The following is a 57671-nucleotide window of genomic DNA, read 5'->3' as shown; positions in this document are numbered from 1 at the left end:
GCGACCACCTTCAGGACAGGTATGCCACTCGTTGATGGTGGTATCATACTGTACACCCGGATCGGCACAGGCCCAGGCCGCGAAAGCGATATCATCCCATAATTTTTGTGAGGATATTGATTTTACGGTTTTACCATTCATACGGCCAACAAGATCCCAGTTTTTACCTTCGTTTAGCGCGTGGAAAAAACTGTTAGGGATACGTACCGAGTTGTTTGAGTTTTGGCCTGACACGGTGCGGTAAGCCTCGCCTTCGTAATCAGATGAATAACCGGCGGCAATAAGCGCGGCCACTTTTTTCTCTTCCTCAACCTTCCAGTTTACAAATCCTTCAATTTCAGGATGATCCAGGTCAAGGCAAACCATTTTGGCCGCGCGGCGTGTTGTACCGCCCGATTTGATGGCACCTGCCGCCCTATCGCCAATTTTAAGGAACGACATCAGGCCTGATGAATAACCACCGCCTGATAATTTTTCGTTCTCGCCACGAATTTTAGAAAAGTTAGTACCAACACCAGAGCCGTATTTGAAGATACGCGCCTCACGTACCCAAAGATCCATAATGCCGCCTTCGTTCACCAGGTCATCATCAACAGATAGAATGAAACAGGCGTGCGGCTGCGGGCGCTCATAAGCCGAGGTTGATTTGGTTAGCGTTTCGGTAACCGGGTCAATATAATAATGCCCCTGTGGTTTACCGGTAATGCCGTATGAGGTATGTAAACCTGTATTGAACCATTGCGGAGAGTTTGGCGCCGCCAGTTGCCCGGTAATGGTATAAACTATCTCGTCGTAAAATACCTGCGCATCCTGTGGGGTAGCGAAGTAGCCGTAGCGGCTACCCCATTCCTTCCAGCAGTTGGCCATACGGTGTGCAACCTGTTTAATGCTTTTTTCGGAACCTAAAGTACCGTCGACCTGCGGAACACCTGCTTTACGGAAATATTTTTGAGCCAAAATATCAGTTGCCACCTGCGACCACGATGCCGGCACTTCAACGTCATTCATCTCGAACACCGCATCGCCTGATGGATTGCGGATAACTGATGAACGCTTTTCATATTTAAACAAGTCGAACACAGGCGTACCTTCTGTGGTAAAATACCTGCTGAATTTCAACCCTTTGCCGCCTGATGCTGCTGATTTTTTTGGAATGTTTTTGCCCATAGCTAATAATATTATTGATCTGTCAGTTTTAACTTTATGATTTAGTGTGTCAGTAAGAAATCTATAAGAGTTTTTAATCAAATTTACCCTCGAGAGGAGTTGCACACAATTTGAGTTTTCCACATATCAACAAGGCAGTGCACTCCTTTTGATAAACCCTACCGTAGGAAATTAAAATATCGGCATTTCGCGATGTGGAAAACTAAAAATTCATCTCTTTTTAAGGTAGTATTAACAATTTTTACTATATAAAATTGATTACCTTTTGTTTTAAAAAACTACATTTATTTTTAAAAAACTAACACCATGAAAAAACTGCTTTTTATACTGCTTTTCGCGGTATCTGCTACTATAGTAAACGCGCAGGATACGGCCAAATTGTATAACCCCAATGCTGACGCCAAACAACAGATAAGCCTTGCTGTAAAACAAGCCGCCAAAGAACACAAAAATGTATTATTACAAATAGGTGGTAACTGGTGCATATGGTGCTTAAGGTTTAACGATTTGGTAACCAAGTATGCCGACCTGAATAAATATCTGAACGAGAACTACGTAACCGTGCATTTGAACTACAGCAAGGAAAACATGAATGAAGAAGCCCTTGCTTCGCTGGGTTATCCGCAACGTTTCGGCTTTCCGGTGTTTTTAATATTGGATGGTAAGGGCATCCGCCTGCACACGCAAAACTCAGGTTACCTGGAAGAAGGCAACGGGCATAGCAAAGCCAAGGTGATGGAATTTCTTCAGGGATGGTCGCCTGCCGCGCTTGACCCGAAGAGCTACGCCAAAAAAGCCAAGTAATAACATGCGCTTAACCTGTAACAACATTGTTAAAGCGCTTCAGCTTAAAAATAAATAGTTTTGGTATCAAACTGACTGACGTATAAAAATATGAAACGAAAACTACTTATTCCGGGCTTGTTATTAACAGCCCTTGCATCCGGCGCGTTTGCGCAGGAGAAAGTTGACGCTGCCATGGTGCAAAAAATCCGTGAGGAAGGCCTGCAGCGCTCAAAAGTAATGGAAACCGCTTTTTATCTTACAGATGTATCGGGTCCGCGTTTGGCTGCATCGCCGGGTTTAAAACGGGCACAAAACTGGGCGGTAAGCCAGCTTACTAAATGGGGACTGGTTAATGCCAAGCGTGAGCCATGGGGTAAATTTGGCAAAGGTTGGGAAGTGCAAAAAAACTATGCCGCCATTACCGTGCCTTACTATCATGCCATCATCGCCATACCAAAAGCCTGGACGCCCGGTACTAACGGACCTATTAAAAGCGAAGTAGTACTTATTAAAGCGGATACTACAACCGATCTGGATAAATACAAAGGCAAGCTGCAAGGCAAAGTGGTGATATTTGATGTAGCCACTACCCTTAAACCAGGCTTTACCGCCGATGCCGAGCGTTATGCCGACAGCACCTTAACCAAAATGGCTGATGCTAAACCGCAAGGCCCACGCCAGCAGCGCCCGGCTAACTTTGCCAACTCGCCGCAGTTTGCCGCTATGCGCCGTGCAAGAGCAATGCGTACCGCCATTAATGAGTTTTTAAAGACTGAAAATGTTGGCCTCATACTAAGTATGGCACGCGGCACCGATGGTACGGTATTTACCACCAACGGCGCATCATATGCTGATACTGCCAAAGCCGTTGCTCCTGAGCTGGAAACCAGCGGAGAGGATTACCTGCGCATTCTGCGTCTGATAAAAGGCGGACAGAAGGTAGAGCTTGAGGCTGATATCAAGACCCAGTTCTTTACTGAGGATATGCAGGAGTACAATGTAATTGCTGAAATTCCGGGTACGGACAAAAAATTGAAAGAGCAGGTAGTAATGCTTGGCGGTCACCTTGACTCATGGCATGCCGCTACCGGCGCTACAGATAACGCCGCAGGCAGCGCCGTAATGATGGAGGCTATGCGTATATTAAAAGCGGTTGGCTTTAAACCGAAACGTACCATTCGCATTGCCTTATGGAGTGCTGAGGAACAAGGCTTACATGGCTCACGTAACTACGTGCTTAACCACCTTGGCGATCCTAAAACGATGGAGCTGAAACCTGATCAGAAAAAAATATCAGCCTACTATAACCTGGATAATGGTACCGGTAAAATACGCGGCATTTACCTGCAGGGTGATAGTGCCGCCGGACCGATTTTCAAGGCATGGCTTGATCCGTTTAAAGATTTGGGCGCAGGCACAGTTACCGTTGGCAATACCGGTGGTACCGACCACCTGGCGTTTGACGCGGTAGGCATCCCGGGCTTCCAGTTTATTCAGGACCCATTGGATTATGGCACACGTACCCACCATACCAACCAGGACACTTACGACCGCCTGGTTGAGGACGACCTGAAACAAGCCGCTACCATCGTAGCATCGTTTGTTTACCATACCGCCCAGCGTGCCGATATGATTCCGCGCAAAGAGCAACCCAAACCACAGGGAACGAACTAATTCTTCTTTATATAAACAGGAAGAGCCGCGTAATTGCGGCTCTTCCTGTTTTATCAGCTTTCTTTTGAGAAGTTCTTGTCCTAAACTTCTTTTGAGCGATCAAAAGAAGCAAAACTCGCCGGCTGTTTAATTTTCTTTTAAAGGCAGTGCATCAACCTGCTACCCGAAAATTAAGAGGCCGGAGAAATAGGTTATGATTGGTTTGTGCTTATTAACCGTTTGTAATGTAACCATAAAAAGCACAAACCTTAAATAACCAATCCGACCGGTATCAGTAATGCCCGGAGCAGCACAAGCCTTGCCAAGGTAGAACCTTTCACCGGGCAGGACGTAGCCGGCAGGTTATTCGCTGCTGTTTGTTTTTCTATGGTGCTCATGAGATCGCTACGCTAAGTCTTCTTTGGTTACTTTCTTTTGTCTGCACAAACGAAAGTGACAACCACTAACAATAAGTAAAGCACATCCTGGTGCTCATTAGCACAGGTAAAAGTAAAACCCAATCGCCCTGTTAATGAACACAGGCAGATCTCTCACTATCGTTCCGGAGGACAAAATGCATTATATATCTTTAAAGAATATTCTCCGCCGTATTAAGCCCCTCTCCTTCAGGAGAGGGGTTGGGGTGAGGCTTACAAATCTACCCTACTATGCTGATACGGTATTTCCACATACTTAAACCCTTTTTCTTTTAGCCTTTCAGCAAATTTTTTCTGCACATCATACTCACCATGCACCAGGAAAAGTTTTTTAACCTGTGCGGGATCCTGGCAGGATATAAAGTGTAGCAGGTCTTCATAATCGCCGTGGGCGCTCATTGATTTTATTACTTCTACATCGGCATTCACCTGGTACTGGTCGCCAAAAATGTACACGTCGCGGTCGCCGCGCATCAGGTGTCCACCTAAAGAATTGGGTTCGCAATAACCTACGATCAGTATGGTGTTTTTTTGGTTATTGATGTTGTTTTTAATATGATGCTTTACCCGTCCGGCTTCGGCCATGCCAGATGAAGAGATAATAACACACGGGCGCGGATCATCATTCAGCGCTACCGACTCCTCTGTTGATTCAATAAACCGTAAGCCTTTGAACGCGAACGGATCGGCATCCACCTTCATCACCTCTTTAACTTCCTTATTATATACCTCGGGGTGATCCTTTAGCACCTGCGTAGCCTGCAGCGATAGCGGACTATCTACATAATAAGGCACATCAGGCAATACGCCACGTAGCTCCAGCGCATTTAAGGCATATAATAACTCCTGCGTACGGCCCACGCTGAATGCTGGAATAATTACCTTACCCTTTTTGCGTTCGCAGGTGTTGCGTATCACCTCCAGCAGGGCATCCTCAATCGGGCCGATATCCTTATGCAGCGAATCGCCATAGGTTGATTCCAGCAAAATATAATCTGCCTGCGGGAAAGTTTGCGGGCTTTTAAGCAACAGGTCGCCGTAACGCCCAACATCGCCGCTAAAGCTTATGCGGGTTTCCTTTCCGTCTTCCAGTATAGTTAAATGTACGGCGGCGCTGCCCACTACGTGACCGGCATCAGTCAGGGTAAATTTTATCCGGGGCGATATCTCGCATTCTTCATTATACTCAACCACTTTAAACTGCCGCATGGCGGCCATGGCGTCATCTTCGGTATATAGCGGCTCTATAGGTTTTTGCCCTTTGCGCGTACGCTGGCGGTTACTGTATTCGGCATCCTGCGTTTGTATGCGTGCCGAATCCATCAGCAATATGCGGGCGAGGTTCATGGTTGGCGGGGTACAGTATATCGGGCCGCTAAAACCCTCGGCAATAAGGCGCGGTATTAATCCGCAATGGTCAATATGCGCGTGCGAAAGGATCATGTAATCCAGCTTTTGGGGGTTAAAGCCAAAATGTTCGTTCATATCGTCAGTATGTTCGCCCAAACCCTGAAACATGCCACAATCAAGTAATAACGATGTACCGTCGTTAAGTTCAATATAATGTTTGCTGCCCGTAACGTTACGTGCAGCGCCGTGAAAAACTATATGCATTGGTGTTATAAATAGATTTGCGATTACAACCATTAACAACGAGAAAAAGTTTAATTATAAAAATAACTAAATTTTTAGTTGCAAATTTCAAAAACAACTAATACCTTAGTTTTAAATTATAGGCCGATGAAATTTATTGCTTTAATAACAGTGCTCCTGCTGCCGTTTGCGGCACTGGCCCAATCAAAGGCCTTAACCTTTGAAGATGCCGCCGCGCAAGGGCTTACTGTTGCACGGTTAGACGAACAATACAATAGCGCGCTGCATACCGATACTACCAAAGCGACTTTCAGCGGCACCCGTCAGCAGGATTTTTATAAAGCATACGTAGCCATGCTTACCGAGCTTGCCGCATATTTAAAAGATAACGGCTTTACCTGGGGCCAACCTACCCGCATTGTTCACCGTATATATTTTGAACCGGATGGTAAAATAGATTACTACCTTGTAAACCTGAAAGCGCTTGAGAACGATCAGCCTAAAAAAGAAAAGTTTGTAGCTTTATTAAATTCATTTATACAATACCACAAAATAAATATAACCGCTGATAAAAAGTTTGCGCAATGCGGACCGGCTATTTATCAGGATAAGAAATAGAAAAATATGGAAATTAAAGAGTTAACACGAGCCGAAGAGCAAATAATGCAGGTATTATGGCAATTGAAAAAAGGATATGTGAAGGATGTAATTGAGCTGTTACCAGAGCCTAAACCTGCTTACAACACCGTATCAACCATCATCAGGATATTAGAGACTAAGGGCTTTGTAGGACATACCGCCTTCGGTAAAAGCCACGAATATCACCCGGTGATCAGTAAGGAGCAATACCAGGACTTCGCATCCGACAAGTTGTTGAGTGGTTATTTCAACAACTCGGTTAACAGCATGCTCTCATTTTTTGTAAAAAAGGAAAAAATAAACCTCAAAGAGGCCGACGAGATAATGAAACTGATTGAAAAACTAAAAAAATAAAAGTTATGACCTGGTGGCAATATTTAATCCTGGCAAACCTGTATTTAGGCTTATTTTACGGGTTTTATGCGCTGTTGCTTCGTAAAGAAACATTTTTTCAGCTTAATCGTGTGTACCTGGTAGCATCGGCAATACTGTCGTTTTTACTACCGCTTATACAAGCAAACTGGGTACAAAACCTGTTTATAACACAGCAGGTAAAAATGGTTATTTACAACGCGCCGGTAATTGCACTGCAATATACAGGTACCGAGAATGAGATCATCAGCATCGGGCATGTTATTGCTTACACTTACCTGGCGGGGTTGCTGGCATTCGCCATCAGGTTTACCTGGCAGCTGGCCAGTTTGCAAAGGCTCATCAGTAAACATACGGCGGGCGCCTACTCCTTCTTTAAAAAAGTACAGGTAAGCGGCGAACTGTCAGAACATGAAGTTGTATCGGCACATGAGCATGTACACGCCCGCCAGTGGCACTCGGCAGATGTTATGCTGATCGAGCTCATCAGTATTATCAACTGGTTTAACCCGGTGGTGTACCTCTACCGCAAAGCCGTTAAACATACCCATGAATTTATAGCCGACCGCCAGGTTATTGATGCTGGCGCAGATAAAGCAGGTTACGCCATGCTCCTGCTTAACCAAACATTTAATGCACCGGTACACAATTTGGTTAATCCATTTTTTAATCACAGCCTATTAAAACAACGAATTATGATGTTACAAAAAAACAGGTCGCAGCGCGTTAAGCTGCTTAAATACGGCCTGTCAGCTCCGCTATTTGTGTTGATGCTTATCCTGTCATCAGCCACAATAAACGATAATAAAACCGTAAAGGCTATCAACAAAACTGCCGAGACGGTGCTCGAAACTTCAGTTACTGAAGTAGTTCCGAAAGAATATATCAGCATTGAAGAGCCTGCCAAGCAACAGCCTGAACAAACAGTAAAGGAAATTGAAATTGTAGAGCCAGCATTACCTAAAGCGCAATCAAAAATAACAGAGATCCAGATTGACACTGTGCCAAAAGGTAACAATGAAGTTTTTACTGCGGTTGAAACACATCCGCAGTTTCCGGGTGGCTTAAAAGCTTTTGGAACTTATCTGCAAACCAATATTAAATATCCGGCTGAGGATGTAAAAAATAAAGCTTCGGGAAGAGTGTTTGTGCAATTTATAGTTGAAAAAGACGGATCGTTAAGTAACCTGAACGTTCTGCGGGGTGTTTCAGCAACTATAAATGCTGAAGCGTTAAGAGTTTTAAAGGCTTCGCCTAAATGGAGCCCGGGCATGCAAAATGGCAAGCCGGTAAGAGTACAGTATACCGTGCCTATTGCCTTTAATTTACCTGCCGCTGATAACGCGGTTAAGGAAAGCGAAAAACAGGGCACTCTTATACCCGGCAATGGGGATGATGATGACAAACCACAGTTTAGCGGCCAAAAAATAAAAGGCAAGATTAATGACGTGGTTGTAATAGGCTACGGAAAAAGAGACACTTCAAAATTTGGGAATGTACTCAAGTTGAGGGGGACAGGTACAGACCTTAAAGGCGTAACCTATTATTTAAACGGAAAAGAAATGACCGAAAAAGAGATAAAAGAACTTGATCCGAACACTATAAAAAGTATTGATGTAGTTAAGGATGCATTAAAAAAAGAAGGTGGAAAAATTATGGTGACCACCAAATAAGTCAGTTAATAGTTTGCACTAAACCTAAATTCGCATTAAAGGCCACCTATTTACCAATGGGTGGCTTTTTGTTTCCGGCGCATTTGGTAGCTTTGTGTTACCTATGGAAAAGCAACTGCATATACTTAACGGCGACGCCATGCTGCATGGCTTTAACGGTACCGGGCTTGATGGCGACGTGCTGGTTTGGCGCGAAATTTTATCAGAAGGTCCGGTTATCGAAGACATATCATCCGCCAGATTTTGGGAGTTGCGGTCGGCATGGATATATACCCAGTTTAATGCACCATCAGAGGAATATCAAACCAAAATTATTGACGAAGTTGCCAAGCTCAGCTTTCCGTACGCCGAGATAACGCTTTGGTTTGAGTATGACCTGCATTGCCAGGTAAACCTGCTCGGCATCTTAAATTTACTGCGTCTGCACGCTGATTTAAATGAGCAAAACATTTACCTGGTTTGCCCTTCGGAGTATCCCGGTAAACCTGACTTTAAAGGATTGGGAGAACTCAACGGTACCGAGTTGGATTATTTATATGACAACACAAGGTTACAGCTCACCGAGTATGACATGACCTTAGCCGCCGAAGCCTGGACAGCCTATTGCACCAGCGATGCCCCAAAAATTGAAGTTTTCATCGAAAACACTCCGTTTTGGGCTAACATGAGCTTATTAAAACCCGCGTTTGAAGCACACCTCAAGCGCTTACAAACCAATGAGCAGGGCCTGAACTATATTGAACAGCAACTATTGCGGATTTATAACAGCGGCATTACTGATAACGCAGGCATATACAAAGCGTTTTGGGCAAATAACGATATTTACGGCATGGGCGATTCCGCCATTGACTTATACTTGAAAAACCTGCAGCATAAAGGATTGATCAGCTTTAATTGCTAACCGCAACGGCCGGCGACCGCTCGCTTTCATTTTTTATGCGGTCAATAGCCGTTATAATGTATAGGTAATGCCGACCCTTCTGTGCATTGTTATCGTCGTAAAAAAGGTCGGTGTTATATTTTATGCTGATGATGTTTTTGGGGTCGTTGATATCGGTACGCTCACCTTCTTCAAACCGATAGATCACGTAGCCGTATATCGGCTCATTATCGCGTGCGGTTGTAGGTTCCTGCCAGCTTAAGCGCACGCCCCTGCCTGTTTCTTTAACCATCAGATTTCGCGGCACATTAGGCGCAACAGAATCCAGCCAAAGCATAGGTGGCGGCAATGCCGGATAACGGTAATACGTATTACGCAGCGAATCGGCAATGCCAAGCGGGTTACTGATGAGTGAATTCGAACTGAAATAAACACTGCCCTGCACCCTCGGATTATTACGCAGGTAATTGATCTGGTTAGGCAATTCAGACGGGTTGCGGAAAGCGGCCGTCTTTCTTTCCAGCAAACGGTAGGGCGCCTGTCCGATATATAGATGCCGGTTATTCGTGTTATTGCTCCACCAGTCAGCCAGCTTATCAAAAGCTGCCGCTCGGTTACCTATAGGCCAGTATAATTGCGGGTTAATATAATCCAGCCAGCCTTCGCGTATCCATTTACGGCTATCAGCATATTGCTCGTAATAGGATGAACCGCCATTAGTTTCAGATCCCTCTGGATTCTGGTATTTATTAGCCCATATACCAAACGGACTGATGCCGAATTTCATGGATGGTTTATGCGCGTGTATGCTATCGCTCAGCATCTTTATCAATACGTCCACATTGTTGCGGCGCCAATCTTTTATATCCGTAAATCCGGTACCGTACTTTTCAAAGGCTTCCTGGTCATTTATGCGCTGGCCGGCGATAGGGTAAGGGTAAAAATAATCGTCGAGGTGAATGCCATCAACGTCATAATTATCTACCACGTTGAGCACTACGCGCACAATATATTCCCTAACCTCAGGTATGCCGGGGTTAAACAGCTTGATGCCGCCATAAGTAAAAAACCATTCAGGTTTTAATCGGGTAATATGGTCGCTGGCAACAGCATTAAAGTTCTTATCAAAAGTTGCCCGGTATGGGTTAAACCAGGCGTGTAGTTCCATACCACGCTTATGCGCCTCGGTTACGGCAAACTCCAGCGGGTCGTAATTAGGCGAGGGGGCCTTACCCTGCTGCCCGGTAAGATATTTTGACCATGGCTCAAAGCTTTTGGCATAAAGCGCATCGGCGGCCGGGCGCACCTGTAGCATTACCGCGTTAATACCTGTAGCATGATGCTCATCAAGCAGGTTAAGAAGCTCCGTTTTTTGTTTCTCCGGTAAAGCGCGCGAACTGCTTGGCCAGTCAATATTAACAACAGTGGCTATCCAAACGCCCCTAAACTCGCGTTTGGGTTCGGGTTTGTAGTTATCGGTTATCTCAAGCTCCTGCACAGGCTGTGCATACACACGTAAACCCGACAGCACCAGCAAAATATATAATACAGCAACGGAGTAGATACGCATCAAAAAACGGTTTATCAATTAATCTGCAAAGATATAAACTGCATAGGTAGAGTTTTATTATTATACATAATAAATCGGCCAATTTTGTGTTTTAAGCTTATTGTACTTAATTTAGCGGATAAGCAATACCCGTAAAAACGGGTATTGAACGTCGTAATGTTACAATAAGACACTAAGTAATAGTTACATGCCAAGCTACAGGCCTGCGCGGCGGGCCAAGCCTTAAACTAACTTAATTTATGGAGAACCCTTCTGAAAAACCAGTAAAAAAGAATTCGAACGTTATTTATTTTTTGATCATAGTTGTGATTGCATTGCTGGGTACTGATGTGTACCTGTACCTGCAAAAAAACAAGTCGGACACGAGGGTGGTGTACATCAATGATGAAAAGACAAGATTAAAAACTGAACTGGACAGCCTTGAGGCGCAAATTGAGCTGGTGAACAGCGCTAAAACGAAAATGTCGGCAGAGTTGCAGGCTAAAAATGATTCGCTGCAATCCAAAATCCGCGTTTTAAGGGCCGAACTTGCCAAAGGCAAACTATCAGCCGCTGAACTGGCAAAGGCACGCGAAGATGTTAAACAACTTCGTTATTTTGTCACCAAATACACTGCGGATATCGAGGAGCTTAAAAAACAGAACTCCTCATTACTAACCGAGCGCGATACGCTTAAATCAAACCTGGCCGTTGCTACCGAAAAGGCATCAACGCTGGAGAAACAAAACCAGGAGCTAAACACCAAAGTACAACAAGCCGCCGCGTTAAAATTATCAGCTGCTGAAATTGTAGCTTACAAAGTAAAAGATAACGGCAAAGAGTCAGACGTTAGCAAGGCAAAATCGGCCAAAAAGTTCAAGATTAACTTTACGCTGGTACCTAACGGCGTTGCGGCCAAAGCATTGCACGATGTTTACGTACGTGTATTGGACCCTACCGGCAACCTGATCACTTCAGCCGATGCAGGCAGCTTTACCGCTGATGACCAGGAGATGCAATACAGCTACAAAACCGCTATTGATTTCAGGGATGATGGCAGCGCTTACACCATTGATTGGGTAAACCCTTCGCCATTCCAAAAAGGCACCTATACGGTTATGCTTTATTCAGATGGATTCAGCATGGGCAAAAGCAGCATTACACTGAAATAACTTATAAGCAATACTATAAAAAGGGAAGGCCTCGTCAACTAACGAGGCCTTCCCTTTTTATAGTATAATTTGTCATCCCGACTATTCGTTTGCATCTGCCGCAGGCAGGCTGAAGTAAAACGTTGTGCCTACGTTAAGTTCAGTTTCAAACCAAACCTTTCCACCGGCATTTTCTATGGAGTTTTTGATGAATGCCAGGCCTAAACCGGTACCCGAGCTCTTGGTTGTAAAGTTAGGCTCAAATATCTTTTCGCGCATGTTTTCGGGTATGCCATTACCGTTGTCCTTAATGCTCAGCAAAATATTTTTACTGGTGATCAAATAGTTCAGGTCTATCACGCCATTCCTATCGGGCGGGGTGGCTTCAATAGCATTTTTAAGCAGATTGTTAAAGCAGCGCAGTAGCTGGTCGCGGTCAGCATTTATCATGAACGGCTCCTCCGGCGGTTGATAGTTTATGGTCAGATTATCCATCTGCTTAAAAATGATTACAGCCTGGTTAAGCACTTCAAAAAGGTTCAGCTTTACCATTTTAGTATCAGGCATTTTTGCAAAGGCCGAGAACTCCGAGGCGATGGACGACAAACTCTCTATCTGCTCCACAAACGACTTACTGAAGCGCTCAAATTTCTGATCAAACTTAGGGTCCTTATCTTTCCATGATTTATCCAGCAATTGCAAACCCAGCTTTAATGGGGTTAGCGGGTTTTTGATCTCATGAGCAACCTGCTTGGCCATTTCGCGCCAGGCGCTTTCCCTTTCAGATTGTGCCAGCTTTTGCGCGCTGTTCTCTAAAGCGGCTATCATTTTATTATATTCTTTTACCAGTGCGCCTATCTCATCATCACGATCCCATTTAATAGGCTCGTTCTTTTTGCCATAAATTATACGGCTCAGGCTAGTCTGAATAAAGTTAAGCGGTGCGGTAATTTGCCTTGCAATGATAACCGCCAGCAAACCTATAGCTATGAAAACAAGGGCGTAAACGTTAATCATGGCGTTTAGCAGGGCACCAACCTGGGTTTTGTAATCAACCTCGTTTGAAAAATAAGGCAATTGCAAATAGGCCACCGTTTGTTGCTTGTTGTTTTTAAGCGGCGCGTAAACTGATTTATAATTTAAGTCGCCTATCTGTTCATCATTCACATACTCCGACTTCTGGAACCTGCTCATGTAAATAAACGCCCTGGCATTCATGCGCCTTACATGCAGCCCATATTCATATATTTTAGGCTGCGTGCTTATAAGTGGTATGCCTTGCAGGTTAAACAAGGTCAGGTCGGCAGAATAGGTATTGGCCAGTTCATCAAAATCGCTAAGCTTTTCTTTGTTGATGTTATCAATGTACTTATTAAACTGCCCTTCTTCAAACGCTTCGGTTATACGGGCTATCTTGCCGCGAATCATTTCTTCCTGCTGCGAATTGTACTGGGTGCTAATGAACAGGAAGGTTATGAAGCCCACGATGATCAGCGTAAATACAACCGCCAGAATCATGGAAAACTGAATACGGGTTTTGTATAATATCTTATCAAAATTAATGCGGAAGCCCCATTTGATCCGGTTATCGCTGATATATAAAATGCGTATACGCAACCATAACCAGCGTATAAGTACAACCAGCAGGCTAAACAGCAATAACAACACAAAAAAGAAGGTAAGCGCTGTTACGCCGAAAAACAACGCGTTCTCGCTGCGGCTCACAACAATAACGTTGCGTTTAGATTGCTTAAATACCAAATGATTATGCCGCGAGAATGTGCGGTACCACTCCGGGTAAATGCTGTTGGTAGTTACAAACCGGTAAGTATTAACCGGCGTATCAAAGGTTTTGTTAACTACATCATACACATAGTTGCCGCTTTGTGCTACCAGGCGGGCATCGGTGTAAAAAGCATATGAATAGTTTTTAAAATCATCACTTTCACTCTTCACTCCTTCAACCAGCAGCTCAGGGAAAGCTCTTGGGTTATTTAATTTTTTTGACCGTAATTCAATAACGATACAACCTTTACGGACGCCCCCGTTACTTACCGGCATTACCGCAAAATAGTTTTGCGAGCCAAACGACTCGTTTTCCCGGTAAAAGTAGCGTGACACCTTGAAGGAGCTGTACATAACCAGATCCTTAAAAACGCTCAGCGAATAATTGGTATCTGTTGCCAGCGGCTTTTCGTTATTATCAAACTGATGTATACTGAGCTCATAACGCGAAAGCGTCCCGTCAAAATACAGCTTTTGCAAACGTGTTTTCAGTGCAGCCGCCTGCCCCGGCTGACCAAAAGCCTGTACTATTTGTGCATCTTTTAAAATCCGCTTTTCCAGCTTGCTCAATGATTCATTTACATTGGCATCATCAGGCACGAGCAGCTTTTTGATCAGCAGCTTGCGCTGGCCTATTTCTTTAATAGACTGAAAAGTATTCAATTCCAACGACGAAATAATGGCACCCACAAAAACCATTATAAGCAAAGGCACGGCAGACAAACGGCCATCAGCAAAGCGGTAATCATAAGCCCTGATGAATACCATAACACCCATTAGTAAAAAGAAGGCGTTAAAGTTATTCACCCAGGCATAAATAGCCGTAGCCGCAACAATCACCATTAAAAAAACAAAAGCTTTATGCGCGTTTGATATAGGCAGCTTTATGCAGATAGCCGCAAAGGCATCATTAATTAAATAAAATATCAGGAAGGCGAAACACAATACACCCAAACCTACTACACTCAAGCCGGTAAGGTTGAGTACGTTAGTTACATCAAAATTGATGTTTGAATTGATGACCAGCCCCCTAAAAAGCACCAGCAGCCAAGCTGATATGCCAACGATAAATGCAGAACAGCCCAGCAAAACCGCATAACTGCCGGCTCTGCTGCGAACGTTGTTTAGCAGATAATTACGGTTTACATAAATAAAGGCGGCCAGCCAGGTGGTGAACAGTATGTTGATACAAAAATCGCCAAGCGAGGGGAACAGGCTACTGGAAGCATAGTGCGCCGGATTGAACAGGTCCAGCTTAAACGTAAAATCGGGCCAGCAATAATACAGGTTAATAAACCGCAACGCGCTGATAAAGCAAGTGAGCAACACAATGGCAAGCAAAGCCCTGCCCTTGCGCGCAAGCTGCAGGCAAAAGTCATTCACCAGCAGGCAAAGCACTAAAAAGGCGAAGAACCATACCGTAAGTTCGGAATAGAAATATCGGCTGTTTACCGCATTGTCCTTTAGCTTAACACCAAAAAGATATTGTCCGCTTATGCTATGTACCGGGTAAAACTGCCGGTCGGTAAAATCGGCCAGATCTACAATATCATCATCATCTGTAAGCAGATCCTTGGTAAAACCATTACGCAGGTAATTATTCTGGAAGGCATAATTTATTTTTATCGGGAACAGGAAAATGGCCGAGAAAGCACCATCATCCTTACGTACAGCCTCGTAATATCCATTCGGTTGCTTAATAAATGACCGGCCGGGTTTTATACGCCCCGGGTTAGCAGGCAATACCTTAACGCCACTCCAAAATGACAGGCGGCTGCTATCAAGCGTTATAAACCATACGTGGTTTTTAACAGTATAATCTTTTATCAGCTTAAGTGAAAGCTGATCGTTTTTGCGGAGTTGCTTTAGCTCATTAAACTTTACCGAATCGTGCAGGATATCCTCAATAAAACTTTCCTTTTCGTGAATGTTATCCTCAAGTATACGGGCGGTTTGTTCAAGCGTGCGGCCCGGTGTATATGAATTAGGTAGTATAACGGCCGTTATAAATAAGCTTACGGTAAGCAAGGCCAGCAGCAAACGTATTTTAAACCTGTAACTCAATTCAGTATGTTTTTTGGCAGATAAATTTAAATAAAAATAAAGCCACTTGTGAGGTGGCTTTATTCTGTTTTAGGCTATGGTGGCACTTGCCGTGGCAACGCCCCTGTCAACCTTTTTAACAAGGCCCTGCAATACGTTACCCGGCCCTACTTCTGTAAACGACGTAGCTCCATCCTCAAGCATATGCTTAACCGTTTGCGTCCAGCGTACGGCGCCGGTAAGCTGGGCTATCAGGTTAGCTTTTATCTTTTCGGGATCGGTATACGGTTTGGCATCAATGTTTTGGTAGATTGGGCAAACCGGCGCCTGTATATTGGTAGCAACAATGGCGGCTTCCAGCTCAACACGGGCTGATTCCATTAGCGGTGAGTGGAAAGCGCCACCCACATTCAGTTTAAGCGCGCGTTTTGCACCGGCGGCGGTAAGTTTTTCGCAAGCGGCATCAACACCGGCTATGGTGCCTGATATTACCAGCTGGCCAGGGCAGTTATAATTTGCTGGCACAACCACATCGCTCACCTGCTGGCAAATGTCCTCAACTGTAAAATCATCCAGCCCCAGAATAGCGGCCATAGTTGATGGCTGCAGTTCGCAGGCTTTTTGCATAGCATTGGCACGAGCGGCAACTAATCGTAAACCATCATCAAAACTCAAAGCCCCGGCTGATACCAGCGCAGAGAACTCACCCAGTGAGTGACCGGCAACCATATCGGGCTTAAAGCTATCGCCTAAAACCTTGGCTAAAATTACTGAGTGTAAAAATATGGCGGGCTGCGTTACGCGGGTTTGTTTCAGATCCTCATCGGTACCGCTGAACATGATGTCGGTAATGCTGAAGCCTAAAATATCGTTAGCTTTTTCAAAAAGCGCGCGTGCTTCGTCTGATGTTTCGTAGAGGTCTTTACCCATACCTACAAACTGTGCGCCTTGTCCTGGAAAAATGTATGCGTTCATGATGTATTATATTAGTGAGTGGTGAATTGTGAGTTGTGAATCATGGGTGGTATAAAACTATTTTTACTCATTGCTCACTACTCACAACTTCCCAAATTAACTCAATCTCGATGAAATAAGATTTAAAAATTCGGTACGTGTTTTATCCTGCAAAAAGGCCCCTGTAAATGCTGATGTTGTGGTTACCGAGTTTTGCTTTTGTACGCCGCGCATGCTCATGCACATGTGGCGGCACTCAATTACCACGCCTACGCCAATTGGGTTAAGGGTTTGCTGTATGCAATCGCGTATCTCGTTTGTTAAACGCTCCTGCACCTGCAGGCGACGAGCGAATACATCTACTATGCGCGGTATCTTGCTCAGGCCAACTACATACCCATTAGGTATATAGGCAACATGCGCCTTGCCTAAAAACGGTAGCATATGGTGTTCGCACATCGAGTATACCTCAATATCCTTTACCACCACCATCTGGCTGTAATCTTCCTTAAACATGGCCGATTTCAGAATCTCCTCGGCGTTAAGGTCATAACCATGTGTTAGGTAAAGCATGGCTTTGGCCATACGTTCGGGGGTTTTCAGCAAGCCTTCGCGACCAGGATGCTCGCCTATCAGCTTTAGCACTTCATGGTAATGGCCTTTAAGGCTGTCTATCAAATCCGGGTTGTAGCGGTCAATTTTTTCGTAACCGTCAATGTCATCATCGCGGTCGGGTATGTGGCGGGTATTATCCATCAGTATATATTATTCGCCAAAGTACTCGGCGGAATTATTTTCAGTTTCGTGCAGGCGTACCGAGTGCAGAAATACACCCTCGTGTGCCTCAATAGGTGCCTTTAGCTGCTTAAATATTTCGATACACAGCAACTCGGTTGATGCCATTTTGCCCTGCATAAAGTCAACATCCTTGTTCAGGTTCTTGTGGTCAAGCTTTTCAACAACATATTCTTGAATAATGGCTTTCAGATCCTTCAGATCCATTAAATAACCGGTTGCGTAGCTTATTTCGCCTTTTATGGTTACAAAAAGGTTGTAGTTGTGGCCATGCCAGTTAGGGTTAGCGCACTTGCCAAATACCTCGGCATTTTTTTCTTCGCTCCACTCATCCCTGTACATGCGGTGAGCCGCGTTAAAATGTTCTCTGCGCGTTATATAAATCATCATAATAATTGTGGGTGCAAATATACAAAACAAAAACAGGCGAGTTGTTTTATATTAGCCATGATAATTATGCCATTATGCAGGTACTTATTGTAGCAGCCACACAGCCCGAAGTTGAGGGATTGATCTCTGATTTCGGATTTTCAATTTCGGACTCAGATAACAATCAACTGCTAACCGCAAACCGCCGACTACCAGCCGGAAGCAACTGCAACCTGCTTATCACGGGGGCGGGTATGGTGGCTACGGCATTCGCGCTGGGCAGGCATCTGGCAACAAATAAATATGATCTGATTATTAACCTCGGCATTGCCGGTAGTTTTAACCGTGACATTGCACTTGGCGCAGTATGCGAGATTACCGAAGATACTTTGGTGGAACTTGGGGCAGAGGATGATGGAACCTTTATAACCATTGATGATTTGGGTTTTGGCGAGAGCAGGTTTATAGCCAGTTATTCTTTACCGGCATCAATTAACATAAAAAAGGTGACTGCCGTTACCGTGAATACGGTGCATGGCAACGAGGCATCTATACAAAAATTAAGCAGCCGTGTAAATGCCGACCTTGAAAGCATGGAGGGGGCGGCTTTTTTTTACGCTTGTAAACAGGCAGGTGTGCCTTGCTTGCAGATCAGGTCAGTGTCAAATTACGTGGAGAAACGCAACCGGGCGGCATGGCAGATAGGGCCTGCCATTAAAAATCTGAATACATTTGCTGCCGAGTTGCTGGATGATCTGTTGAAAGATTAAAAATGTACTGACTATGAAACTAACCCTCGGATTTTCGCCCTGCCCTAATGATACCTTTATTTTTGATGCCCTTATTCACCATAAAATTGATACCGAAGGATTGGAGTTCGAGGTGTTTTATGATGACGTGGAAACACTCAACCAAAAGGCCTTTCGCGGCGAGTTGGATATTACCAAACTAAGCTACCATGCCTTTGCTTACGTGGCCGATAAATATGTATTGCTTGACAGTGGCAGCGCCCTTGGCTTTGGCGTTGGCCCGATGCTGATCTCGAAAAAGGACTATACCGCGGGTAACGATGTAGACGAGATCATTTTAAACCTCAAATCTCAAATCCCAAATCTCAAAATAGGTATTCCCGGGAAATACACTACCGCTAACTTTTTGTTAGGACTGGCTTTTCCGGAGGCTACTAACAAGCATGAGTTGGTTTTTAATGAAATTGAAGATGCTTTGTTGACCGAGAAGATAGACATTGGCCTCATTATCCACGAAAACCGCTTTACTTACCAGGATAAGGGCCTGAAAAAAATAATTGACCTCGGCGATTACTGGGAGAAAAAAACCGGCTGCCCTATACCGCTTGGCGGCATTGTGGCCAACCGTAACCTGCCTGCCGAGGTGCAGCATAAGGTAAACCGGGTGTTGCGCAAATCAGTAGAGTATGCTTTTGCCAATCCAAAGTCAGGACTGGAATTTATCCGCCAGCACGCGCAGGAAATGAGCGAGGAGGTAATGTACAAACACATTGAGCTGTACGTAAACAAATACTCAATTGAGTTGGGTGCGGAAGGTAAAAAAGCAATAAAGCTGATGTTCGATACCGCTAACGAAAAAAAGATTATCCCCGCTATTGAGGGCGGATTGTTCCTTAATCCATAAAACAAGAATGGCGGATTAGTTTAATCCGCCATTCTTGTTTATTTTTCCGCTAACAGATCATCCGTCAGCTTTTCAAATTCATTTATAAACTCGGTATAATGTTCGCCGGTGGCAGGCCCGCTAAAGCCCGTGTGTATTTTGCGCACATTTCCGTTTTTATCAATAATGATGGTTGTAGGGAAGCCGACTACCTTGCTCAAACCGGGCAAGCTTTTGGCTGCCTCGCCTTTGTCGGGCGTATAACCGGTTATCAATAACGGGTAAGTAACATTAAAGCGCTCCTTTAACCTTACTAAAGCCTTTACAGATTGAGCAAAATTCTTGGTCCGCTCGTATGCCAAACCGATAATTTCAACACCTTTCGGCTGATATTTTTTGTAGTAGTTAACCAGGTAAGCGGTTTCATCCATACAATTAGGGCACCATGATCCTAATATCTGCACCATCACTACCTTTCCTTTAAAACGATCATCGTTAATAGACACTTCTTTTCCATCCAGGTCAGGGAAAGTAAAATCGAGCTTTTTGTAACCAGGTTTTAAGGCCGTAAGCGAGTAGGCATCGGGCAACCTGGCTTTTTCATTTCTTGCGGCTCGCCAAACATCCGTGCCGGACAGGCCGGCGTAAAACTTACCGCCCTCAATTTTATTTGCCCCTGCAACTTTGGCTTTGAACAGGTAAGCATGCCCACCGTCAAAGCACGACAAATAAAGACTATCGCCGGCAACGGTACCTTCCAGAAAGCGATAATCGCCGGTGGTGGTTAAAAAGGTGCCGGTTAGCTTGGCGCCAACATGTTTAAATTCGCCTACGGTGGTATCGGCCTTTTCACCCTTGCCAAATGTAGCCGACCAGCGCCCTCCTATGTTGGCGGTAGCCGGTTTCTCTTCCTTAAAGAAACGCCATTTGGTATCAGGGGTAGCAGTAAAATCCATTGCCACATCTTCGGTGGCCAAGTGTTTTACCCATTTACCTTGCAGGCCACCATCGCCGGTTTTAGCTAAGGCGAACTCCGAATCAAACAAAGGCATCTTTATGAATACCGAGTCGCCGTTGATGCTAACATCATTAACCGCAAACCGCTCGTTGCCGTTTATTATATTCAGTTTGTATTTATTTGCGCTATCGGCAAGTTCAAAGTTAAAGGGGATACCCTCACCTGTTGATGTTTTTAACACACCACGCCAAGTGCCGGTTTTTAATTTGGCTGATGGGCTGCTGCATGAAGCCAGCAAGGCGGCCGATAATATGAATAGTCCGTTACGGATATAATTTATCATTTTAAAAAGTCTACTAAATTAATATACTTTTCAAATGTAAATAATTTTGAGTTATTAGCGAATGCTGTTAGCGGGCAAACCAAAAATGTATAAACAAAAAAAGAGAGCATTTTTAAGTGCTCCCTTTCCCCTAATTAATTTAAACTATTGATTAAACCCAAAACAAAGAACATAACATCTCAGCCTGGGCGTCTGAGAATTCGATAAAAGATGTTTTTCACAGGTAGACGTTGTTTCTATTCTCTTTTCACAGATATAAACGCAAGGTCATCCAGTAATTAACAAACACGAAGCCATGAAACGAAAGAAAGCGTAACTAAGCTGTTACAATAGCCTACTTATAGCGCATAGCGCATGAATAAAGGTTAAAAAAAATTATCCTGAATTTAATAAACAGCACTTGTTTTAAACTTTTGGGTAATTAAAGGACAAAGTGTATGTATTAAGAAACACACGTGTGTAGGTTATTAAATACAAAGTGTACGGTTTGTATACAAATACCAACACTTTTACAAAACACTATATTTGACGTAATGAATATCAGCGCCGAATTGCAGCAATGGTGGCATCACCAAACGTGGTATGAGGTTATTGCCGTACTTACCGGTTTGGGCTGCGTTTACCTGGCGGCGCGCAATAGTATTTTGAATTGGCCATTGGCTATCATCAGCGTAAGCATCTATCTCTATATATTTTATGAGGCAAACCTGTTTGCCGATATGGGGCTGCAGGTTTACTTTTTAGCCATGAATATTTATGGCTGGTATTACTGGCTGCGCAAACCTGACGGCACAGGCCTGGCACCGGTAGCTGTTATTACTAAAAAACAAACGGCTATTGCGGTAGCAAGTGTTACGGGCGTAACCATAATATTAGGCAGCGGCCTCAAATACACATCGGCATCATTCCCTTACCTTGATAGCTTTTGCGCGGCATGCAGCGTGGTAGCACAAATACTGATGGCACGCCGGGTGGTACAAAACTGGCTGCTTTGGGTTTTCGTGGATGTAATTTATGTGGGCATCTATTATTTTAAAGATTTACACCTTACCGCAGTTATGTACGCGGTTTATATAATTATGGCGGCCATGGGTTACATTGAATGGCGGCGGCAATACCTTAAGCAGCAACAAAGCAAGGCAAATGGATAAAAATATCATCAAGATAGCAGTTGTAGGGCCTGAGTCAACGGGCAAGTCAACCATGGCGGCGTACCTGGCCGAGCACTATCATACTATTTGGGTGCCTGAGTATGCGCGCGAATACTGCGAAAGCCTGAACCGTGAGTATACTTGGGACGATGAGCTGAATATGTTTTACGGCCAATTAGCGTTGGAAGAAAAATTGATACCCCGGGCCAACAAGCTGCTTATTTGCGATACCACCTTTATCACCATAAAAATATGGAGCGACCATCTGTTTGGCCGCTCGCCGCAGGAGGTGCTGGATAAACTGGCCTCCCACCCCTATGATCTTTACCTGCTGCTGGATATTGATATGCCCTGGCAGGATGACCCGCTGCGCGATTTCCCTGACCTGCGCGAACACTTTATGGCCATATGGCACAGCGAACTGCAAGCGCTGAATGCCGACTACAAAGTTATATCGGGACTTGGCGCCGAGCGCTATGCCAACGCGGTAAACGCCGTTGACAGCTGGCTGAAAAGTTCCTCCAAAAAATAAATTTAACATTCTGATAATATTTTGTGCGGATGATGCAACACGCGGATATATCTGCTGTCTAATAGACTGAAAGCTGAATATCACAATTGGAAGCCATATACATCGACAAACATTACAACCTGGTGGTTGAATGCAAGCAGGGCAGTAAAAAGGCCTGCTATGAGCTCTATCGCCTGTACTCAAAAGCAATGCTGAACATTGCCTACCGCATAGTGGGCAACATTGGCGAGGCCGAAGATGTGCTGCAGGAAGCTTTTTTGCATGCCTTTAATAAAGTGCACGATTTTAGGCAGGAAACCACCTTTGGCCTGTGGCTCAAACAAATTGTTGTATCGCGATCCATCAACCTGCTCCGTAAGCGCAAACTGGAGTGGACTGAGCTGGAAGACGAGAAGATGATGAACATACCTGAAGAGGAGAAAGATGATGACGAGGAAAAGAATTACAAGGTAGCCGCTATAAAAGAGGCGATGAAGGAGCTCCCCGAAGGCTACCGCGTAGTGATCTCGCTTTACCTGCTTGAGGGGTATGACCATGAGGAAATAGGACAGATTTTAAATATTACAGAAAACACATCGCGTACACAGTTTTTACGCGCTAAACGAAAACTGGGCGAAATTTTAAGCAGAAAAGGAATAACATCATGAGCAAGCGATTAGAAGATTTCATGAAAGCTAACAAGGACGAGTTTAACGACCTTGAGCCACGTATGGAATTGTGGGACAGCATTGAACAAAAACTCAACCTGGCCCCCGAGCCGGAAAAAACAAAAAAAAGAGAGGCCAAAACATTCTCGTTAGGCTTTGTGCTAAGGGTGGCGGCCAGTGTTATTGTGGTAATGGGTGTTTGCTTTGTGCTATACCTGCGCAAAAGCAGGAACCAGGGCATTGAACTGGCCGATATTAACCCGGCGTATGCCAAACAGCAAATGCATTATGCATCATTAGTGCAAACCAAACGCAACGAGTTAAAAACGGTTGCCAAAATAGACCCTCAACTGTATCATGAATTCAGTAAGGAGATAGCCAAGATGGATTCGGCCTATACCCGCCTTAAAGGCGACCTGGCAACAAGCCCTAACCAGGAGCGTACCCTGCGCGCCATGATACGCAACCTGCAGATACAAACCGAGGTGCTTAACCAGCAACTGAACGTGATAGAACAATTTAAAGAATTGAAAAAAGAACAAAAAAATGAAATCAAGAATATATAAAGTATTCCGTTTGCTGCTGGCTTTTGTTTTGGCAACCGGCATCGCTTCGGCACAAAAAAAACCGGCTACTCCCGCAAAAACGGTGAAGCCCAATACCAAAGTTATGCTTAATGGCAGCGTATCATTAAGTGATGATGTTAACGCTACCCTTAACGATGTAAAGGTGCAGCTAAAAGATCTGCATGTAAACCTAAATGGCAAAGAGCTTAAAAAGCTTAACCAGGAGTTGGCGGTGAGCCTTAAAAACATGAATAAGGATTTAAACCTTAGCCTGGCTAACCTGGACAAAAGCCTTGCAGCAGTAGGCGACATTGATATTGACCTGGACGATATTGACGTTAACCTTAACCGTGTACATTTAAATGGGAATACAGTTAACGTTGCCGAGGATGATGATGACCTGGAAGAAAAGGTAAAAAACTACAGTAAAATATACCCTGCCGACCGGAATGATCTGCTAAGTATTGATAACCGCTATGGCAAAGTAACCATTAACACCTGGAACAAAAATGAATTTAAAGTTGATGTACAGGTAAAAGTCGCCACCAATAAAGAGGGGCAGGCTCAGAAAATGCTGGATGAAGTTACCATTGCCGATGGGCGCGACGGGCAAACCGTATGGTTTAAAACAAACATGGGTAATAGTAATAACAGCGGTTCGTGGTCATTTATCAGCGGCAGCCGTCGCAGCATTCGCCGTATCGAAATAAACTACACTGTTTATATGCCGGCCAAAAATAGCCTGGCTGTAACCAACCGCTATGGCAGCACCGTATTGCCGGATTTATACGGTAAAGTTACCATCAATCACTCATACGGTAACTTCGTGGCCAAAACGCTCAGCAATCCGGCTAATGATATTAATGTAAAATATGGCAGCGCCACCATTGAAGGCCTTACCGGCAGCGACTTAAATGTTGCTTATGGCAACCTTAACTTAAACGAATGTGAAAAGCTTACCGCTAAAGTAAGTTACGGTTCAGCAAAGATTGGCAGCATAAAAACTTCAGGCAATATCAATGTTAGATATAGCGGAGGGTTAAACATTGCCTCGCTTGATAAAAGCCTGAAAAACCTGGTGGTAAATTCATCATACTCGGGCGTAAAAGTTGGCGTAGGCGAACCTTTGAATGTTGATTTTGATGTAACCGTACATTATGGCAGCTTTAATTATAATAACGATGTAGTTAACGTGGTAAACAAAAACCCGTCTGACGAGGAACGCGGTTTTAGCCCAACCAAAACCTTTAAAGGCAAGCTGGGTAAAGGCAGCAACGGTACCATCGTTATCAACTCCAACTATGGTAGTGTAAAGTTCGAATAATTCAATACCCTGTTAAATACTAATTATTAAAACCCTTGCCCTATGGCAGGGGTTTTGTATTTTAGCATCACTTACACATAGCATGGAAATTTTCTCGAACCCGGAAACCTGGATATCCCTCATTACCCTTACCGTACTGGAAATTGTATTGGGTATTGATAACATTATATTTATTTCGATACTGGCTGATAAGCTACCCAAAGATCAGCAGGCCAAAGGCAGGCGTGTGGGTTTGGGCATGGCGCTTATCACCCGCATTTTGCTGTTGTTATCCATAAGCTGGGTCATGCGCCTCACATCGCCATTGTTTAACCTTTCGGGCATATTTGGCATAACCGACCCGGAATGGGTGGAAAAACTGGCCATCTCAGGCCGCGACCTTATTTTGCTGATTGGCGGTTTATTCCTGATCTACAAAAGCACGCACGAAATACATGGCAAAATTGAGGGTGATGATGACGATACAGGCAATGTAAAAGGCCATTCGTTTTGGGGCACTATATTCCAGATCATGATACTGGACATTGTTTTCTCGCTCGATTCGGTGATCACAGCGGTGGGCATGGCCGACCATGTGGAGATTATGATAGCCGCAGTGGTTATTGCCGTGTGTATTATGATGTGGGCATCGGGCAGCGTGGCTAACTTTGTAAATAAGCACCCTACGGTTAAAATGCTAGCCCTGTCGTTCTTATTACTCATCGGCGTATCATTACTGGCCGAAGCGCTTGAACAGCATATCCCGAAAGGCTATATTTATTTCGCTATGGCTTTTTCGGTAATGGTTGAAATGCTAAACCTCAAAATTAAAAGCAAAAGCACCAGTAAGGAAATCGTAAAAAAGTAAATAGCGCCTTGTCAAAAGCGTTCATGGGTGAGCTTGCCGAAGGACCTACAACTATTCTAAAACTCCTGCCTGCCACTTGCTTTTGCCCGTGCAGCAGCGGCTTTATCAACGCTCTGGCTTATATGATCGGCAAATTCGGCCATACGGTCGGCTTGCGCCAGCTGGTAATATCCGGTAACTAAACTGTTTAAAAATGGCTCGGCCTGCTTTTCGAGTAATGGACCGAGCGCTTTAAATACCGCGCTTAACTGTTTAGCCAGCAGTGGTGCCGTTGCCCCGCCCTTCTTTATACTACCAACTGCCGAAGTAATAGCCTGATTCAACTTCTTATTCAATGCATCTACCACCAGCGCCTTTTCGCCTGGCGCAAGTTTAAGGGACCCGCCTTTTAAAATGCTTTGCAGGTTTCCGTAAGCTTCGGCACTACTGGCCCCGTTAGGGTCGAGCGCTAAAAAGCGGCAAAGTGCCAGCAGGGCCGGTGCCCGCTTGTTTTGATGAAATGTAACCAGCGCGTATAGGCGCAAGCTCGCCGTGTGTTTCGGATCGGCAGCCAGCACAGTAAGGGCGCTTTTCTCAGCTTCAGCGTACAGCCTCGCCCTGAAATACGCAAGGGCGATATTGTAATGCAGTGTATAATCTTCAGGGGCTAACTTTATAGCCTGTAAATAGCTTTCAATTGCCTGCCTGGCTTGTCCTCTCTTATCATATATACTACCCATCAGGCTGTACGCCGAGGCAGTAATTGTGGATGATGAGCCAGCGGCTACAACCTTTTGCAAATACGGGATAGCATCCGCCCCTTTACCCATAGCGTTCAGGCTGAAAGCCATTTGATAATTGGCGGCGCTGTTATCGGGCGCCAATTTTAAAGCGGCTTTATATTTTTCGATCGCGTTAGTATAGTCATGTTTAGCGGCGAGTTCGCTACCTTCCTGTACCAGAGTACGGGCATCCTGCGCATTGCTGTTCAGCCGGATGATAAACATTAAAAGGGTTAATAGATATTTCAAAGCTCGTTTATGTTTATGTAATGATAACGTTTGTGGTATCGCTTTTCACCTAATCACCTAAATAAAAAAATCAAACCACCGCCTTTAACTTTTGATAACTAGTAAGCCTAAACGCCTTTGGGCTTACGCCTTTATTATTACGGAAAAATTTATTGAGATGGCTTTCGTCTGTAAAACCAAATTCGTTAACAATCTCACCCAGGCGCTTGTCGCTGTGTATCAGCCGGTGTTCAATCAACGTTTGCCGGTATTGCGTAATATACTTTTGCAGGGTGCTGCCTGTATGCTGCTTAAAATATTTGCCCAGGTAATTAACAGAAACATTAAAATGCCTGCACAGGTAATCGGCGCGTAGTTTTTCCGGGTAATAAATATTGGCTTGTATAAAGTTAAGGATGTTAACGGCCCGTTTATCCGCATTTTCAGATAGCTCAAGGTGCAAAAACTTAGCGATATTGCGCGCTACCAAAACAATCAGGGTATTTACATACTGCTGTATCAACTCCTGGTTATATATATCCCGGCTCTCGTATTCCCTGATAATGGCATCCACCAAAGGTTTAACCACCTGCTTATCAACAATATTTTTCAAGATACAACCCGGTTTATGATTGGCATTCTGTAATATAAACTCCAGCTTTTGAACATTGCCGGTTAAAATACCCGACTCGCGGATATAGATATCATTAAAGCGCAGATAGAAAAAAGTGGTTGTGTTTTTAACCTGGAACGAATGGCAATCCTCCGGCGTAATTAAAAACATATGTCCGGGCTGATAAGCAAACTGGCTTTGATTGATACACTGTGTGCCCGTACCTTCAACAATATAAACCAGTTCAAAAAAACTATGCTTATGTCCATTGCGGATACCTTCATCCAATGTTATATACTCGATAGAAAAAGGCTCATGCAAATCTTCACATTTCATAATTATACCAGTTTTTAGCAAATTTATACCAAATAAAGTGTTACTAACAAGTATATTTTTGCTTTATAAAAATACAGATGATTATGAAAGCATTTATTTTAAACAACCCGGGCGAAGTTAGCGAACTGCAGCTTCGTGATATCGAAACTCCAACCATCTTATCTGGCGAAGTGCTGGTAAAAGTAAAAGCCATCAGCATTAACCCGGTTGATACAAAAAGTCGCGCCGGCAAGGGCGTTTATGGCCGCATTAAGGATCAAAGTCCGCTCATATTAGGCTGGGACATATCCGGCACGGTTACCGAATCAAACTCAGAAAAATTCAAGGTGGGCGACGAGGTTTTCGGGATGGTTAACTTTCCGGGCCATGGCAAAGCTTATGCCGAATATGTAGCCGCCCCAGCAGCACAGCTTGCGTTAAAACCGGCCAATATTTCGCACCAGGAAGCAGCTGCTGCAACGCTTGCAGCATTAACCGCCTACCAGGCCATGGTGCACAACGCGCATGTACAGGCAGGGCAAAAGGTATTGATACATGCTGCTGCCGGAGGTGTGGGTCATTTTGCCGTACAGTTAGCCAGGCATTTAGGTGCCCGGGTTACCGGAACATCATCGGCACGAAATAAAGATTTTATTTTGAGCTTAGGTGCTGACGCGCATATTGATTATACCAACTACGATTGGGCTAATCATCCCGAAGAATTTGATTTTGTTTTGGACGGTGTAGGCGGCGATACTATCGACAAATCGTTACTGGTCACAAAACGCGGCGGCACGGTGATCAGTATACCAACCGGCCTTAACGAGGCTGTTACTGAAAAAGCCAAAGCGAAAGGTGTTAACGGTTACTTCATCCTGGTAAAGTCTGACGGTGATGATATGGAGCAGATTGCTGCCCTGCTCGAAAGAGGCGTTCTGAAAGCGCATGTATCACAAACTTTTCCGTTTGCCGAGATATCCAAAGCACACCTGCAGGTTGAGAGCGGGCGTACAGTTGGCAAAGTGGTCGTGACTTTATGATATAACCAGCTAACGGCAAACGAAAGCAGCCTGATGTACATAACCATACCTCAGGCTGCTTTTTGCTTTTAAGGTGACGATTTACATAGCGATGGCTTAAACCCATAAGAAAATTACTTTCAAATAGATAAGCACTATGTTAATGCATGTGAACTTTCCTGAACTTTGAAAAATATTGCTTTTCGAACTTTCAAAACCGAAGGTTTTAAAATATAAAGAAATGGAAAAACAGAAAATAGCATATTCTATACTGGAACTTGCACTTGTTGCACAGGGCAATACCATCAAGCAAACATTAAACAATTCGCTCGAACTGGCTAAAGCAGCCGAGGCGACGGGTTATAAACGTTTCTGGTTTGCCGAGCATCATAATTCGGCATATATAGGCAGTAGCGCCCCTACGTTACTTATCGGCTATATTGCTGATAACACGAAAGAGATACGCGTAGGCTCGGGCGGTGTAATGCTGCCTAACCACTCGCCGCTTGTAGTTGCCGAGCAATTTGGCACACTGGCGCATCTTTATCCCGGCCGCATTGACCTGGGCTTGGGGCGTGCTCCGGGTACCGACACCGATACCGCGCTTGCCATACGGTCAGATTTTATACGGGCGGCCCAATCTTTCCCGCAGGAAGTTGCCAAAATACAGCACTATTTTGACGAAGCCAATCAAACTTCAAAAGTAAGGGCTGCTATTGCCGAAGGCACGAATGTACCGGTATATATTTTAGGCTCAAGTACCGACAGTGCGCATCTGGCTGCTAAAGAAGGATTACCTTACGCTTTCGCCAGCCACTTCGCATCGACACATTTGCTTGAGGCGCTTGAAATTTATCGCTCGGAGTTTAAGCCATCCGCGTTTTTAGATAAACCCTATACCATGGCGGGCGTTAATGTTTTTGTAGCCGACACCGAAGAGAAGGCGGAAGGGCTGCTGACTACGCTGATCAAAATGTTTGTAGGTGTGTTGACCGGAAAATCCAACGCGCTACAGCCACCTGCGGAATTGACCAATGATATGAGAGACATTTTGAGGCACCCGGCAGTACATCAAATGCTCAAATACTCATTTGCCGGAACCAAGGCGACAGTGAAAGAGCAGATCACAGACTTTTTGAAACAAACCAAGGTTGATGAACTGATCACCACCTCGCCTACATTTTCAATTGAGGACCGCCTGCAATCAACAAGGCTTTTTGCAGAAGTGATGAATGAAATAAACCAAGGCAGTTATGTTGCACCCGGCAAGCCAGCAATTTATCAGATTAATAAAATGTGAGGGCATAAAAAAAAGCAAGCGACCGTTTTACCGTGCTTGCTTTTTTGCTCCTGAGGCTGGGCTCGAACCAGCGACCCTCTGATTAACAGTCAGATGCTCTAACCGGCTGAGCTACTCAGGAATGCTTTTTACCGATTGGGTGTGCAAAAGTATATTTTCTGCTTTAATTTCACAATATTTGCACAAAAAAAATTTAAAATATTTTCACATGAGTTTGGTTGTTATTGGCACCGTGGCGTTTGACGCTATCGAAACCCCCTTTGGTAAAACTGATAAAATTGTCGGTGGTTCAGCATCTTACGCGGGTTTATCGGCTTCATATTTATATGATAAAGTTAAAATTGTAGCCGTTGTTGGCGATGATTTTCACCAAACCGAAATAGACGATTTTAATGCGCACGGCATCAATACCGAAGGCTTGCAGATTAAAAAAGGCGAAAAATCCTTTTTTTGGGCAGGCAAATACCATAACGACATGAACACCCGCGATACGCTGGTGACCGACCTGAACGTATTGGCCGACTTTGACCCCATCATTCCAGACAGTTACCAGGATTGCGAATATCTGATGCTGGGCAACCTTACCCCGCAGGTGCAACAAACGGTTATTAAACGCTTAACCAAACGTCCGAAGCTGATTGTGATGGACACCATGAACTTCTGGATGAACATTGCCCTGGATGACCTGCTGGATACGCTGAAAATGGTGGACGTTTTAACCATTAACGATGAAGAGGCACGCCAGCTATCCGGCGAATATTCACTGGTAAAGGCTGCTGCCAAAATATTAACCATGGGGCCTAAATACCTTGTAATTAAAAAGGGCGAACATGGTGCTTTGTTGTTTGATAAGGATTCTGTTTTCGCTACACCTGCCTTACCCCTTGCCGAGGTGTTTGATCCAACCGGCGCAGGCGATACTTTCGCGGGTGGCTTTATTGGTTATCTGGCTAAGGTTGGCAGCATCAACTTTAATAACATGAAAAATGCTTTGATATACGGCTCAGCGCTGGCATCATTCTGCGTAGAGAAATTTGGCCCGGAAAGAATTAAAAACCTTACACAGGAAGAAATAACGGAACGTGTACAGCAATTTGTAAAGCTGTCGAAGTTTGAGCTGTAGGCTCCCTTTCTAACTCGCCCCCTAACCCCCTAAAGGGGGAACTAATATTCAAAATTCCGAGTTTGAGCTCCCCCTTTAGGGGCTGGGGGGCTTAGCTTGAAGCTGTTAATCTCCCTACCTTCTCAAATTTCTCAAAAACGGTTTCTGTGTGCGGGGCATCAGCTAGTTCTTGAGTTAAATCCTGCCCGGCCCAATGTTCGTAGTGTTTGCCGTTGCGCCACAGGCGGCTTTCGGTTACATCATAAATAATTCCCTGGTAAGCTACCCATATCTGCGGTTTATCCTGCCCGTTACGGAGCGCTAATTGTGAGCGGGTATATTGCGGCAAATTATCCATTAGCGTTGCGATTCTTGAAGTATTCAAAAAATCCAACATTCATCACCAGTAAGGCTAATGAGTAAAAATGATCCTCGAATGGTATAGTGCCCACACGGAAGCCTAAATTCTCGGCATCGTTGTATAAAACCACTGGTATGGACGTAAGCAAACCGTTAACAATGTAAAACGGCAGTAACGATACTATGTAAGCCATGTAAAATCTCGATAACCACTCCGCCCTTGCTATAAATTGCAGGTAAACAATCACTACGAACAGTAGCCCAAAGGTCACTGCCGTATATAACCTGTCGTAATGAAGTATCAGTAAAACGGCAGAGAGAATTAGCAACAGGTTTGATATGATTCGCGTAAGCCTGATGTTAAGCGACCATTTCACATAATAATTAAGGCAGGCGTAGATAAATATACAGGCGAAGGGCACGGTTAAAAAAAATAAAATCTCCTCCAACGGCAGCCCGTAAAATTTTACGCCGATTATACGTTCCTGGCTAAACCACCATACGCCTTTTATGGTAAACAGCACATCCCAAAACAAAAATACCAAACCTGTAATAGCCATGCCCGGCCAAATGTGCCGCCAGTTTTTGGCAAATTGTACCCGCCTGTCAAACGAGAGTACAACCGGAAAAAAAATGGTCAGAAAATTAATAATAAGGTAAGTGTACTTCACTTTAAGGCGGCTAATTGCTTATGTAAATACTCATTCTCGGCAGTGGTACACCTTTTAGAGTCGATCAGGAACTTTACCGCGGTACGTATCAGGTCTGTATCTTCTTCCTTGTAGTTTTTCTTTTTTATTTGCTCGATGATCGTCTTGCGGTCGTTCTCAAGGTTTTTATGATAACCTAAAAAACCGGGCACATTATGCTCAACAGAAAAACGCATAAACCTTATCTCAATATTATGCGGATCGGCAGCTACGGCTTCGGCATAAGTTTTTTCAGAAGCGTTTAGATATTTCAATTTGGAGATGGGGTTCCAGGCATGTATGGCTTTAAGTGCCTGCAAGGTGGCCATGTAGCCGGTAATTAAAGCGTTTTTATGCTTGGTGGCATCAAGCGCGTTGTATAGCGAGTCGGTAGTTTTGCTGCTTTTAAGCGCCGTTAATAGCTGCTTGCGTATCACTTCGGGGTCATGCTCGTTTGCCCGCGCTCCGTTAATGCCGATGCTAAAAAAAAGTAAACAACTTAATACAAATAACTTCATTAAATAGCTTTGAGTTTCTGCTGCATCACAGCCTGAGCAAATAACGCTATTTTTCTGGTATCTGATACACGCACCCGGTTTTGAAGTATATGATCGACAGATGTAGTACTTATCTTCTTAAACAATTGCTTGTAGTAAGTATAGGCTATGTATACCCCAAGCTTACAGCCAACCGGCAGCATTTTAATACCCTCGTAGGCCATATCAAAGTCACGCTGTATATCCTGCTCAATTTCCTGCTTATCGCGCTCTGTAAATTTATCAAAATTCACGTTAGGGAAATAGGTTCGCCCGCGTTCTTCTTTATCGGCCTTAACATCCCGCAAAAAGTTTACCTTTTGGAATGCTGAGCCGAGGGCGCAAGCATTAGGCACCAAGGCGCGGTACTGCGCATCATTACCCTCACAAAATACACGCAGGCACATTAAACCCACTACCTCTGCCGAGCCATAGATGTACGCTTTATAACTTTCTTCATCGTAAGTATTGGCATACAGATCCATCTCCATTGATGTTAAAAAAGCATCGATCAGCTCAGCTTCGATTCCATAATGATTAACTATTACCTGAAAGGCATGTAATACGGGATTCAGGCTGATGCGCTCTTCAATAGCTCTGAAGGTATCGGCTCGGAAAGCGGCGATCAGTTTGGCTTTATCAAATTCATGAAAGGTATCTACAATCTCGTCGGCATAGCGCACAAAGCCATAAATAGCATAAATAGGATCTCTGAATTTGGGTGCGAAAGCTTTAATACCCAGGCTGAAAGAGGTACTGTAATTATTGGTGATCAGTCGGCTACAATCAAAACAGGTACTGTCGTAAAGCTGCATCATAATTTGAGGGTTACCGTAAATGTACAAATTGAAGTTGATTTTGTTTGTTACCGCTCAAACAATTTGCCTACTTTGGGTTATTAGAGTGAACATGCTTAAAAGTAAAATTGCCGTTATCGGGTCGGGCTTCGCGGGCTTAAGCGCGGCCTGCGTTTTAGCCAAACAGGGGTATGATGTAACCATATACGAAAAGAACAGCCAGCCGGGCGGCCGGGCGCAGGTTTGGGAAACGCATGGCTTCCGTTTTGATATGGGCCCGAGCTGGTATTGGATGCCTGATGTATTTGAAGACTTTTTTGCGCAATTTGGCAAAAAGCCTTCTGATTACTATCATCTCAAGAGGCTCGACCCTGGCTATCGCGTATATTTTGGTAAGGATGACCTGCTGGATGTACCGGCAGCTATGGCAGAACTTGAAACCATGTTTGAGGCGATAGAACCGGGCAGCGGTGAAAAGCTGCGTGAGTTTTTAAAACAGGCAGAGTATAAGTACAAGGTAGGCATGGGTGAGTATGTGTTTAAGCCCTCGCATTCTATAACCGAATATTTTGATCTCAACCTGATCAAAAAAAGCCTGGGCATACAATTACTTACCAGCATGAGTAAGCACTTACGTAAGTACTTTCATAATTCCAAACTGATAAAACTACTGGAATTTCCGGTGCTGTTTTTAGGCGCCACGCCACAAAATACCCCGGCCATGTACAGCATGATGAACTATGCCGACCTGGCTTTAGGCACCTGGTACCCAATGGGCGGCATGAACGAAATTGTTAAAGCGATGGTAAGCCTGGCGCAGGAACTTGGTGTAACCATTAAATTAAATACTGAAGTAAAACACCTGCAGGTAACCGCAGGTAAGGTTACCGCTATTGAAACTGATAAAGGTAATTTTACCGCAGATATAGTTGTAGCCGGCGCTGATTACGAACATGTAGACCAAAAACTGATAGAAAAACCCTTCAGGAATTACACGGAAAAATATTGGGACAGCCGCACCATGTCGCCATCGAGCCTGCTGTTTTATATCGGACTGAATAAAAAAATTGGCGATGTAAAGCATCATAACCTGTTCTTTGATGAGGACTTTGATCAGCATGCGCACGAAATTTATACCGAGCCGCAATGGCCGTCAAAGCCGTTGTTTTATGCCTCTTGCCCGTCAAAAACGGATAACAGCGTAGCACCCGAAGGCTGCGAGAACCTATTCTTCCTAATGCCTCTGGCGCCGGGACTGCAAGATAGCGAAGCCATGCGCGAAAAATATTTCGACATTATGGTGAAACGTTTTGAGGCCGTAACCGGCGAAAGCATCCGCAATGCCATTATGGTAAAGCGCAGCTACGCAATGAATGATTTTAAGGCAGATTATCACTCCTACAAAGGCAATGCTTATGGTCTGGCCAACACCTTACACCAAACCGCCTTTTTAAAGCCGGCTATGCGGGCAAAACACATCAGTAACCTGTTATATACCGGGCAGCTTACCGTACCGGGACCGGGAGTTCCACCAGCCATTATATCGGGCAGGGTGGTTGCCGCCGAAGTTCAAAAGCTGATAAAGCCCGAGGTTAAGCAGCCATAACACATTGTAATTGCTACCTTTGCGCTTATGGTTGACGTTATATTAAAAAAGGGCAAAGAAAAAGCGGTATTGCAACGCCACCCCTGGGTTTTCTCGGGCGCGGTGGAACGGGTTAAAGGTAAACCTGCCAATGGCGACGTAGTACGGCTGGTATCTGCCCAGGGCTTATTTATGGCCTATGGTTTTTATAACGATAAATCACGCGTGGCACTCAGGCTACTGGAGTGGAACGAAGAAGTACAGATTGATCAGGCCTGGTTTCGCACAAAGGTTGCTGATGCTGTTAGCGCCCGCCGCCATGTACTTGCCGATGGCGAAACCAACACCTGCCGGCTAATTTTTAGCGAAGCTGACTATTTGCCGGGACTCATCGTAGACAAATACGCCGATCATCTGGCTGTACAGGTACTCACATCCGGCATTGATAATAACCTACCGGTGATTATTGATGAATTGCAAAAGTTGCTCAATCCTAAAAGTATATTCGACAAGAGCGACGCTTCATCGCGCCAGCACGAGGGTTTGGCCACCGAAAACAAACTGCTTTGGGGTACCCAGCCGCCCGAGCTGGTTGAAGTGCAAGAAAATGGCATAACCTATGGCATTAACATCGCCGAAGGACAAAAATCAGGATTTTATTGCGACCAGCGCGATAACCGCCGCATACTGGCATCGTACGCCAAAGGCAAAAAGGTGCTGGATTGCTTTTCGTACACCGGTGGCTTTACCCTAAACAGCCTGAAAAATGAAGCCGCCTCTGTTACCAGTGTAGACAGCTCGGCCTTAGCTGTTGAAACCCTGAATGAAAACATCCGCCTGAATAATTTTGACACTACAAAGCACCAGGCTATCAAAGCTGATGTAAACAGTCAGCTACGCCGTTTTAAGGATGATGGTGAGAAGTTTGATGTTATCGTGCTTGATCCGCCAAAGTATGCCCCATCGCGCTCCGCGTTAGACCGGGCATCTCGCGCTTATAAGGATTTGAACCGCATAGCTATGCTGCTACTTAATGATGGCGGCTTGCTGGCTACCTACTCCTGCTCGGGGGCAATGGATTTGGAAACTTTTAAACAGGTACTGGCCTGGGCAGCCCTTGATGCTGGCAAGCAGGTACAATTCATCCATCAGTTTTGCCAGCCTGAAGATCACCCGGTACGCTCGTCATTCCCTGAAGGCGAGTATTTAAAAGGATTGCTTTGCCGGGTGTTTTAATTAGATAACTATCAACATACCTAAATACAAAAGCGGGCGTAGCAAAATAACTACGCCCGCTTTGCATTATCAGTGGCAGCTGTTAAAACTTGTAAGTAACGTTGGCTACTACAGCGCGTGGCATTTGCGGCTCCACGGTAGTCCAACCTTTAAAGTATTCCTTATTGGTAAGGTTATCCACTTTTAAACCAATGCGGTATTTTGCCGTATTGTAAAAAATGGTAGCGTTGAGTACGGTATACGACGGCAAAGTAAATTCGCCTGTACGTAAATCATTTGTGATGACGTTCTTACCGGCATAGTTACCACCAAAACCGGCACCCCAACCTTTTAATACTCCGGTCGGCTGTGTATAGCTGATCCAGGCATTAACCAGGTCGGCAGGACCTGCGCTCACCGGCCTTCTGTTAACCACATTCTGGTCGGCTTTAGTAAACTTGCTGTTGTTATGGCTGTAACCGGCCACAATGTTTAAGCCGGCTACCGGATTAGCAATCAGGTCAAGCTCAAAGCCTTTGCTTTTTTGGGTACCATCCTGTATAGTAACGTTGTACGTTTGGCCATCGCGAACAATAGCCTCGGTACGGGTAGTATTATTTACCGATATATCGTAGTAACTTGCTGTCATGCTTAATTTCCCTTTGAAAGCATCGAGCTTAACACCACCCTCAATTTGGTTAGCTTGCTGAGGCTTAAATACGCCCGATACGTCAGGTAATGGCTGGGTTACCGGCGCTACGTTTCTGAAAGCATTCATGTAGTTACCAAAAACCGATACCTGATCTTTAACTACCTGATAAACTAAACCGAACTTTGGCGATACGGCGGTTTGTTTGTACTCACCGGTTACCGCGTTTGTTAATTTATTATAAGTACCGCGGCTATCAAAACGATCCACACGTACACTCGCCATAGCTAATAAACGGTCGGTTACATTAAACACGTCCGACAGGTAAGCGCTATATACATTTACATTAGTACGGTTTTTTGTAAAGCCTGTTGTGGCTGCACCCAGGCGGGTAATTAAAGCCTGTTTGTTCAGGCCAACATAACGCGGATCATTAATTGATGAGTTTACCTGATCGAACAGGATATAAGGCGAGTTATCATTATCAGTAATTTGGTTCAGGTAATCAAGCCCTACCACTACACGGTTACGTTTACCGGCAATATTGAAGTCGCCAATAAAGTTTTGCTGCACATCAATAGCTGTACTTGTTGAGTTAAGTATGCTGGCATAACGGTTAAGCAGGGTATCGCTGGCACCGATGTACATGATATACTGGTTCACCCCGTCAGACTTACGGATGCTGCGTGAAAAGCTGGTTTGCGATGTCCACTCATTGCTCAACTTGTAAGTGGCCAAGCCCCGAACATTAACTGTTGGGTTTTTGTAAGTGATATCGTTAGCGGTGTACGAGCGTTTGAAATCAAAATTCAACTCTTCCGGTGTGCGAGCAATAAGCTGCCTGCCCCTGTTCAGGAAAACCATAAGGGCGTTAGTACCTTCGTAGTTGTAAAATTCTGCATCCAGATTCAAGGTCAGTTTATCCGAAGCGCGGTATTCAAATGAAGGCGCGGCAAAAAACGACCTGCGGAAGCCTGCATCCTGAAAGCTGCTTTGATAATGGTAAGCCGCGTTAACACGGGCCAGCAGTTTCTTGTCAGATGATACCGGTCCGTATATATCCGCATTAATGCGGCTCAAACCAAAGTTACCGGTTGAATAACCAACCGATCCGCCTAAGGTATCAATAGGGCGTTTGGTTACAATGTTTATTAAACCACCAAAGTTGGTTAAGGCGCCACCATATAAAGTACCCGAAGGGCCTTTTATAACCTCAATACGCTCTATGTTGGATGGATCCAGATCGCCGTTAGTTAAACCGGCAATACCATTTATAATGCTTGGCTGGGTAGCAAAACCACGCAGGGTGTAATAAGCAGCACCGTCAGACGCTCGGCCTGTTGACGACCACAATTTATCAAGACCTGAGGTGTTCTTTAAAGCATCATTAAAGTTAGTGTTGATTTGCTGCACCATCAACTCCTTGGTAATGCTGGTGTAAACCTGCGGATTTTCAAGGTTATTTAAAGGCAGCTTTGAAACATAAGGGCTTTTTTTAACCACCAGGCGGTTAGTTCTGCCCGCGGTTATATTTACTGCTTCCAGCTCTGATACACTGGCGCTAATTGTTATGGGTGATAACTTTTGCGTTTTGGAAGCCTCTATGGTAATATCCTGCTCCTGGCTGGTGCTACCTACCTGCGATATAACCAGTGTGTAGCTTGCGGCAGGTGCCTTAATGCTGAATTCGCCTTTATCGTCTGTTACGGCACCATAACGTGTGCCTTTCAAATTAACGGAAACGCCTTCGGCGGGTTGCTCGTCAGAGGTAAGTATGCTACCTTTTATAGTTCCGTTTGATTGCGCCTGAACGTCAATAATCAGAAACATTAAACCTGTGATGAGTAAAAGCTGATAAAAATATTTCATTTATTTAGACTTAGTTTAAATTATGCGGCGAAAGTAGGATTTTTACCGCACCGAACCAAGTCTAATTTTGAATTATTCTAAATAGAGCTATTAAACATAAACAAAAAAACCCGCGTTTGCGGGTTTAGCTATATATGTTGAGTTTAAAATGTGCCTTTATTCAGCTTCTGCATAAACGGGTTTTGCAACGCCGTTATCATAGGCTTTCAGGTTTTTCTTTAACAGCTTACGTGCTACGTGTATACGGGTTTTAACGGTACCGATAGGAATGTCCAGATGATCGGCAATCTCATGATATTTATGGCCTTCAAAATACATGGTGAAAGGCACATAGTATTCTTCAGGCAATTTCTCTAATGCACGCTTGATATCGTCCATTACAAATTTTGACTCACCATCATTTTTAGTTGAGCTGAATACCAGGTTTGGTGATGATATCTCGTCGCTTTTAGTTACGAAGGTGCTCATCTTAACAAAACGGCGGTAGTTATTGATGAAAGTATTTTTCATGATTGTGTATAACCACCCTTTTAAATTGGTACCTTCTTTAAACTTGTTATAATAAGTTATCGCTTTTAACATGGTGTCTTGCACCAGGTCGTTGGCATCGTCAGCATCATGCGTAAAATGTAAAGCGTATGAACGCAGTGAACTTGCTTGACGTAGTACCAGGGTGTTAAACTCAATCTTAGTCATAGTAGTAGTTGTTAATGTGATTGAGTAAAGACAATTATGATACCACTTTGCAAAACTTATAACAAAAGGCCGTTTTAAGCAGGGAGAGCGCAACTAAAACGTTAAAACACGTATGTTGCTTTAATAAATTCTTAATATTGAGCTATGCGAGAGTACTATTAAGTGTACACATATATAGCATGCAGTGTAGTTTATAGCAGAATATATAAACAAGAACACCGATTAACCGGCATATATTGCGGCTTTAGAGCCGGAAGTAAAGAATTCGGGTGATAATTAGGCCGGATTACCTATAATATTTACCTCGCGCTCCAGCTTAACGCCAAATTTAGCGTACACACTGTCTATTATCGCCGACGACAGATCATACACCTCCTGGCCGGTAGCCCTGCCATGATTAACCAATACCAGCGCCTGGTTTTTCCAGGTGCCGGTATTTCCAACTACTTTCCCTCTCCAACCGCACTGCTCAATCAACCACCCTGCCGCTAATTTTATAAACCCTTCGCCAGCCGGATAGTTTACCACATCAGGGTGAATTTTTATTAACAAACGGAACTTATCAACATCAATAACCGGATTTTTGAAAAAGCTGCCGGCATTGCCGATAGTTGAAGGATCGGGCAGTTTAGAAACACGGATATGCGCTACTACATCAGATACATCCTTAATGGTTGGGCTGTTTATACCACGGGCAGCAAGTTCCTGCTCAATGGCGCCATATTTTAAATTAAGGTTCGGAATTGATGATAGCTTATATTTTACTGACGTAATAATATACTGACCTTTCAGCTCGCTTTTAAATATGCTTTCGCGATAGCCGAACTTGCAATCGGCATGGGTAAAGGTTTTAATCTGGCCGGTGGCTATCTCGAAGGCGCGGCAGCTTTCAAACACATCCTTTATCTCTACGCCATAAGCACCTATGTTTTGTATGGGCGATGCACCTACAGAGCCGGGAATCAGGCTCAGGTTTTCCATACCGGCAAAACCACGGTCGACACAAAAGTTTACCAGGTCATTCCAAACCTCGCCAGCGCCGGCCTCAACCATAACTTCATCCTGGCTGATACGGTGCTCAATACCGCGAATGTTAACGCGGATAACCAAACCATCAAAATTTGAAACCATAAGCATATTGCTGCCGCCACCTAACACCAGGCGGGGTATGCTGTGCCATTTTGCGTCTGCAAATAATTCGGTTAATTCATCTTCATGGCTAATTTCAACGAAGTATCTGGCTTGTGCCTCTATACCGAATGTATTAAGATGTTTAAGCGAAGTATTTTCCTGTATTTGCAGCATGGGTACGAATGTCGGGATTTTTTTATATTAGCTATACATAATCTTATTGCATGAAACTTAATACCCTTTGGCTTATCATAATTAAATGCTTCGGGCTTTATTTACTTTACAGCGCCTTAATTTCGCTACCACAAACATTTGCTATCTTTTTGACAATGCGGCAGTTTACCACAGGCGTGCCGCTTAACATAGTCTTTGTTTTTATTAACATCGCATCGGCTGTAGTGATACCTTGGGTGCTGATATATTTTTTACTATTTAAAACTAATAGGATCGCTGAAATTTTAAAACTTGATAAAAGTTTTGAAGATGACTCAATTAATATAAATCTAGCATCCGAACCTTTGTTTAGGGTAGTAGCAATAGTTTTGGGGTGGTTAACTATAATAAAAAGCGCGCCTATAGCAATTAAAGGCATAATAACCATTATGGATAACAATCCTTACCTAACTGCTGATTTTACAAAACAACAGAAGCAGGAAGTTATAATCAATGTTTGCTTTATAGTAATCGGTTATCTGCTTATAAACTTTAATGCAAAGGCTGCCCAATACATGAACGCACAATCAGATCAAGTTAGCACTACTTCCTCAACGCATCCTTAAAAGCTTTCAACACTCTTTCGCGCGCTTCCTTATGGTCAACGATTGGTTTAGGGTATTTGGTAAAGTCGGCATATTCCGGCACCCACTTTTTTACGTATTCCAGCTTGGGGTCAAACTTTTTTTGCTGCGACTCGGGATTGAATATCCTGAAGTATGGTGCGGCATCCGTACCCGAGCCTGCAGCCCATTGCCAGCCACCAACGTTGCTGGCCATTTCATAATCCAGCAGTTTTTCGGCAAAGTAGTGTTCGCCCCGCCGCCAGTCGATCAGCAGATCCTTGCTTAAAAAGCTGGCTGTAACCATGCGGATTCGATTGTGCATGTAGCCGGTTTCGTTCATCTCGCGCATACCGGCATCCACCAATGGGTAACCTGTGCGGCCTTCGCACCAGGCCTTGAAGTGTTCTTCGTTATTTTGCCACTTTATACGATCGTACTCCGGCCTGAAGGCATGATCCATCGTATGTGGAAAATGGTGTAACACCATCATGTAAAATTCCCGCCATATCAGCTCATTCAGCCACGTTTTTTCATGGCACTCGTTTGCATCAGCGGCCAGTTGGCGTATACTCACCGTACCAAAGCGCAGGTGTATACCTATTCGCGATGTACCCTGGATAGCCGGATAATCGCGGGTTTTGGCATAATCATCCATTACATCCTTGTACTTTTTATCCGGAAATTTTTGGTCACTTTTTTCGAAGCCCATTTCCTTTAAGGTCGGCATAGCCGGAGCCTGAAACGTATGCAGGTTTTTAATATACTTTTTGTTGGGATAGGGTTTTAAATAGAACGGCTTCAGCGTTTGCAGCCAACGCTTTTTATAAGGCGTGAATACGGTATAAGGCTTGCCATCATCCTTAAGTACTTCATCCCGCTCAAATATCACCTGGTCTTTGTAGGTCTTGAGTTCTACCTCGTGCTTTTTAAGCAGTTTAGCAATATCGCCATCGCGCTTAGCGGCGTAGGGCTCATAATCATGATTGGTATAAACCTCGGCTACCTCGTACTCCTTAAGCAAATGCTTAAAAGCGTTTTCGGGCTTATCATAAAACACCCGCAGATCTGAATGATGCTTTTTTAAAGCAGCCTTGAGTTCTTCAATTACCTGATATATAAAGGTCACGCGTGCGTCCTTCTTGTCTCTCAGGTCGTCGAGAATTTCCTTGTCAAAAATAAAGATAGGCAGCACCGGATTTTTACTCTTAAGCGCGCGGTAAAAGCCGGCATTATCATCCAAACGCAAATCGCGGCGGAACCAAAATACAGAAACAGGTTTTTTATCGGCCATAAATATCGGTCAATGCTTTATCAATACTATCAAACTTAAAATGGAAGCCAGCTTGCTCAATTTTATCGGCCGATGCTTTGGTGCTGCCTAAAACCAGCGTACTCATTTCGCCCAAAGCCAGTTTGAGCGCGAAGGCAGGCACATTAGGTAGCCATAACGGCTTTTTAAGATGCCTGGCTACAGCCTTGGTGAGCTGCGCGTTGGTAACCGGGTTAGGGGCTGCCATGTTATATACACCGTTTAACTCTTGTTCAATCGCAAAAAGATACATGCCGGCAACGTCCTGCCAGTGTATCCAGGGCATCCATTGCCTGCCGCTGCCCCACGGGGCACCAAAGCCGAATTTTACAGGTGCGGATAGCTTAGGCAAGGCTCCGGCATGTTTATCCAGCACCACTCCTGTACGGAATTTGGCTATGCGTAGGCCCAGTTCTTCCCCTTTATCAACGGCCTGCTCCCATAATACGCAGCATTGGCCTAAAAAATCATTTGCCGGCGGATGCTCCTCGGTCAATAACTCATCCCCACGATCGCTGTAGTAACCGATACCCGATGCCGAAATTACGAACCGAACCTTATTTGACTTACGTTTAAGCAGATCATATACCAAAGCGATGGATTTGGTACGGCTTTCAATAATTACCTTTTTGCGTTCATCCGTCCAACGTTCATCTGCAATACCAGCTCCCGCCAGGTGGATAATGGTATTAACTCCGTCAATACTGGTTTCGTCTATAATACCTTTGTTCACATCCCAGTGGTAGGTTTTCACGCGTTTATCTTTACCCTCGCCACGGCTCAGGTGGGCTACCGTGTAACCTTTGGTCAATAGCAGATCGGTAAGTTGCCTGCCCAAGCCACCGGAGCCGCCGGTAATTAATATTTTTTTACTGATCATGTATGATTATTTGCCTTGATGGATGTTGCGTGTATCTTCAAACTGCACTATTTGTTTAGCCATGCCGTTAAATATAAATAAGTGGAAAGGCCACATCATATACCAGTATGCCCTACCCCAAACGCCGTTGGGTCTGAAGGTAGCTATCTGGCTTAAAAACTTTTTGCCCTTTCTTTCTATGATCTTAAACTCCAGCCAGGCCTCACCGGGCAGTTTCATCTCGGCATATAATAGCAGGCGTTTATTCAACTTATCGGCAAGCAGTACGCGCCAAAAATCAATAACATCGCCCGGTTCAATGTTGTTACCGCTGGTACGCCCCCGGCGCGAACCCACCCCGCCGAATAACTTATCCAGAAATCCGCGTATGCTCCATATCCAGTCCCAGTAGTACCAGCCACGGTCGCCGCCAATAGCCCAGATGTTCTTCTCCACCTTTTCACTATCTTCCTCAAAAGGTAGCTTCACCTTATATTCTAAGGTTCCGTTTTGCGGAACCTTGATCTGATCCATAAATTCAGATTTGAGGTAGCCGCCATTCAGCGCGTCCTTCCAGCTCGATACAATGGAGTTTTGCTCAATCTTTTCAAAGGCCAGCTCCAGGCTTTCCTCATATGTGAGGCAATCGCGGGGCACAGCTTCGTCAATAGCATGATCGCGCATGATGGTCTCGTTCTTCATGCTCTCCACTAAACTATTGGCCAGTGAGTAGTTTACCGACGTAACGAAATACAGCCAGTATGACGACAGCTTAGGCGATAAAAACGGAATGGTTACAATATGCCGCTTCAAGCCTCTTACTTTGGCATAGCGCAGCATCATCTCCTTAAAGCTAAGTACATCGGGGCCACCAATGTCAAATGTTTTACCGATTGCTCGCTCGTTAAGGGCAACACCTTCCAGGTAGCCCAAAACATCACGTATACCGATGGGCTGGCAACGGGTTTTAACCCATTTGGGTACCGTCATCAGCGGAAGCTTTTCTGTGAGATCGCGAATAATTTCGAAAGATGAACTACCGGACCCGATGATGATGGATGCCCTTAGTACGGTGACCGGCGCCTTACCCTCGCGCAACACATCTTCAACATGCTTGCGCGACAGCAGGTGTTTGGACAGGTTGCTATCGTTAACAATGCCGCTTAAAAATATAACCTGCTTACAGTTAGTATTATTAAGTTTTTGAATGAAGTTATGTGCTGATAGCGCCTCGAGTTCGGCAAAGTCAGGCGCCTGCGACATGGAGTGTACCAGGTAATAAGCTGCATCAATATCCTTCGGGAAATCCTCAATATCTTTTTCGCGCAGCAGATCGCCTTTTATGAGCGACACGCGGTCGCTAAAATCGCTTTGCTCATGAAAGCGCCGCTTATCGCGCACCAGGCATACCACATTGTGCCCCTTCTCCAGCAGCACCGGGATCAGCCTCGTTCCTATATATCCGTTAGCACCGGCAAGTAACACCTTCATGCTTTATTGAACAACGTAAAAGCGAAAAAGTGTTTGCTGCCACTTATAACCAACAGGAATAAAAAAAGCGCCTATGCAATGCACGGCGCTCTTTAAATATTTTAAATATTATTGCTTACTGTTTACCCAAAATGGCAAATACACCTTTTAACGCGATGATTGTACCCACTACAATGGCGATGTTTGATACCCAAGAGTATACTGCAGCATCACCGGCGAAACGGAAGAAACAGCCGAACAGACCGATTACAATTGCTACAACCAGTAATTTGTAGTGCCCTTCGGCATTTGCATTCTCCATTGAATTCATAACAGAAATAATTTTTTATCCGGCACAAAAATAAAAATTTTCGGTACAATACGTACACCGGGTTAAACATTTTTAACGGGCAGAAAAATCGTACAGCGTAACGTCAACATCGGTTGATGCTTTCGCACCGTCCGGACGGTAGCTCATCACTGGTTTAGCCATACGCTCCAGATGCTGATGAAACAGCTGAGGCCCGTTGTTATCCTTATAATACCAGGCCGGGTCGCCAATAAAGTCGCCTATCGGGATATCCATGTGGTTGTGCTGTACAATCCAAACGCGCTTTTTGCCTTTAAATGGCGACAGGTCGCGATCTACCAGTGTGAAGTAATCATTAAAATTTGATACCCGGTGACGGTAATCCACCCCTTCAATCGCCTTAAACTTTAATGGATATACCTGCCTGTAAAAATTATACCCGGGCAAGTTGTTCCAGTAAACGTAAACCTCATCTCCGGGTTGATAATTATTGTTAAGATAGGTAAGCGCCTCGCGTTGGAATGATTTCTTATAATCGCCAAACAAATAAGTGTGCGCGGTTTGCGCGATAGTATTTTTTACCGGACCAAACACCAGCATAAGGCCAAGCACCGTCAACGCAACCGGCGAGCGGTAAGGCCGCTGACTAAAAAAATCAACTCCAGATGCCAAAAGCAACATGAAAAGCGGCGCCAGGAACAGGGTTAACCGCTCATGAAACGGATAAAGCTTCAACGCCGATGCGGCAAATACAATGAGAAACGAAAAGGCTACAATAAGCACCAGTTGTTTTTTGTTACGGTAAAGCTGCCATGTACCCAAAGCTACAAGCAGCAAGGGCACAAATATCATGCGGAGCAGGGCTTGTTGCAGCACACCGGCATTGTAAACACTCATCCAGCTTAGCCCCATTGGATAGTTTAAAAACGAAACCATGCGCTTAACTATCCAAGGCAAGGCGTGGCCGGATATCGGCATAAAAGAATCATGATAAACAAAAAAGTAAACCAGCCAGCCGGTATCGCTATCCTTATGCGTAAACAAAACGTAGTTAATAATAAAGCTGCCAAACCACAGGGCGAATACCGGCAATACCCCGATCAGTTGGTTGTACTGCTTTTTGAGCAGGTAGGTTAACCCGATAGCTGCAGCCATAGCGGCCATCACAAATATTGATGCGAACGAAAACCAAACAATTACCGCTCCCCATGCGCCCCAAAACAAGCGCTCTTTAAGCGTTGGTTTACCATGGTATTTAATATAGAGGTAGAGCAATAAAATTACCGAGAAAAGCTCGACTGAATACTGTTTGGCTTCTACCGAATGGTATAAGGTAATTGGCCCAAAAGCCAGTAAGACCATTGCAACTAATCTGCCCGCCGGTTTCAGCAATTTGGTTACCACCGGCACAAATACTAACAATGACAGTACACCGCAAATAAAAGGGAACAAACGCAGCGGCAATTCATGCGCACCCAATACTGTTGTAATGCTCTTTACCACCAACAAATAACCTAACGGTGCCTTTTGCTGAAAGGGCAATGGCTTGGTGAGCACATCGCCCAAATTGTATTCGGCAAAACCGGTTGAGAGGTATACCTCATCTTCCCAAAGCGACCGGTTATCAACCAGGTGATAAACACGCAAGGCTATACCCAGCGCGATAATGATCCACAATAAATTTCTGCTGCTAAAATAGTTTTGGCGCGAGGCACTTTGGGGCATAAAGCTTAAAAATAAGGGTGGCTATAAAAATAAGGCATTCAGCGTTCACTACATGCAAAAAGCGCCTCAAATCAGGCGCTTTTTCGTACAACTAAAAATTGTATTAACTATTATTTACACTACACGTTTTACCGGGCCTTTATCGGCAAACAGGGCAGGGTGTTTTCGCCTGTAATACTTGTATATCATCCACATAGCAACAGCCATAAGTACAAAAACCCATAGGTTGGCAAGGGCTATAAATACCTCTGCAAAAAGGTGCATCCCGTTAACAACAGCTTGTTTAAACCGCAAGCCAAAACCTGTGTTGTAAACCGCGGGGTTGGTATTGGGTATGCGCTCTTTTAGTATGGTATTGTTCTCAAAAAAGCTGAGGCTTACGGTGCTGTATTTTACTGCGGCATCAATGCGCTTTGTATTAATCTGCTCGTCAACCAGGGCGTCTTTAAAAATCAATACATCCTGAGGGTTCTTTAGCTTGATGGTGCCTTGCTTTTGCTGTTTAACCAACTCCTTGCGGCTATCCATACGCAGTTGCGATTCAAGGTAGCTAAGTGTGTTGTCCTCAATATCCATATCGCTAAGCGTAGTATACACGCCTAAATGGTTAACAGCAGCTACAAACGCCGTCAAATGCTCGGCGGGCACCTTAACGGTCATATCGGCGTGGGTGTTAAAAAGAGACACCCGCATCACCGAATCGTTATCCAGCTCCACATCCTTCAACCGTTCCACCTCCGACCGTAAGTGATGGTTCATTACCATGCCCTTATAGTGTCGCGTAAGTCCGGTTACTTCCTCGCCCACTTTACGTACATCTTTTACCTTGAAGTTCAGGTCTGCAGTTTTAATCAGCTTTTGATTTGCTGAATAAACGCTGTCAGCAGCAACCAGCGCGGTATCGCTGCTTGTATTGTCCAAGGTATTGTATTCTCCATTGTTACGGCATGAGTAGAGCGTCACCGCTGCGCACAGCAGTGCAAATAAAATCTTGATTTTCATAATGTTATAGGTTTTTTATGTTAATACCAGCTGACGCAAAAAGGTAACCTGCCCGTACGAATAATTACCTGAATGTTACAGATTATCAGGCCGTAATATTTACCGGCAAAACATGCTATAACAAAAAAAGACCACCCTGATGGGTAGTCTTTTGTATCATGATAAAATGAAATTATTATCCGTTTGATAATGCTGCCGCGCCGCTCACAATCTCCGTAAGCTCGGTAGTGATGGCCGCCTGGCGTGCCTGGTTGTATGATAGTTTTAGGCTTCGTAATAACTCGCCCGCATTATCAGTAGCTTTATCCATAGCCGTCATACGCGCGCCATGTTCTGATGCATGCGAATCAAGCACGGCACGGTAAAGCTGTAGTTTGATATTTTTAGGGATCAATTCAGCTACTATCTCTTCCTTTGATGGCTCCAGAATATAGTCAACCTGCTGTGACGCGGATTTATCATCCACTTTAACTTCCTGCTTTGGCACCGGCAATAACTGCTCGGTAGTCAGTATTTGTACCGCCGCGTTACGGAAGTGGTTATAAACAACCTCTACACGGTCATAATCGCCGTTAACAAAACCTTGCATAATGGCCTCGGTAATTACCGAAGTGTTAGCAAAGTTAAGGTTTTGGTAAAGCTCATTATTGTTGCCAATAACGTTGTACTTACGGCGGCTAAAAAAGTCGTGGCCTTTTTTACCGATAGCTACTATAGAAACGTTACCGTTTCTTAATTGCTCGCTGTACTTTTCGGCAATTAAATTGTTAGCTGCTTTAATGGCGTTAGCGTTGAATGCACCGGCCAAACCACGGTTTGATGATACCACTACCACCAGCACACGTACCGGCTCGCGCTCTTGCAGGTATGGTGATGCGCCATCCTCAAGGCTTGCCGACAGGTTTGCCAAAAGCTCCTTCAGCTTGGTAGCATACGGACGTAACTGTACAATAGCATTGGTAGCCCGCTTTAACTTGGCAGCCGAGACCATTTTCATGGCCTTGGTGATTTGCTGCGTTGAGCTTACCGACGATATCCTGTTTCTTACTTCTTTTAAGTTAGCCATTCTTTTTGAGATGTGAGATGTGAGATGTGAGATGTGAGATTAACTCACTCCCTTTGCCCTACCCCATTTCTTTAAGTATCATTTTTAGGATTTGAAATGTGAGTTTGTCTCGCATTTCAAATCTATTATCTCATATCTAAATTAGTACTTACCTGCTAATTCTTTAGCAACAGTTTCAAGCACGCCGGTTAGTTTATCATCAAACTTACCTGCTTTAAGTGCCGAAAGCACTTCAGGATGGCGCAATTCAAGTTGGCTCAGGTACTCAGCTTCAAACTCCCTGATTTTGTTTACAGGTACGCTACGCATCAGGTTTTTAGTACCGATGTAAATAATAGCTACTTGTTTTTCAACTGATACCGGTGAGTATTGGCCTTGCTTTAACACCTCAACGTTACGAGCGCCTTTATCTAACACGCTTTTAGTTGAAGCATCAAGGTCTGAACCGAATTTTGAGAATGCCTCAAGCTCGCGGTACTGTGCCTGGTCAAGCTTTAAAGTACCGGCAACTTTCTTCATTGATTTGATCTGCGCGTTACCGCCTACACGAGATACCGAGATACCTACGTTGATAGCCGGACGAACACCCGCGTTGAACAGGTTCGACTCCAGGAAGATCTGACCGTCAGTGATCGAGATCACGTTGGTTGGGATGTATGCTGATACGTCACCCGCTTGTGTTTCGATGATAGGCAGTGCGGTTAATGAACCACCACCTTTAACCACATCTTTCAATGATTCAGGTAGGTCGTTCATCGCTTTTGCGATCGAATCATTCGAGTTGATCTTAGCGGCACGCTCCAGTAAGCGGCTGTGCAGGTAAAACACGTCACCCGGGTAAGCCTCACGGCCCGGTGGGCGACGAAGTAATAAGGATACCTCACGGTAAGCAACAGCCTGTTTTGAAAGATCATCATAGATGATCAAAGCAGGGCGGCCTGTATCACGGAAGTACTCGCCGATAGCTGCACCAGCAAATGGCGCAAAGAATTGCATCGGCGCAGAGTCAGAAGCGTTAGCAGCTACTACTATTGAGTAAGCCATAGCGCCGTTCTCTTCTAAAGTACGCACAATGTTAGCTACGGTTGAAGCTTTCTGACCGCAGGCAACATATATACAGATAACCGGTTGGCCGGCATCATAAAATTCTTTTTGGTTGATGATGGTATCGATACAAACCGCAGTTTTACCGGTTTGGCGGTCACCAATAACCAACTCACGCTGGCCGCGGCCGATTGGGATCATCGCGTCAATAGCTTTGATACCGGTTTGCAATGGCTCAGTTACCGGCTGGCGGTAAATTACACCCGGTGCTTTACGCTCCAAAGGCATATCATAGGTTTGGCCGGTTATAGGGCCTTTACCATCGATAGGGTTACCCAGGGTATCAACCACACGGCCAAGCATGCCTTCGCCTACTTTAAGTGAAGCGATTTTGCTGGTACGCTTAACAGTATCACCTTCTTTAATACCTTCGTACGAACCAAGCAATACCACACCTACGTTATCTTCTTCAAGGTTAAGTACAATGCCTTGCAGGCCATTGTCAAACTCAACCAGCTCACCTGATTGTACTTTTGTTAATCCGTAAACACGGGCAATACCGTCGCCTATTTGCAATACGGTACCTACTTCTTCCAGTTCGGATTCTGACTTGAAGCCTGCCAGTTGCTGACGCAGGATGGCTGATACTTCGTCTGGTCTTACCTCTACCATTTTATTTCTTTTATTGGTGTTTTTGAGTAAATATTAAACTGTCTTTTGAGCAAAATCTTTTTTCAGGCGTTTCAGGTCAGCAGCAATGCTGGTGTCTATCTGCCTGTCGCCAACAGCAAGCACAAAGCCGCCAATCAGCGTAGGGTCAACCTTTTCAACCAATATCACTTTACTGCCGGTGGCCTGCTCTACCTCCAGGGTAAGCTGTTGCCTGTTGGCTGATGAAAGCGGGGTAGCCGAGGTTACCTTAGCCTTGATGATATTGCGTTTTACGTTGTACTGATTTATATATTCGTTAGCAGTAGCCTGTAAAACCTCACCGCGGCCCTTGTTAACCATAATGGTGAAAAAGCCTGTAGTTAACGCGTTTACCTTGCTACCAAAAAGACTGTTCAATATAGCGGTCTTTTTGCTGTGTGATATGATCGGGTTAGCTACAACGGCGCTCAGCTCCGGGTTCTGCTTCAATGTTTGCAGAAAGAAATCCATATCCGCTTTAACCGCATCAACCGCGTTTTGCTCCTCCGCAAGGTCAATGAGTGATTTGGCGTACCTGGATGCTACTGTTAGTTCTGACATATTTTATTTAGCGATGAGATCTGAGATTTGAGATTTGAGAAACATTTTTCGATCTCACATCTCTTATCTAACGTCTTATATCTATTTTAACTTAACTTCTTTCAATAAATCGGCAACCAATTCATCTTGCTTAGCCTGATCTTCAAATTGCTTACGCAACACTTTCTCCGCAATTTCAAGCGAAAGGCTTGCTACCTGGTTTTTAACATCGGCCAGGGCAATAGCTTTCTGGTTGTTGATCTCGATACGGGCAAGCTCCAGCATACGCGCGCCTTCTTTCTGGGCCAGGTCACGGGCATCATGAATCATTTGCTCTTTTACCTTACGGGCTTCGTGCAGGATCAAGTCGCGCTCGGCACGTGCTTTTTTAAGTAAAGCTTCGTTCTCGTCGGTAAGGCGGGCCATTTCTTCTTTTGCAGCCTCGGCTTTAAGCAGGGCGTCTTCAATTGAACGCTCACGGTCGGTAATGGCCTGCATAATTGGTTTCCAGGCAAACTTACCCAGTAATATCAATAACAGGATAAAGGCAACCGCTGCCCAAACTACAAATCCTAAATGGTCATTTAACAAACCTTCGAATAATTGTTCCATTATATATCTAAAAGAGAGATTTCGAGTACGTTTTAACTTTTAAATAAAGCCCGTTGCCAATCGCTCCGGGCTCTACTGTTTCTTTTTGCGGTAAATTATTTACCTAACAGGGCAACTACCACACCGAACAGAGCAACACCCTCGATAAGAGCTGCAGCAATGATCATGGCAGTTTGGATTTTTGAAGCAGCTTCTGGCTGACGAGCGATACCTTCCATGGCTTTGCCACCAACCTGACCGATACCTAAACCGGCACCGATAACTGCTAAACCTGCACCTAATGCAGCAATACTTCCAGTCATGTTTTTAAATTTTAAAAGTTAAATATAATTATATAATTGTTTGCAGATATTAATTAATGATGATCCTCAACCGCGGTACCGATGAACAGCGCTGTAAGCATGGTGAAAATAAATGCCTGCAGGAAAGCAACCAGTAACTCCAGCACGTCCATAAACAATACAAACACGATAGATATTGGCGCAACCGCGATTGATTTGAAGATGAATATCAATGATATTAAGCTCAACACAATAATGTGGCCCGCAGAGATGTTGGCGTATAAACGAATCATCAACGCGAACGGCCTTGATATAACACCGATCAACTCAACCGGGATCATGATCGGATACAGCCATACCGGTACATCAGGTAAAAAGATGTGCTTCCAGTAGTACTTGTTGGCGCTGAAGTTAACAACCAGCATAACTATGGCCGACATTACAAAGGTGAACATGATATTACCCGTAACGTTAGCGCCACCCGGAAACAATGGCACCAGGCCCAACAGGTTGTTCATCCATATAAAAAAGAATATGGTTAACAATACAGGCATATAGCGCTGGTAACCACGGCCGATATTTGGCCTGGCAATTTCGTCGCGCACGAACATGATGATCGGTTCAACCAGCGACTGTAAACCTTTAGGCGCTTTGCCTTCACGTTTTTTGTATGATGACGCAACGGACATGAAGATGATCAGGATAAGCAATCCCGCTATCCACATAGCAACTACGTTCTTGGTGATCGAAAAATCGTAAACATGAGATGAGGCCTCTTTGTCAACCTCGCCATTGGCATCAACCGCTTTAATTTTATCCTCTACTAATTTATAGGTATAAAACTGACCCTGGTGAGCCTCAGTACCATGATGAAAAGCAGCCGATGAAAAGAACTCCACACCCTTGTCAGTATATAATATAACCGGCAGCGGAATTGAGGTTTCACCTACCACATGCCAGTAGTGCGAATCGCTGATGTGTTCGAGGATGGCGGTGGTTGGATTAAAAGCTTCGGTTTCTGCGTTCTTTACCTCTTCTGCGTGTTCCTCGTGTTGTATCGCAAAAGTTTTACAAGCGCAAAAAGTCAAAAAAACGCCTAAAATCAAGCTCAGAGCGGTTTTTTTTGAGTTCAAAATGTGGCTAAAATTCATTAAATGAGTGTTTTTCACTTTTCAATTTGGTTGCGCAAGTTACGTAACAAAACCAAAACTTCAAAGATGGTATTTAAGAAATATACATAAAAGAAATTGAGCACAAAAACTACGCTGTCAACCTTGAATTTTATGGAAAAAAAAAGAGCCAGCGCCATGCTCAAAACCATTTTGGCAACCGTCATGATCAGGAAAGTTTGCGCATACATCTCCGGATGCCGTTTTTGTATGAGCGATACGGCTACAATCAGCATAAGCGTTAAGGCGGTTATCAGCACAAAGATGCCCCAAAATTGCGGCAACACCCACTTGGTATTACCCGTATACACCAATACGGCAGGCGGCAACGCCAGGCAAACGCTAAATATGATGAATGAGGTTAAGGTGCGCAGCATATCAGTTTTTTACAGCCCTGATGACAAGGTACAAAGAAATGAAAACCCCGGCCAGTGCCATTACAGCGGTAACCCACTGTACATTGTGTTTGTTTACTTCATCAATTTTATAGCCGGCGTAAGCCATACCACCAATGATGACGATCATTTGTACAGCAATGCCAGTGTATTTGGCATAGTTGCTCATGCCTTTGCCTGCCTGATCGGACTGGTTGGGTTCGTTTTGGGCCATGGTGCAAATTTATTTAATATTGGTGTATAGTATTTATTTATTTTAGCAAAGCATTCGTATATCTATTCTTCTGTGCATAAACCGGCATCAATAAAACATACCATACTGATACTTTTTGCGGTATTCCTGGCCGCGGCTTGTACGCTCGAGAAGAAAACTCCGCTTAACCGCCGGCTGCAAAACCTCACTGCACACTATAACATATTGTTTAACGCCCGCGAGCTGCTCAACCAAAAACAGGAGGCTTACGCCGCTGCGTTTATTGATGATTACAGCGAGCTGCTGCGCGTTTACCCTGATACTGCCGGCACTGCGGAGGGCGATAAGGAGCTTACCGCTGTAATAGAAAAAGGCAACTACATCATCAACTTTAAGGAGCAAAGCAATTACGTTGGAGATGCCTACCTGCTGCTTGGTAAGGCTAATTACCTCGGCAGGCAGTACTTTAACGCGCAGGAGTATTGTGATTATGTTTTAAGATCGCATCGCGAAAAGCCTGAATTGCTGCAGGAAGCCCGCGTATGGAAAGCCCGCAGTATGATGATGCTAAACCAGCATAAGGAAGCCAAACCCGAAATTGATACCGCCCTGCGCAGCATCAACCCTAAAAAGGATATTACAGCCGATGTTTATGCTACTGCGCTGCAATATTATATAGATACCCGCGATTATACCAATGCCGAAGCGATGGCTGTACAAGCAGTGGAATTTGCCAATAGTTCGCAGTACAGGGCACGCTGGCGTTTTATTTTAGCCCAGTTGCAGGAACTGAACAGCAAACCAGCCGAAGCTGTAAGCACTTACACCCGGATAGTAAACAGCAATGCGCCTTTTGAAATGGCCTTTAATGCTGACTTGAACCGCATACGTATTGAAGACATGCGCGATGGGGTAAAAATAAGTCGTATTGACAGGCTGCGGAGCCTGCTGCGCAATAGCAATAACCAGGAGTTTACTGATCAGATATATTACCACATTGGCCAGATATATTATACCGAAAAAAATATAGACAAAGCCGTTGAAAATTATCGCCTGGCAATAGCCGCCAGTGACCAAAACCAGCAGCAGAAAGGCTTAGCCTACCTGCGCCTGGCCGATATATATTTTAAGGATAAGACCAACTATCCGGATGCTAAAAATTACTACGACAGCACACTGGCCAACCTGTCGCCTACCTATCCGGGCTACGCGGCCATCCGTAAAAAGACGGATAACCTACAGCAGCTTACCGCAAACCTGAGCATTATTGCCCATGAGGACACTTTGCAAATGCTGGCCCGCCTGCCGGAGCCGGCCCGAACCAATATGGTTGACAGTATGGTTAATCGCTACCTGCTGCTACAGCAGCTAAGCACCCAGGTTACATCAGCCGATCCGAAATCGGCCACGGCACCTACCGCTGTTCCGCTGGAGATAAGTAACATGCAAAACCCCAGGGCAAGCACGCCAACCGGTGGTAACTTCTATTTTTATAATAACGCGGCGGTTGGTTCGGGCTTCGCCACCTTTAAACAACGCTGGGGCAACCGCAAACTGGAGGATAACTGGCGCCGCAGCCAGCGCAGTACCGCCAATTTAACGGTAAATAACTCGCAAACAGCCAACCCCAACGCGGTGCAAAACCAGTTGCAGCAAACACAAAACAATATGGCTACGGCTGATTACCGGCAGCAATTGCTGCAAACTATCCCGGTAAACCCGGCAATGGTTAACCAATCGAACATCCGTATTTATAATGCCTTGTTTGAGATAGCCAATTTTTACCGCGATGTTATTGAGGATCCTAAAGAAGCCATCGCTACCTATGAATTAATATTAAAACGTTTCCCTGATAACTCAAACCGGGCGGCCATTTATTACAGCCTGTACCGGTTGTATACCAGCACTAATCAGTTAACGCGAGCTGATGAATACAAGAACCGGTTGCTAAAGGATTTTGCCGATTCGCCATATGCGAAGGTGATCTTAGACCCGGATTATGCCAAACGCATTAACGATGCCGATGCAAGCTTTAACGCTTTATATAACGAGGTGTATGAACTGTATGCGCAACGTAAGTACCCCGAAGTTATGCAGCAGGTGGATGCCCTGATGCAACAATACCCTAACAATAAGCTATCGGCCCAACTACAATACCTGCGCGCGCTGGCCCGTGGCAGGCAGGTAAAGGTTGATCCGTTTAAGGCCGACCTGCAAAGCATTGTGAACACTTATCCTGCCGACAGGCTGATAACGCCACTGGTTGGGCAGCACCTTGCTTTTATCAATGCTAACAGCAATGAAATGGCCGCACGCCGGTTTGCCATACTGGATAGTGACCCTGATTATATACCATTCGCGCCCGAAGAAGTGGGCCCGCTGGTTACCGAGTTTGCTACGGTTGCGGATAAACGCGTAGAGAAACCCAAAGTGGAAAAGCCTGTTGCGGTTGCCAAGCCAGCAGATAGCCTTGCGGTTAAAAAGCCTGATCCGGTAATAGCCAAACAACCAGACGTAATTCAGCCTAAAACCGATAGCGTAAATACTCCGGTAACGCCTAAAAAAGCTTATCCGTTTAACGAGAGCGATAGCACCAATTACTATTTTGTGATAAGCGTAGGTTCGCGCACAACTAATTTAGCTTCATCACGTTTTGGTGTAGGGCAGTTTAACCGTACCCGGTACCAGGGCGTGCGTATAAGGCATCAGCTAAAACAATCCGGAGATAACCAGCTTATTTATGTCGGCCGGTTTTATACCGTAGGCGAGGCTAAGGAATATGCGCGCAACATTATACCTTTGATGCCGGAGATAATGAAGGTGCCAAAAGATAAATACACTTTCTTTATCATCACACAGCAAAATCTGGATAAATTAGCCGACGGAAAACTACTGGATACTTATAAGGAGTATTACCAGGATAATTTTTAGATAAGAAAATGATCGTAAAACTTTCACCACAGGATACCCTCAGGTATAACTGGTATATATGGCGCTTTGTAATTGCTTGTTTCTCATTCGTAGTTATTATGCTGCTGCTTACGGCATTCGGCATATTCGGGCAACTACCATCCTTTCGCGATCTGGAAAACCCGAAGAGCAACCTGGCATCGCAGGTCATATCATCAGATAAACAAATACTCGGTACCTACTTTGTGCAAAACCGTACCAACGTTACTTACAAAGAGATATCTCCTTACGTGATAAACGCGCTGGTAGCTACTGAAGACGCGCGCTTTTACGATCACTCCGGTATCGACTTTAACCGTACGTTCAGCATTATTTTTTATAACCTGATTGGCAAGAAACAAGGCGGCAGTACCATTACCCAGCAATTGGCGCTTAACCTTTTTTCGGAACGTGCGCATAATCCGTTCAAGCGGATCATCCAAAAACTACAGGAATGGATAACCGCAGTTAAAATAGAACGCCACTATACCAAGGAAGAGATCATCACCATGTATCTCAATACGGTTGACTTTGGCGCTTACAACGTATTCGGCATTAAATCGGCCG

General features: G+C 44.6%; 55 protein-coding genes and 1 tRNA gene (2 of these 56 only partly in view). 22 read left to right on the top strand and 34 right to left on the bottom strand.

All coding sequences use genetic code 11. The features are described from left to right. Nucleotides 1-1167, bottom strand: partial view of a vitamin B12-dependent ribonucleotide reductase gene (locus tag LT679_RS17690; protein WP_232179001.1) — the start only. It extends 2166 nt beyond the left edge of the window; only the first 1167 of its 3333 coding nucleotides appear in the window; it begins with the start codon at nt 1165-1167; the stop codon falls past the left edge of the window. A gap of 306 nt (nt 1168-1473) precedes the next feature. Between LT679_RS17690 and LT679_RS17685 the strand changes: the two genes are divergently transcribed. Both LT679_RS17685 and LT679_RS17680 read left to right on the top strand, forming a co-directional pair. Beyond that, entirely contained in the window at nt 1474-1971 is a 498-nt protein-coding gene (locus LT679_RS17685; protein WP_232179000.1) for a thioredoxin family protein, read from the top strand. Nucleotides 1972-2061: 90 nt separating this feature from the next. After that, nucleotides 2062-3627, top strand: coding sequence for a M28 family metallopeptidase (locus LT679_RS17680; protein ID WP_232178999.1), 1566 nt, complete (start codon nt 2062-2064; stop codon nt 3625-3627). Between the two features lie 248 nt (nt 3628-3875). On the opposite strand, the gene LT679_RS18660 is transcribed toward LT679_RS17680, so the two are convergent. Together LT679_RS18660 and LT679_RS17675 are read right to left on the bottom strand one after the other, a co-directional pair. Continuing rightward, entirely contained in the window at nt 3876-4004 is a 129-nt protein-coding gene (locus tag LT679_RS18660; protein WP_262909336.1) for a hypothetical protein, read from the bottom strand. 252 nt (nt 4005-4256) lie between these two features. Next, entirely contained in the window at nt 4257-5657 is a 1401-nt protein-coding gene (locus LT679_RS17675; protein ID WP_232178998.1) for an MBL fold metallo-hydrolase RNA specificity domain-containing protein, read from the bottom strand. 126 nt (nt 5658-5783) lie between these two features. Here LT679_RS17675 and LT679_RS17670 point away from each other — a divergent pair, with 126 nt between their 5' ends. From LT679_RS17670 to LT679_RS17655, 4 genes are all read left to right on the top strand, one after another. After that, nucleotides 5784-6254 carry a hypothetical protein gene (locus LT679_RS17670; protein ID WP_232178997.1) on the top strand — a complete coding sequence of 157 codons (471 nt, stop codon included), beginning with the start codon at nt 5784-5786 and terminating at the stop codon, nt 6252-6254. 6 nt (nt 6255-6260) lie between these two features. Next, complete coding sequence (locus LT679_RS17665; protein ID WP_232178996.1) at nt 6261-6629, top strand: BlaI/MecI/CopY family transcriptional regulator; 369 nt, start codon at nt 6261-6263, stop codon at nt 6627-6629. Nucleotides 6630-6634: 5 nt separating this feature from the next. Then, on the top strand, nt 6635-8320 hold the full coding sequence (locus tag LT679_RS17660; protein ID WP_232178995.1) for a M56 family metallopeptidase: 1686 nt from the start codon (nt 6635-6637) through the stop codon (nt 8318-8320). A 103-nt stretch (nt 8321-8423) separates the two neighbouring features. After that, on the top strand, nt 8424-9221 hold the full coding sequence (locus LT679_RS17655; protein WP_232178994.1) for a hypothetical protein: 798 nt from the start codon (nt 8424-8426) through the stop codon (nt 9219-9221). Here the strand turns inward: LT679_RS17655 and LT679_RS17650 are convergent. Beyond that, entirely contained in the window at nt 9211-10770 is a 1560-nt protein-coding gene (locus tag LT679_RS17650; protein ID WP_232178993.1) for a glycoside hydrolase family 10 protein, read from the bottom strand. The two genes, LT679_RS17655 and LT679_RS17650, sit on opposite strands and share 11 nt — an antisense overlap. A gap of 239 nt (nt 10771-11009) precedes the next feature. On the opposite strand from LT679_RS17650, the gene LT679_RS17645 reads away from it, so the two are divergent. After that, complete coding sequence (locus tag LT679_RS17645; RefSeq protein ID WP_232178992.1) at nt 11010-11921, top strand: kinetochore Spc7 family protein; 912 nt, start codon at nt 11010-11012, stop codon at nt 11919-11921. An 81-nt stretch (nt 11922-12002) separates the two neighbouring features. Here LT679_RS17645 and LT679_RS17640 read toward each other — a convergent pair whose 3' ends face one another. The 4 genes from LT679_RS17640 to LT679_RS17625 all read right to left on the bottom strand — a co-directional run bounded on the left by LT679_RS17640 (nt 12003) and on the right by LT679_RS17625 (nt 17864). Then, complete coding sequence (locus LT679_RS17640; RefSeq protein WP_232178991.1) at nt 12003-15749, bottom strand: sensor histidine kinase; 3747 nt, start codon at nt 15747-15749, stop codon at nt 12003-12005. A 69-nt stretch (nt 15750-15818) separates the two neighbouring features. After that, nucleotides 15819-16703 carry an ACP S-malonyltransferase gene (gene fabD / locus LT679_RS17635; RefSeq protein ID WP_232178990.1) on the bottom strand — a complete coding sequence of 295 codons (885 nt, stop codon included), beginning with the start codon at nt 16701-16703 and terminating at the stop codon, nt 15819-15821. A 96-nt stretch (nt 16704-16799) separates the two neighbouring features. Continuing rightward, entirely contained in the window at nt 16800-17438 is a 639-nt protein-coding gene (gene folE, locus LT679_RS17630; protein ID WP_232178989.1) for a GTP cyclohydrolase I FolE, read from the bottom strand. A 9-nt stretch (nt 17439-17447) separates the two neighbouring features. Further along, nucleotides 17448-17864, bottom strand: a complete 417-nt coding sequence (locus LT679_RS17625) for a 6-pyruvoyl trahydropterin synthase family protein (protein WP_232179058.1) — start codon at nt 17862-17864, stop codon at nt 17448-17450. Nucleotides 17865-17878: 14 nt separating this feature from the next. On the opposite strand from LT679_RS17625, the gene mqnB reads away from it, so the two are divergent. Further along, complete coding sequence (gene mqnB / locus LT679_RS17620; RefSeq protein ID WP_232178988.1) at nt 17879-18616, top strand: futalosine hydrolase; 738 nt, start codon at nt 17879-17881, stop codon at nt 18614-18616. A 13-nt stretch (nt 18617-18629) separates the two neighbouring features. Beyond that, nucleotides 18630-19499, top strand: coding sequence for a menaquinone biosynthesis family protein (locus LT679_RS17615; protein ID WP_232178987.1), 870 nt, complete (start codon nt 18630-18632; stop codon nt 19497-19499). 38 nt (nt 19500-19537) lie between these two features. Here LT679_RS17615 and LT679_RS17610 read toward each other — a convergent pair whose 3' ends face one another. Next, entirely contained in the window at nt 19538-20779 is a 1242-nt protein-coding gene (locus LT679_RS17610) for a TlpA disulfide reductase family protein (protein WP_232178986.1), read from the bottom strand. 533 nt (nt 20780-21312) lie between these two features. On the opposite strand from LT679_RS17610, the gene pnuC reads away from it, so the two are divergent. The 6 genes from pnuC (at nt 21313) to LT679_RS17580 (ending at nt 25846) form a co-directional block, all read left to right on the top strand. Continuing rightward, complete coding sequence (gene pnuC / locus LT679_RS17605) at nt 21313-21930, top strand: nicotinamide riboside transporter PnuC (RefSeq protein WP_232178985.1); 618 nt, start codon at nt 21313-21315, stop codon at nt 21928-21930. After that, a complete protein-coding gene (locus LT679_RS17600) occupies nt 21923-22462 on the top strand; it encodes an AAA family ATPase (protein WP_232178984.1) in 540 nt (179 codons plus the stop codon). The genes pnuC and LT679_RS17600 overlap by 8 nt, the downstream gene beginning before the upstream one ends. Nucleotides 22463-22548: 86 nt before the next feature. After that, entirely contained in the window at nt 22549-23109 is a 561-nt protein-coding gene (locus LT679_RS17595) for an RNA polymerase sigma factor (protein WP_232178983.1), read from the top strand. Continuing rightward, a complete protein-coding gene (locus LT679_RS17590; RefSeq protein WP_232178982.1) occupies nt 23106-23675 on the top strand; it encodes a hypothetical protein in 570 nt (189 codons plus the stop codon). Before LT679_RS17595 ends, LT679_RS17590 begins: the two co-directional genes overlap by 4 nt. After that, entirely contained in the window at nt 23656-24999 is a 1344-nt protein-coding gene (locus LT679_RS17585; RefSeq protein WP_232178981.1) for a DUF4097 family beta strand repeat-containing protein, read from the top strand. The genes LT679_RS17590 and LT679_RS17585 overlap by 20 nt, the downstream gene beginning before the upstream one ends. 82 nt (nt 25000-25081) lie before the next feature. Next, on the top strand, nt 25082-25846 hold the full coding sequence (locus tag LT679_RS17580) for a TerC family protein (RefSeq protein WP_232178980.1): 765 nt from the start codon (nt 25082-25084) through the stop codon (nt 25844-25846). Nucleotides 25847-25902: 56 nt separating this feature from the next. Here the strand turns inward: LT679_RS17580 and LT679_RS17575 are convergent, their stop codons facing one another. After that, on the bottom strand, nt 25903-26832 hold the full coding sequence (locus tag LT679_RS17575) for a tetratricopeptide repeat protein (RefSeq protein ID WP_232178979.1): 930 nt from the start codon (nt 26830-26832) through the stop codon (nt 25903-25905). Between the two features lie 94 nt (nt 26833-26926). Next, on the bottom strand, nt 26927-27784 hold the full coding sequence (locus tag LT679_RS17570) for a helix-turn-helix domain-containing protein (protein ID WP_232178978.1): 858 nt from the start codon (nt 27782-27784) through the stop codon (nt 26927-26929). A gap of 83 nt (nt 27785-27867) precedes the next feature. On the opposite strand from LT679_RS17570, the gene LT679_RS17565 reads away from it, so the two are divergent. Both LT679_RS17565 and LT679_RS17560 read left to right on the top strand, forming a co-directional pair. Then, the gene (locus LT679_RS17565; RefSeq protein WP_232178977.1) at nt 27868-28803 is read left to right on the top strand and encodes an NADP-dependent oxidoreductase; all 936 of its coding nucleotides are present in this window, start codon (nt 27868-27870) and stop codon (nt 28801-28803) included. Nucleotides 28804-29023: 220 nt separating this feature from the next. Continuing rightward, nucleotides 29024-30082 (top strand): LLM class flavin-dependent oxidoreductase, encoded by a 1059-nt coding sequence (locus LT679_RS17560; RefSeq protein ID WP_232178976.1) that lies wholly within the window; start codon nt 29024-29026, stop codon nt 30080-30082. A 47-nt stretch (nt 30083-30129) separates the two neighbouring features. On the opposite strand, the gene LT679_RS17555 is transcribed toward LT679_RS17560, so the two are convergent. After that, nucleotides 30130-30203 (bottom strand) — tRNA-Asn (locus tag LT679_RS17555). A gap of 87 nt (nt 30204-30290) precedes the next feature. Between LT679_RS17555 and LT679_RS17550 the strand changes: the two genes are divergently transcribed. Next, the gene (locus LT679_RS17550; RefSeq protein ID WP_232178975.1) at nt 30291-31205 is read left to right on the top strand and encodes a PfkB family carbohydrate kinase; all 915 of its coding nucleotides are present in this window, start codon (nt 30291-30293) and stop codon (nt 31203-31205) included. Nucleotides 31206-31296: 91 nt separating this feature from the next. Here the strand turns inward: LT679_RS17550 and LT679_RS17545 are convergent, their stop codons facing one another. Genes LT679_RS17545 through LT679_RS17530 form a run of 4 tightly spaced genes read right to left on the bottom strand, consistent with a single transcriptional unit; the run spans nt 31297 to nt 33587 of the window. Continuing rightward, the gene (locus LT679_RS17545; protein WP_232178974.1) at nt 31297-31542 is read right to left on the bottom strand and encodes a cytochrome b5 domain-containing protein; all 246 of its coding nucleotides are present in this window, start codon (nt 31540-31542) and stop codon (nt 31297-31299) included. After that, complete coding sequence (locus LT679_RS18710) at nt 31535-32215, bottom strand: lycopene cyclase domain-containing protein (protein WP_232178973.1); 681 nt, start codon at nt 32213-32215, stop codon at nt 31535-31537. Before LT679_RS18710 ends, LT679_RS17545 begins: the two co-directional genes overlap by 8 nt. Beyond that, nucleotides 32212-32751 carry a hypothetical protein gene (locus LT679_RS17535; protein ID WP_232178972.1) on the bottom strand — a complete coding sequence of 180 codons (540 nt, stop codon included), beginning with the start codon at nt 32749-32751 and terminating at the stop codon, nt 32212-32214. The genes LT679_RS18710 and LT679_RS17535 overlap by 4 nt, the downstream gene beginning before the upstream one ends. Further along, a complete protein-coding gene (locus tag LT679_RS17530; RefSeq protein WP_232178971.1) occupies nt 32751-33587 on the bottom strand; it encodes a phytoene/squalene synthase family protein in 837 nt (278 codons plus the stop codon). Before LT679_RS17530 ends, LT679_RS17535 begins: the two co-directional genes overlap by 1 nt. A 91-nt stretch (nt 33588-33678) precedes the next feature. Here LT679_RS17530 and LT679_RS17525 point away from each other — a divergent pair, with 91 nt between their 5' ends. Continuing rightward, on the top strand, nt 33679-35172 hold the full coding sequence (locus tag LT679_RS17525) for a phytoene desaturase family protein (protein WP_232178970.1): 1494 nt from the start codon (nt 33679-33681) through the stop codon (nt 35170-35172). A 27-nt stretch (nt 35173-35199) separates the two neighbouring features. Continuing rightward, nucleotides 35200-36387: a class I SAM-dependent rRNA methyltransferase gene (locus LT679_RS17520; protein ID WP_232178969.1), complete on the top strand. Its 1188-nt coding sequence runs from the start codon at nt 35200-35202 to the stop codon at nt 36385-36387. A gap of 82 nt (nt 36388-36469) precedes the next feature. Here LT679_RS17520 and LT679_RS17515 read toward each other — a convergent pair whose 3' ends face one another. From LT679_RS17515 to LT679_RS17430, 18 genes are all read right to left on the bottom strand, one after another. Beyond that, nucleotides 36470-38884: a TonB-dependent receptor gene (locus tag LT679_RS17515; RefSeq protein WP_232178968.1), complete on the bottom strand. Its 2415-nt coding sequence runs from the start codon at nt 38882-38884 to the stop codon at nt 36470-36472. Nucleotides 38885-39040: 156 nt separating this feature from the next. Then, entirely contained in the window at nt 39041-39580 is a 540-nt protein-coding gene (locus LT679_RS17510; RefSeq protein WP_232178967.1) for an RNA polymerase sigma factor, read from the bottom strand. A gap of 276 nt (nt 39581-39856) precedes the next feature. After that, entirely contained in the window at nt 39857-40885 is a 1029-nt protein-coding gene (gene murB, locus LT679_RS17505; RefSeq protein WP_232178966.1) for a UDP-N-acetylmuramate dehydrogenase, read from the bottom strand. Nucleotides 40886-40991: 106 nt separating this feature from the next. Continuing rightward, entirely contained in the window at nt 40992-41303 is a 312-nt protein-coding gene (locus tag LT679_RS17500) for a hypothetical protein (RefSeq protein ID WP_232178965.1), read from the bottom strand. 164 nt (nt 41304-41467) lie between these two features. Then, nucleotides 41468-42781, bottom strand: a complete 1314-nt coding sequence (locus LT679_RS17495; protein WP_232178964.1) for a cryptochrome/photolyase family protein — start codon at nt 42779-42781, stop codon at nt 41468-41470. Further along, on the bottom strand, nt 42771-43679 hold the full coding sequence (locus LT679_RS17490; protein ID WP_232178963.1) for a TIGR01777 family oxidoreductase: 909 nt from the start codon (nt 43677-43679) through the stop codon (nt 42771-42773). Before LT679_RS17490 ends, LT679_RS17495 begins: the two co-directional genes overlap by 11 nt. A gap of 6 nt (nt 43680-43685) precedes the next feature. Next, nucleotides 43686-45149: an SDR family oxidoreductase gene (locus tag LT679_RS17485; protein ID WP_232178962.1), complete on the bottom strand. Its 1464-nt coding sequence runs from the start codon at nt 45147-45149 to the stop codon at nt 43686-43688. Between the two features lie 115 nt (nt 45150-45264). Further along, on the bottom strand, nt 45265-45459 hold the full coding sequence (locus LT679_RS17480; protein WP_232178961.1) for a hypothetical protein: 195 nt from the start codon (nt 45457-45459) through the stop codon (nt 45265-45267). Between the two features lie 72 nt (nt 45460-45531). After that, on the bottom strand, nt 45532-47163 hold the full coding sequence (locus LT679_RS17475; RefSeq protein WP_232178960.1) for a glycosyltransferase family 39 protein: 1632 nt from the start codon (nt 47161-47163) through the stop codon (nt 45532-45534). A gap of 114 nt (nt 47164-47277) precedes the next feature. Beyond that, nucleotides 47278-48165 (bottom strand): DUF4349 domain-containing protein, encoded by an 888-nt coding sequence (locus LT679_RS17470; protein ID WP_232178959.1) that lies wholly within the window; start codon nt 48163-48165, stop codon nt 47278-47280. A gap of 175 nt (nt 48166-48340) precedes the next feature. Further along, a complete protein-coding gene (atpG, locus tag LT679_RS17465) occupies nt 48341-49231 on the bottom strand; it encodes an ATP synthase F1 subunit gamma (protein ID WP_232178958.1) in 891 nt (296 codons plus the stop codon). 141 nt (nt 49232-49372) lie between these two features. Beyond that, the gene (atpA, locus tag LT679_RS17460) at nt 49373-50947 is read right to left on the bottom strand and encodes a F0F1 ATP synthase subunit alpha (RefSeq protein WP_232178957.1); all 1575 of its coding nucleotides are present in this window, start codon (nt 50945-50947) and stop codon (nt 49373-49375) included. Nucleotides 50948-50980: 33 nt separating this feature from the next. Then, nucleotides 50981-51526 (bottom strand): ATP synthase F1 subunit delta, encoded by a 546-nt coding sequence (atpH, locus tag LT679_RS17455; RefSeq protein WP_232178956.1) that lies wholly within the window; start codon nt 51524-51526, stop codon nt 50981-50983. 81 nt (nt 51527-51607) lie between these two features. Continuing rightward, a complete protein-coding gene (gene atpF / locus LT679_RS17450; RefSeq protein ID WP_232178955.1) occupies nt 51608-52117 on the bottom strand; it encodes a F0F1 ATP synthase subunit B in 510 nt (169 codons plus the stop codon). Nucleotides 52118-52212: 95 nt separating this feature from the next. Next, entirely contained in the window at nt 52213-52419 is a 207-nt protein-coding gene (atpE, locus tag LT679_RS17445) for an ATP synthase F0 subunit C (RefSeq protein WP_194101808.1), read from the bottom strand. 53 nt (nt 52420-52472) lie between these two features. Continuing rightward, nucleotides 52473-53531 (bottom strand): F0F1 ATP synthase subunit A, encoded by a 1059-nt coding sequence (gene atpB, locus LT679_RS17440; protein ID WP_317206554.1) that lies wholly within the window; start codon nt 53529-53531, stop codon nt 52473-52475. Nucleotides 53532-53563: 32 nt separating this feature from the next. Beyond that, nucleotides 53564-53944 (bottom strand): hypothetical protein, encoded by a 381-nt coding sequence (locus tag LT679_RS17435; RefSeq protein WP_232178954.1) that lies wholly within the window; start codon nt 53942-53944, stop codon nt 53564-53566. A gap of 1 nt (nt 53945) precedes the next feature. Beyond that, the gene (locus tag LT679_RS17430) at nt 53946-54176 is read right to left on the bottom strand and encodes an AtpZ/AtpI family protein (RefSeq protein ID WP_232178953.1); all 231 of its coding nucleotides are present in this window, start codon (nt 54174-54176) and stop codon (nt 53946-53948) included. 72 nt (nt 54177-54248) lie between these two features. On the opposite strand from LT679_RS17430, the gene porW reads away from it, so the two are divergent. Continuing rightward, entirely contained in the window at nt 54249-57086 is a 2838-nt protein-coding gene (gene porW / locus LT679_RS17425) for a type IX secretion system periplasmic lipoprotein PorW/SprE (RefSeq protein WP_232178952.1), read from the top strand. 8 nt (nt 57087-57094) lie between these two features. Beyond that, a protein-coding gene (locus tag LT679_RS17420; protein WP_232178951.1) for a penicillin-binding protein 1A crosses the window boundary here: on the top strand, nt 57095-57671 show its beginning. It continues 1661 nt past the right edge of the window; 577 of the gene's 2238 nt are visible here — the first part of the coding sequence; its start codon is at nt 57095-57097; its stop codon lies beyond the right edge, outside the window.

The organism is Mucilaginibacter roseus, assembly GCF_021215455.1.
Lineage (GTDB): Bacteria > Bacteroidota > Bacteroidia > Sphingobacteriales > Sphingobacteriaceae > Mucilaginibacter > Mucilaginibacter roseus.
Note: the sequence above shows the minus strand (reverse complement) of the source record. Positions and strands in the feature narration are given on the sequence as shown.

Coding starts and splice junctions, on each gene's coding strand:
- LT679_RS17670 (WP_232178997.1), top strand. CDS start 5,784: ATGAAATTTATTGCTTTAATAACAGTGCTCCTGCTGCCGTTTGCGGCA.
- LT679_RS17660 (WP_232178995.1), top strand. CDS start 6,635: ATGACCTGGTGGCAATATTTAATCCTGGCAAACCTGTATTTAGGCTTA.
- atpA (WP_232178957.1), bottom strand. CDS start 50,947: ATGGTAGAGGTAAGACCAGACGAAGTATCAGCCATCCTGCGTCAGCAA.
- LT679_RS17560 (WP_232178976.1), top strand. CDS start 29,024: ATGGAAAAACAGAAAATAGCATATTCTATACTGGAACTTGCACTTGTT.
- atpF (WP_232178955.1), bottom strand. CDS start 52,117: ATGGAACAATTATTCGAAGGTTTGTTAAATGACCATTTAGGATTTGTA.
- LT679_RS17525 (WP_232178970.1), top strand. CDS start 33,679: ATGCTTAAAAGTAAAATTGCCGTTATCGGGTCGGGCTTCGCGGGCTTA.
- LT679_RS17610 (WP_232178986.1), bottom strand. CDS start 20,779: ATGATAAATTATATCCGTAACGGACTATTCATATTATCGGCCGCCTTG.
- LT679_RS17585 (WP_232178981.1), top strand. CDS start 23,656: ATGAAATCAAGAATATATAAAGTATTCCGTTTGCTGCTGGCTTTTGTT.
- LT679_RS17685 (WP_232179000.1), top strand. CDS start 1,474: ATGAAAAAACTGCTTTTTATACTGCTTTTCGCGGTATCTGCTACTATA.
- LT679_RS17645 (WP_232178992.1), top strand. CDS start 11,010: ATGGAGAACCCTTCTGAAAAACCAGTAAAAAAGAATTCGAACGTTATT.
- LT679_RS17580 (WP_232178980.1), top strand. CDS start 25,082: ATGGAAATTTTCTCGAACCCGGAAACCTGGATATCCCTCATTACCCTT.
- LT679_RS17475 (WP_232178960.1), bottom strand. CDS start 47,163: ATGCCCCAAAGTGCCTCGCGCCAAAACTATTTTAGCAGCAGAAATTTA.
- LT679_RS17430 (WP_232178953.1), bottom strand. CDS start 54,176: ATGGCCCAAAACGAACCCAACCAGTCCGATCAGGCAGGCAAAGGCATG.
- LT679_RS17495 (WP_232178964.1), bottom strand. CDS start 42,781: ATGGCCGATAAAAAACCTGTTTCTGTATTTTGGTTCCGCCGCGATTTG.
- pnuC (WP_232178985.1), top strand. CDS start 21,313: ATGAATATCAGCGCCGAATTGCAGCAATGGTGGCATCACCAAACGTGG.
- LT679_RS17490 (WP_232178963.1), bottom strand. CDS start 43,679: ATGATCAGTAAAAAAATATTAATTACCGGCGGCTCCGGTGGCTTGGGC.
- LT679_RS17480 (WP_232178961.1), bottom strand. CDS start 45,459: ATGAATTCAATGGAGAATGCAAATGCCGAAGGGCACTACAAATTACTG.
- LT679_RS17675 (WP_232178998.1), bottom strand. CDS start 5,657: ATGCATATAGTTTTTCACGGCGCTGCACGTAACGTTACGGGCAGCAAA.
- LT679_RS17600 (WP_232178984.1), top strand. CDS start 21,923: ATGGATAAAAATATCATCAAGATAGCAGTTGTAGGGCCTGAGTCAACG.
- LT679_RS17520 (WP_232178969.1), top strand. CDS start 35,200: ATGGTTGACGTTATATTAAAAAAGGGCAAAGAAAAAGCGGTATTGCAA.
- LT679_RS17435 (WP_232178954.1), bottom strand. CDS start 53,944: ATGCTGCGCACCTTAACCTCATTCATCATATTTAGCGTTTGCCTGGCG.
- murB (WP_232178966.1), bottom strand. CDS start 40,885: ATGCTGCAAATACAGGAAAATACTTCGCTTAAACATCTTAATACATTC.
- LT679_RS17515 (WP_232178968.1), bottom strand. CDS start 38,884: ATGAAATATTTTTATCAGCTTTTACTCATCACAGGTTTAATGTTTCTG.
- LT679_RS17570 (WP_232178978.1), bottom strand. CDS start 27,784: ATGAAATGTGAAGATTTGCATGAGCCTTTTTCTATCGAGTATATAACA.
- fabD (WP_232178990.1), bottom strand. CDS start 16,703: ATGAACGCATACATTTTTCCAGGACAAGGCGCACAGTTTGTAGGTATG.
- LT679_RS17565 (WP_232178977.1), top strand. CDS start 27,868: ATGAAAGCATTTATTTTAAACAACCCGGGCGAAGTTAGCGAACTGCAG.
- LT679_RS17665 (WP_232178996.1), top strand. CDS start 6,261: ATGGAAATTAAAGAGTTAACACGAGCCGAAGAGCAAATAATGCAGGTA.
- LT679_RS17650 (WP_232178993.1), bottom strand. CDS start 10,770: ATGCGTATCTACTCCGTTGCTGTATTATATATTTTGCTGGTGCTGTCG.
- LT679_RS17655 (WP_232178994.1), top strand. CDS start 8,424: ATGGAAAAGCAACTGCATATACTTAACGGCGACGCCATGCTGCATGGC.
- atpE (WP_194101808.1), bottom strand. CDS start 52,419: ATGACTGGAAGTATTGCTGCATTAGGTGCAGGTTTAGCAGTTATCGGT.
- LT679_RS17575 (WP_232178979.1), bottom strand. CDS start 26,832: ATGTTTATCATCCGGCTGAACAGCAATGCGCAGGATGCCCGTACTCTG.
- LT679_RS17500 (WP_232178965.1), bottom strand. CDS start 41,303: ATGCCTTTAATTGCTATAGGCGCGCTTTTTATTATAGTTAACCACCCC.
- LT679_RS17535 (WP_232178972.1), bottom strand. CDS start 32,751: ATGAAGTTATTTGTATTAAGTTGTTTACTTTTTTTTAGCATCGGCATT.
- folE (WP_232178989.1), bottom strand. CDS start 17,438: ATGGATAATACCCGCCACATACCCGACCGCGATGATGACATTGACGGT.
- LT679_RS17625 (WP_232179058.1), bottom strand. CDS start 17,864: ATGATTTATATAACGCGCAGAGAACATTTTAACGCGGCTCACCGCATG.
- LT679_RS17470 (WP_232178959.1), bottom strand. CDS start 48,165: ATGAAAATCAAGATTTTATTTGCACTGCTGTGCGCAGCGGTGACGCTC.
- LT679_RS17550 (WP_232178975.1), top strand. CDS start 30,291: ATGAGTTTGGTTGTTATTGGCACCGTGGCGTTTGACGCTATCGAAACC.
- LT679_RS18660 (WP_262909336.1), bottom strand. CDS start 4,004: ATGAGCACCATAGAAAAACAAACAGCAGCGAATAACCTGCCGGCTACG.
- LT679_RS17510 (WP_232178967.1), bottom strand. CDS start 39,580: ATGACTAAGATTGAGTTTAACACCCTGGTACTACGTCAAGCAAGTTCA.
- LT679_RS17485 (WP_232178962.1), bottom strand. CDS start 45,149: ATGAAGGTGTTACTTGCCGGTGCTAACGGATATATAGGAACGAGGCTG.
- LT679_RS17545 (WP_232178974.1), bottom strand. CDS start 31,542: ATGGATAATTTGCCGCAATATACCCGCTCACAATTAGCGCTCCGTAAC.
- atpG (WP_232178958.1), bottom strand. CDS start 49,231: ATGGCTAACTTAAAAGAAGTAAGAAACAGGATATCGTCGGTAAGCTCA.
- atpH (WP_232178956.1), bottom strand. CDS start 51,526: ATGTCAGAACTAACAGTAGCATCCAGGTACGCCAAATCACTCATTGAC.
- LT679_RS17590 (WP_232178982.1), top strand. CDS start 23,106: ATGAGCAAGCGATTAGAAGATTTCATGAAAGCTAACAAGGACGAGTTT.
- LT679_RS17615 (WP_232178987.1), top strand. CDS start 18,630: ATGAAACTAACCCTCGGATTTTCGCCCTGCCCTAATGATACCTTTATT.
- LT679_RS17530 (WP_232178971.1), bottom strand. CDS start 33,587: ATGATGCAGCTTTACGACAGTACCTGTTTTGATTGTAGCCGACTGATC.
- LT679_RS17680 (WP_232178999.1), top strand. CDS start 2,062: ATGAAACGAAAACTACTTATTCCGGGCTTGTTATTAACAGCCCTTGCA.